We start from the raw sequence: 57,279 nt of genomic DNA, 5'->3' as shown, positions 1-57,279 counted from the left end.
AATGGAAACCGTCATACCCGCACTGATATTCACATCGTCCGGGAGTGTGTCGAGCGTAATATCAACCGGAATTCGCTGGGCAAGGCGAACCCAGTTAAAGGCTTGCTCCACTTGGGGCAACATCTGGTTATCACTGCTGGTGTTTGAATCCGCGATACCACGGGCAATACTGACCACCTCACCACTGAGCTTTTCTCCGCCCGAAAGCAGAGTAATCTGCGCCTTCTGCCCCACTCGCACCAACTGCAGCTTGGTTTCTTCAAAATACCCGGTCACGTAAAAGGAGTCACTTTTGATCAGCGATAACACCGGCGCCCCCCGGGACACGTAATTGCCCCGGCGCAGGGTAAGGTTGTTAACAATACCGGTCTCCGGGGCGAGTACTTTTGTCCGTTCCATATCGATCCGCGCTGTATCGAGTTCGGCTTGTGCCAGTTGGTAGCTGGCTTTGGCCGCCTCGGCGCGAATACGGTAAGCCTCCAGGCTTCCCTCGCTGACAGACTGGCGCTCAGCCATGCGCTGCCGGCGTTCATACTGGTGTCTGGCCAAATCCCAGCCTGTACGTTTCTGGGCGAGCCGCGCGTTGCTCTCCGCGAATTTCGCCTGATAACGGGTATCGTCAATGGTAAAAAGAGGATCGCCTTTATTGACAGCCAGGTTATTTTTTACACTCAACCCCGTCACCCAACCGGAAACATCGGGAGCGATAGTAATGACGTCGGCCCGGATACGGCCATCACGGGTCCAGGGTGAATAGAGGTAGTGATCCCAGACCCAGGTCCCGGCAAAAACCGCAGCCGCCACAACCAGCAATGTCACTCCAATACGCGCCAGCTTTCCCATGTGAGTCCTTTAGTTCCCGAACAAATAAACAATAGCGGCCAGATAACAGACGAACATCGCCACGTCGAACCAGGCTTCCTTCCAGATATAGCGACGCAGCTCCAGGTGATGCAGAACCAGACGTGTAGCCGCCGCAAGAATAAACGCCAAAGGCACCAGCACCACTAACGGGCTGAACAGCATTCCACCAATACTCATCTCGTGAAGCATATCATCCTTACTATCAACCGTTGCCACCGCGATTCGCTGCCAAGTGTCTGATCATAGGCGCCGTCTGGGCAATTCGCCAATTAGTATGTGCTAGAGTAACAGCTGTATTTATCACGCGAGTTTAGAAAGGATGTCGTCCGCAACTGTTTTCGCTGTCTTCGCCGCTGCCTTCATCGTACTGGCTGTTTTCTATCTGTTTTTCTATCGCACCTGGCGGCGGGACCGGGAACTGAAGCAACCCTTCCCGAAGGTCTGGCGAAAGCACCTGCAGTCAGCCGTGCCCCTTTACTCTCAGCTTCCGGCGCAGCTTAAAAAAACCCTGGAAAAACAGGTACAGCTGTTTCTCGCTGAAAAAGATTTCTATGGGTGCGATGGATTTGAGGTGAATGACCGCGTACGGGTCGCCATCGCCGGGCATGCTTGCCTTTTAACGGTGATGCGTTCGTATGCCGATTACGACGAGGTGCGCAGCATTCTTGTCTACCCGGATGTGTACCGGGTACAAGCCCCGGAGCGCGACGGAATGGTGGTTAGCGTCAGCAATCAGGTTCGGGCAGGGGAAGCCTCATCGATGGGGCAAGTGGTATTGGCCTGGGCGGAATGTGAAAGCGGAGCCATGCAGGCGAAAAGCACACACAATGTCATTCTCCATGAGTTTGCCCACCAGCTTGATTATCTGGATGGACGCGCAGACGGAGCGCCACCATTGAGCGGGGAACAAGCCGATGAGTGGCAGCAGACCATGACCGTGGCCTATGACAACCTCCGGCACTCTTTGATGCACCAGCGCAAAAGCTGGCTCGACCCTTACGGCGCCACAAAACCCGCAGAATTCTTTGCGGTGCTGACAGAAACCTTCTATCAGCAACCACAACACTTGAAAGAACAACAGCCCGCAGTGTATAACCTGCTGCGCGACTTCTACAGAATAGATCCTGAAGAGCTGGCCCGAGGCTAACTCTCCTATCATTCCCGTTAACCTGTGAGGCCCAAGCTCTCAGAATCCTTCTCGATGCAGCGATCCAGTAGCTCCAGGTAGCCCGCTTTGGATTTCAGTTTGGTCTGAGCGTGCGCTCTCATATTCAGCTTCCGGAACGCCTGAGCCAGTTCGTTGGCACGGCTCAGGAGCTGATCCGATGCCACCACTTCATCGAGGAAACCAGCGGATACGGCACCCTCAGGGCTATAAATTTCGGCATTGATAACCGAGCGGTAAAAGTGAGCTGGTGCCAGGCGATGCCGTGCGATTTCAATGCCCGCGTGATGCATGGTCATGCCGATGGCTACTTCATTGAGGCCAAGTTTGAAGTTGCCCTCAATACCAATCCTGTAGTCCACAGACAGCATGATAAACGCACCCTTGGCAATGGCGTGGCCACTGCAGGCGCCAATGACCGGAAACGGAAAAGCCGCCAGACGACGGGTGAGCTTTGAGCCCACCGTAACCAGTGCGGCCGCTTCCTTCATGCCCTTCTGCATTTCCTTCAGATCGTAGCCACCGGAAAAAATACCTGGCTGGCCGGTCAGGATAACCACGGCCTTGTCCTGTTCTGCGCGGTCAAGAGCCTGGTTCAGCTCTTCAAGCACATCGTGGCTCAGGGCGTTCGCTTTCCCGTTGTTAATAACGATCGTCGCGACGTCATCGTCAAGCGTGTAACTTACAAAGTCCATCACCGGCATTTCCTCTTGGTGGAGTTAATTCTGATTGCGCAGAACTTTGCCAGCTTATGCGGGCCGTCACAAATCATTCTTCAGCGGATGCCGGTTTCTTTCGAGGCTTTTAAAGAGCGCGCCAAAGGCTGTTTATGTGCGGCGCCGGAGCGACAGCCTCAGTTGGGCGCTGAAACCTTTCTTCGACGACAGTGGTATCAGATAGTTGTCACCATCCTGCTCGGCCTTGCTTCCGCTGCGCTCACTCCACTGTTCATCCGTGGTGACATACCGCAGGTTCCAGCCGTCTCCGGCCGGCGTCATTTTCAGCGTGAGCGTATCCCGGTAAAGGTACTCGCCTTCCACACGATGCTCCGTCCACAGCGCACCATCGATAAAATAATCCGTCGCGGAAACCGCAAGCTCCACGGTCATAACCATCGTTCGCCCGCGCTCAACGGTAATTTTCGAACTATCAAGAAAGGTGGAGAAGAGCACCGGCGAACGGGCTGAATCCAACCCTGCCTGTTTGGGCTTCATCATCTCGTCGAACTTGCGCAGCACGGCACTGAAGGTTTCCCTGCGCCTTTCAGTCAAACGAAAACTGCGCGCTCCCCGGGGCGATACGGTGGCTTCAAAATAATAGGAGGCTCGGACCCGGCGGTCTTCTTTCTTCGCCTTCTCGACCGAAGGCGGCAGCGGCAGCGATTCCACCTCCATCACACCGTCGACGCGCACGTCGCCAAACAGGAACCGCACCATGTTCTGGTAGCCGTCTTCCGAGTTAACGATGCCATAGGGGCCACTGTGGCTGCGATACACAAAAGCCCTGGGCGCGCGTTGAACCGTCGCATTCTCGATGGCTACCAGCCCGTCACTCATCTTGCCAGCAAGCCACTTCGATACCCCTTTAGCCGCACCATAATCCTGCTGATTGGTCCCGACCAGGCAGAAAAACCGGTCCGGGTCGAATTTGCCGTCCAGAGAATCCACTCTTTCCGGCCTGCCGTCTAACCCCAGATAACCTGCCATGGTTTCGCGATTGAAGTTGTTGATATCCCAGAGCCCGAGGAACGCAGGTACATTGATGCCGGCCATCTCTATGCCGTTGTGTGGCGTGGCATAGGTAAACACCCTATCCACCATTTTGCGTATTGGCGGGCTACTGATTCCGTCATTCTGCAACATGCACCGACACACGAGGCCTCCCATTGAATGCGCGACAAGATGCACACGGAATTCCGCCAGAAGCCCCTCGTCATCGCCGCACAAATGTTGTCGGACATTCAAAATCAAATCGCGAAGCTGCAGCGCCGCTGCAGGTATAGAGAGAGGCTTGCCATCACCGAAATCCCTGTCTGCCTGATCGTAATAACGGTAGATAATGACGGTTTTACCAGTAATGTCCCGGTCGATTTCAGCTCCATCAGAGAAGGCATCGGTATAGCCGTAATCCTTCATCAGGCGCATCATTGGTGACTCGAACACCTGCTTGTAGATTGCTCCATCCCAGGATTGGCGCACCTTCGTTGCGCCCAGGTTAAAGCCCATATAGGGCATGGATACGGCATCTGCAATTTCACTGGCGGTCATGGCGTAGCCACGAACGTAAATGATGGGATGGAACGGACTCATGAGGCATGCTTCCTTTCAGGCTGATCCTACCTGTGGGCATGCGATATCCGTTCCGGAAAACGCTTTATGGGTAAATCGCCGGTACTTGCGGAGCGCCGGTTCAGGCAGGCTTGGCAAAAGCGTAAAGAAGGCTGACGAGCCAAGCGCCCTCTTACCCACTCTCCGCAATAATCAGAAGAAGTAATACCGGATAATTTGCACCACGATCAACAAGGCCACCAACGGAAAGATGAATCGCGTGAGGTTACCATAACCGCGCGTTTCACCTTTCGGGGCATATTTTTCAACCAACGGCAGAATAACGATCAGCGCCACAAACAAAACGATGAGAATAATCAACAGTGTTCCCATAACGAAACTCCCTGCATGCCGGCTTTCGTGCTCGACGGGCATGAACATGCATTTTTTGCCCGCGACTTATCCCGAAAATCTGTGGATAACTTTGTTAAAAGGCGCGGGACAAGTAACCTCGAGCCAGTTAAAACGGGCGTTCGACAAACATGACCGTTAACTGACCAGGTCATTTCCTGTTCAGTGATTTTCCTGTAGCCACTGGTCGATCTGGCCCTGATTCATCGCACCGCTCTGGCGCGCCAGTTCGCGGCCATTGCGGAACAAGATCAGCGTAGGAATACTGCGAATGCTGTATTGTCCTGCCGGGCCAGGATGCTCTTCGGTGTTGAGCTTGGCAAAACGCACCTTGCCCTGCCAACCGCGAGCGGCCTGTTCAAACTGTGGGGCCATCGCTTTGCAGGGGCCACACCAGCTTGCCCAGAAGTCCACCAATACAGGCAAATCGCTGCGACCAGTGTGGGCAGCAAAGCTCTGCCCCGTAAGCTCAAGCACGCTCTCTGGCCACAAGGGTTGCTTGCAGGCGCCGCAATTCCCACCGGCTGCCAGGCGGGCCGCCGGCACACGGTTTGTCTTGTCGCAATGGGGGCAAACTACATGTTTAACATCGTCACTCATGGATTCACCTCACAGCACTGTTAATAAATCACTTTAGAAATTGGAGAGCTCATCCTGCAGGTCTTTTTTCAGCTCGTCCGCTTCGGTTATCCACACGGTTTTATCAAGGCCGGGAAACACTCCCACCTGCAGCCCGTCTTTCGAAAGACCCGGCACCCATTTCTTGAAGAAATCTGGCAACGAGATGCTTTTCGGGGTCAAACCGTCCGAAGCCTTGGCGTACGCGGCGGCGAACTCCGAGCTGGGCCAGACCGGCAAGTGCGCTACCCCGTCGTCTTCCGAGACGATGGACAGGAAGCGACTCTCCGAATTTACGAGTATCCAGATCTCCCGTTCCTCCAACACTTCGCTTAAAAAGTAGTCGTATCGCTCTTCGCCGCTCGACTCGAGCACACTCGTTAACTGCTCATCACTCATAATCTGCTTCTCTGTTTAATAAAATGAGGCTTATGACGCCTGAATACTGGCACGCTGCGCTTTTCGATACATCCAGGCAAGGCCCAACAGGGCGAGACCCAGCCTCATAAAGGCCGCAACCCGCCAAAACCCTTGCAGGCCGGCCATATCAATCAGGAAAATTTTTCCGATAACGACGCCAAGCAAAGCCATGCCCGCCTTATACAAGATGATATGGGCATTTAATCTTCTGACGCGTTAATTTTCTGCGCAGCGTTTTTTGAAATCCGACGGAGTCATTCCGAAACGTCCTTTAAACGCAGTCGAAAAATAACTGGGGCTACCAAAGCCGTACCTATAAACAACTTCGGTGAGGTTTAATCGCCCGTTGTTGGCCTTGATATAATCGGCGCACATCTCAAGACGCTGAGTTTTTACATATTCTGACAGCGTAATCGAATTACCGGAGAACGCTCGGTGAAGACTCCGCACCGAGGTACCAATGGAGTTAGCAACCATGGGTGCATTCAGGCCGGGTTCGCCGATGTTGTCCTTCACAAATTCAGAAGCGGCCCTGAACACCTTATTGTACGGATCGCTACCGCGAATACTTTTCAAAACCGAGGGCTTTATCAGCGTCGCCAGCGAGTCGAGAATCGCAGCCGCTTCCTCCAGATCCAGATTTTCATGTAGCGATGCTTCGATAACCAGCTTGCTGGCAAAACACGCAATGTGCGAATCTGCGGGGATTTTAACGCCCAGTTCAACCCTGCTGAGGTTCAATATCCGCTCAATAATCTGGCGCGGCAATATAAGTGATATCTGTTGTGAGAGTTCCTGGAAGGAAAATCGGAAGGGCAGCGCAGAATCCACAAGAACGATATCTCCCGGGGTCAGAGAAGAGCGGTTCCCCACCTGTTCGACCAACGAGCACCCCAGGATCTGGAAAACACAGAAAAAACCTGGAATCCCGCTTTTTTGTATCTCTTTGGGTGTTCGATAAAGGTCGGCGCCCTGAATACTGACCTTGGACATATCAAGCGATCCGCCCACTTTCTCGACAGACCCTGAAAACCTGCCGCCCACCGGTCTCGCCAAAAAAGGCCCGCATATCTTATTGATATTGCTGATCCATTTTTCGAAATCATCAGTCCCGCTAGTGCATGACGACACGTTCATGACCTCTTACTCTTATTTGTGATCACTAGCAGCGAAAATGGCTACAAAGCAATCAAAAGTCAAGGAATCCTTATGGGTGACCTGCCTTCTCATTCCGATACAAATTTCCGAAAAGGCTGACAATATAGCGTGTCAGGCAATCTTACGTTTCCGACATGCTGGCGCAGGAACGAAACCTTCTGGCACCAATGAGAAAGCACGGGGCAGGATTAGTTGATAAATATAGACAGCATAGTGGGCAGATCTCGATCCCGCAAAGGCGAGCGGTAGCCCGGCGCTACTCCTGAAGCCACTCCAAACATACAACAAAAAAGGCCAAACAATGCATCAGAACAAGCAATTACGACGAGCCATTTTATGCGTTTTCGCGACCGGTATCGCGATTCCCACAGCTTCTGCTGTTGAAGTCTCGAGCGGTGAAGACTACCAGTTGAATGCAGATCTGGAACTGGCCGCCGGTATTTTCACAAGCGACAAGAGCTACCTTTTCGATACCGATCAGGATGGCGCTCAATGGCAGGAAGGCTATATAAAGTACGGGCTGTCGGGCAGCTATTCAGTACGCAATGATGCTGCCGTCTACGGGGCTATCAATGTCTTGTCATCAGGCACATGGGGTGATGGCGATGCCGGCGGTTTCAGCACCGGCGATGAACGCGACACGGATCTCGAAGATGCCTATATTGGCTTTAAATCCGGCAACCTGCTGCCGTTTCTTGGCCAGGATGGCCTGGACATTTCCCTTGGCAGCCAGAACTTCGCGATTGGCGACGGCTTTCTTATAAACGGAGACTCCCTGAACCTGGGCGAAGGGCTGAATGGCGGCGGTTTCGATTTTGATCGCGGCGGCGCCTACTGGCTTGCCGCAAGAAAAGCCTTCGATAAAACAGCTCTGGCACGCATTGGCGGTGATACAGGATTACGCTCGGATCTGTTCTGGATTGAGTCGAATAATAAAGCGCAGGCTGATACCGAGCTAACCGGGATAAACCTTGAATACGTTTCCCCCCAGGGAACCTTTGGCCTGATGCACTTAAAAGGTCTGGACGTTAACGAGCCCTACGCTCAGGCGCTCGGCCTGACCGCCAGAGATGGCCAGGATACGACAAGCCTTCGGTATCAGGGTAACGCCGGCGTAGCCCCGCTTTTCCTTTCGGCAGAATTTGTCACTCAGGACCAAGGTGACGCTAGCCGAAAGGACGCCGACGCCTGGTATATGGAAGCCGGGTGGAGCTTTGAACAACAGGTATGGTCTCCAAGCGTCAATATCCGATACTCAACATTTGACGAAGATTTCGACCCCCTGTTTTTCGGCTTTAATCGCGGTTACGGCACCTGGTTTCAAGGTGAAGTCGCCGCCAACTATGCCGGGCCATTCAATAGCGACACAGATGTTCTCCACGTTGGCGTAAAAGCCTACCCCGCTCCCACTGTCGCAGTCGGCGCTTTGTTCTTTGATTTCAGTGACACAGCTCGGGGAAGCGGATCTCTGGATAGCCAAGAGCTCGACCTCTACGCTGAATGGGCCGTTACCGACAACCTGTTCCTGAGCCCCCTTATTGGTTTCTTCAAGCCGGAAAAGCGCGCCGCTGACGGCGGCAGTCAGTTCCAGGACAACGACCTGAATACCTACGCTCAAATAATAGCGGTTATTTCCTTTTAATGACCGTGACAGACCAAGCCTGTCGCCCTGGCCCAGGGCGACATCGGTTGCCAATCGTCGGAGACCAGAGAAATGCAGACTTACCGGAATACCGTAAACGGAACGCTTGCAGAGCCCTCCAGCCGTTATGAAATCTACAATCCTGCCAACGGGCAATCCCTGGGAATGGCGCCGGAGAGCGACGAACAGGAGGTAGACCGCGCCGTGCAATCGGCGGCGCTCGCGCAAAAAAGCTGGGCAAAACACAGTGATCAGGAGCGGCGCGACATCATTCACAAGGTCGCTCAAATTCTGGAAGAAAACTCCGGGTATCTGGCTGAACTGATTACACGGGAACAGGGAAAGCCGTTGTCTGGCCCCGGTTCACGGTTTGAGATGCAGGCCTGTGTCGGATGGACTCAGGTTCCGGCAAGCCTGGAACTGCCTCCTGAGGTTGTATACGAGGATGACGAGCGCAAAGACACGCTACATCGCGTGCCACTGGGCGTTGTAGCTGCCATCGCACCATGGAACTGGCCATTGATGATTGCCATATGGCAGATCATTCCGGCCATAAGAATGGGAAACACGGTCGTCCTGAAGCCTTCCGAATATACCCCTATTGCAACACTGGAGATGGTGAGGCTGATCAATCAGGCGCTTCCGGCTGGGGTGCTCAACACCGTAACCGGGGGCGGAAGTATTGGCAGCAAACTGACCCATCACCCTGACATCAACAAAATCATGTTCACCGGCAGCGAAGCCACCGGTCGCCGAATTATCGAAGCCTCCGCCCGGAACTTGTCACCGATAACACTGGAACTGGGCGGGAACGATGCCGCCATCGTTATGCCAGGAACGAATATTAAAAACATTGCCACCGATTTGTTCTGGGGTGCATTCCTGAACATGGGCCAGACCTGTGCATGTATCAAGCGCCTCTATGTGCACGAAGATGACTACGAAGCTGTTATGAGCGAGCTCAGCGCCATCGCCAGCCAAATGAAAATAGGTGATGGCATGGATGAGTCCGTGCTGATCGGCCCCCTCCAGAACAAAATGCAGTTTGAGAAAGTCAGGGAACTCGTATCTGACGCTAAAACAAGCGGTTGCGACATCCGTGAGTTTGGCGAGGTGCCAGAACAAGGCTACTTCCTGCCTCTTACGCTGGTTGGCAACATCAAGGACGGCCAGAGGCTGGTAGACGAAGAGCAGTTTGGCCCGGCCCTGCCGATCATTCGATATCGCGACCTGGAAGATGCCATCGAGTCTGCAAACAGGCTTGAGGCAGGCCTTGGCGCCTCCCTGTGGACAGACAAGCCTGAGGAAGCAAGCGAGCTGGCAACCCGGTTGGAAGCCGGGACTGTGTGGATCAACCAACATGGCGCAATTCACCCGATGGTGCCTTTTGGCGGCAACAAAGCCTCCGGCTACGGGGTTGAGTTTGGCATTGAAGGGCTCAAAGCGGTCACCCAGAGCCGGGTGGTCAGCATAAAGAAATAAAAACAGTCTGCTTTAACCCTGGAGTTGAAGCGGGTAGCGAACCAGGTGCGTGACCGGCGATGAAGCATCACGTACCTGAACACCAGAAAAATAACATCGAGGATTGTAATGATGCATCTACCCAAAAAACTGGCGTGCTGCCTGGTGGTAGCGTCCAGCCTTATTGCTGCAAGTGCAAACGCGCGATTACCGGACGAAACTATCAGCATCACCACTCTGCCAATGCCCGACGACCACCGAAGCTATATGGTGGACTTTGAGTTCAACAACATGGTTTCCTCCCGGATTGTCGTGATCGATCCTGACAAACAGAAATATCTCGGAATGCTACCGACGGGGCACGCTGCCCCCGCTGCGCTTTCCCATGATCGAAAAACCATATTCACTGCAGACTTCTTTTTAACTCGCTATGTGCGCGGAGAGCGTACTGACGTATTAACCGCCTGGGATAGTCAGACTTTAGCCCCGAAATGGGAACTCGAACTACCAAGTCGGCGCGCACATACTCTCACTGAGCGCTATTCCTTTGCGACCAGCGCTGATGACAAGTTCGTCTACATATACAACTTCACGCCGTCCACGTCTGTGACTGTCGTCGATACCACAAAAAAAGAGATGGTTAACGAGATCGCGCTCAACGGGTGCATTCTGAACTACCCGGTGGGGGAGCGTCGGTTTGCGTCTCTCTGTGGCGACGGGTCACTGCAGATGATTACGTTGAACGACGACGGTGAAGAAATCGATCGCACCAAGACCAAATTTTTTGATCCTGATGTGGTCAAGCTGGTCGAGAGAGCTACCGTTGTTGGGGAGACCTATTACTTCGTAACGACATTGGGTGAAGTTGTGCCTCTCGACCTGTCCGGGAACGAGCCAGAGATTTTACCGCGCTGGTCGCTCGTGACACGTGAAGAAATGGCTGAAGGCTGGGCTCCAGGCGGCTGGCAGCTCATCGCAGCCGCGCCGGGTCTGAACCGTCTTTACGTACTTATGCACCCCGACCACGAAGCCTATAACTGGGAAGACCCCAGTCAGATTATTTGGGAGTTCGATCTGAAAACCGGAGAAAAAATCGGAACTCTGGAATCGCCTAACCTCATCTGGAGCCTGAACGCCACTTCAGATGACAAGCCTCTTCTGCTTGGTGCAAATATTGAGGGCGGCCTGGAGATCTTTGATCTTTCCACTGGCGAGCATAACGGGACAATGGAAGGCGTAACCAAAACTCCGACGCTGATATTGAACCACTGAGAGGTGACAGGATGATAGACCCTATTATCAGTACATCGGCGGCATTGGCGCTGAGCGTTATCTTCGCCAGCGCTGCCAGCCATAAACTCAGACACCCCAACTGGTTCCGTCGTCAGGTGCAGGAGTATGAGCTAATCCCGGGGCTGATGGTGCCAGCCGCAGCTCGGGCCCTGCCGATCACAGAACTGTTGATTGCTGCCGGCCTGCTCTGGAGCATCAGCAGGCCTTACGCCGGCGTTATGGCCTTTTTGTTGATTAACCTCTACGCACTGGCTATTGCTATTAATCTGGCCCGGGGCCGCAAAGATATCGACTGTGGATGCTCCGGCCCGGCAATGCGACAGCCACTACAACCCGCGCTGCTCGCTCGCAACATGCTGCTGGCTGTTGTTGCTTTGGGCGCACTGCTACCCATGCTTGATCGGCCACTTAGCCTGCACGACAACTTTGTCATGATTGCAGCGGGAACCGTCCTGATTCTGCTTTACACAGCTACAGATCTCTGGATTGCCAACAGGCCGTTATTATTAAAACTGTCAGGAGAAAAATAAGATGCAAGCACTCATCGTTTCAAACATTCTGCTTTGGCTGCTGTTGATAGCCAGTTCCTTGGTGCTTCTTGGCCTTATCCGGCAAATAGGCGTTTTGCATTCACGAATCGCCCCCGCCGGCGCACTGATGCTCGATAAGGGCGTTGAAGTTGGCCAATCTGCACCGCAGGTTACAGCACCGGACCGTTTCGGACGCCCGATCAACATTGGCTATGCCGGTGAACGGTCAACTCTGCTCTTTTTCCTTTCTCCCACCTGTCCGATCTGTAAGTCGCTCATACCAGCCATCAAGGCCATGAGCCGGTCTATTAAAGATCTGGACGTGATCTATGTGAGTGATGGAGATGCCCTCGAGCACGACAAGCTCATCTCCCAGGCTGGACTCGAAAAATCCACCTATGTCGTGAGCCCTGACGTCGGCATGACCTATCAGATTGGCAAGCTGCCGTATGCGGTGCTGATTGATCAGGCCGGCACTCTCAAGGCCAAGGGCCTCGTCAATTCCAGAGAACATCTGGACAGCCTCTTTGAAACCGAAATACTGGGTTCATCAACCCTTCAGGATTACATAAAGACTCAGACTGAATCCCCGGGCATTCATACACCATCCTGATTAAGGAGAATAATAAAATGAAATTTCTTGATCGTTTTTTTGAACGCTCGTCACGCCATGTAGCCAATACAACGGGGCGACGTCAGTTCATCGCAAAATTTGGCTCATTTTTAGCGGTGGGCGTGGCTGCACCAGCCCTTCTCCCTATCGACAGAACCGGTAAGGCTCTCGCTGCCGGCGCGCCATCAGCGGGCGACCCGGGTGATCCCACCAGTTGTGATTACTGGCGCTATTGTTCTGTTGACGGATTTTTATGCAGTTGTTGTGGGGGCTCGGCGACCAGTTGCCCGCCAGGAACAGAAGCCTCCCAGGTTACCTGGGTCGGCACCTGCCGTAACCCTGCCGACGGTATCGATTACATCATTTCCTACAACGACTGTTGCGGCAAGCACAGCTGCGCCCAATGCGCCTGTACACGCAACGACAGCGAAGAGCCCATGTACCGGCCTTTCAACAACAATGATATCAACTGGTGCCTTGGCACCAGCAGTAACGTTTATAACTGCACAGTATCCGTTATTAAAGGCGTGGCGTCCTGAGGAGCTTGGCAATGCGCTCGATATTCTGTGTTTTGGCTTTAACCTCGATCCTTGTCTCCCCTTCGGGGGAGGCGCGGGTTATTCCTGACCCCAATCAAAAACCCGCACCTGGCAACGAGGCCCGGCAGACGCCTTTGCATGAAGCCAATTATTCACCGGCGGTGAATTATCAGCTGCAATGTTTGGGATGCCATCTGACCAATGGAGAAGGCGCGCCTCGTAGCGATGTGCCAATGATGAAAGGTTTTGTGGGGAATTTCCTGAAGGTGGAAGGCGGTCGGGAATTCCTCATACGGGTTCCGGGCTCTTCGCTGTCGGCACTTAACAACCAGCAGTTGGCCGAGTTGCTCAACTGGATACTCAAAGACGATGGAATTGCAGGAAGTAGTGCTCCCAAAGACTTCAAACCCTATACGGGAGATGAGGTCGAAACCTACAGGGGTGTGATGATAAAAGACCTTGTCGGCTACAGGAAGATGCTTATTGAACAGATACGAGACCTGAACATAGACATCCCCAAGGACGTCATGCCGTAATTTGAAACCTATCTCCTGCAACCCGATTCAGCGTGCACTTGCGTTCTGAATCGGGCTTTCTATCTTCCTCGCCGTCAGCCCGAAACTCCCTCCCAACTGACACTACCCAAAAGCAGCACTTTACGTTAAGGTCAACCTTATCCAGTTTGACCCGGTTTTACCCAAACCGGAATAACTGGCAACAGGAGCCTCATCGCAACACCGGCAGGGTTGCATAAAGCGTTCTATACTCTGGCAAACCACCTGCAGATAGAACAAGGCTCCGGAAACTAACGAGGCCCTCACAAGGGGCATTCTGTTCCTCAAGCCACCACCCCAGGACGAGGATTATGACAACAACAAAATCCAAAACCGTTTATACCCCTGTTTTTACGGACGGTGCGGAATACCGCATTCCGACGTTTAAACTTCTGAAACAGGACGGCTCGCTCTACAAAGGCGGCAAAGCCCCTGACATCGACAAAGAAAAAGCTCTGCGCATCTACCACGCGATGGTCACCACCCGCGTACTGGATGAGCGCATGCTTGGCGCCCAACGCCAGGGCCGTCTGAGCTTCTACATGCAGTGTACTGGCGAGGAGGCTGCCATTATTGGCAGTACTGCTGCGCTGGATGACGCCGACATGATCATGGCCCAATACCGCGAGCAGGGCTCGCTGGCTTATCGCGGCTTCTCCATTGACGAGTTCATGAATCAGCTGTTCGGCAATGAACTGGACTACGGCAAAGGCCGCCAGATGCCGGTTCACTATGGTTCCAGCAAACTCAACTACATGACCATCTCATCGCCGTTAGCCACGCAAATTCCCCAGGCTACCGGCTATGCCTATGGCCAGAAAATGGCCGGTGACGGGCACTGCACCATTGTCTATTTCGGTGAAGGCGCAGCCTCGGAAGGCGATTTCCACGCCGGCTTGAACATGGCCACCGTGCATCGCGTGCCCGCTATTTTCTTCTGCCGCAACAATGGCTATGCCATTTCCACTCCCGCCGTTGAACAGTTTGCAGCCGATGGCATAGCACCCCGGGGCTTTGGCTACAAAATGGACACCATACGTGTAGACGGTAACGACCTTCTGGCCGTTTACCAGGCCACCGAAGCCGCCCGTAAGCTGGCGGTGGAGGAGAACCGCCCGGTTCTGATCGAAGCGATGACCTATCGCCTGGCTGCCCATTCTTCATCCGACGACCCTTCCGGCTATCGCAGCAAGGACGAAGAGGCCGTGTGGCGTGAAAAAGACCCCATCCTGCGCATGCAAAACTGGCTCACGAAGAAAAAATGGTGGAGCGACGCTGAAGAGAAAGAGTTGCAGGAACGCCTGCGCCGTGAAGTGCTTGAAACCATGAAGCGTGCCCAGAAGCTCCCACCACCCCCGCTGGAAACCCTGATAACGGACGTTTACGACGAAGTGCCTCCGTTGCTGAACGCGCAGTTTGAAAAACTCAAAGCACACATTCGCAAATATCCGGATGAGTATCCCAAGTCGGCTGCTCACGTTCAGGGAGGGGCATAACATGGCCAAGATGAACATGCTGCAAGCCATCAACGATGCGCTTGATATCGCGATGGCTGCCAACGACCGGGTCCTGTGCTTTGGTGAGGATGTGGGTGTTTTTGGTGGCGTATTCCGCGCCACCAGCAATCTGCAACAGAAGTACGGCAAAGATCGCTGCTTCAACACACCTCTGGTAGAACAGGGCATTATCGGTTTCGCCAACGGGCTGGCAGCTCAGGGTTCCTTCCCGGTGGCCGAAATCCAGTTTGCAGACTACATATTCCCGGCGTTCGACCAGATTGTTAACGAGTCAGCGAAATTCCGCTACCGCTCGGGCAACCTGTTCGATGTGGGCGGCTTAACCATCCGAACGCCCTACGGCGGCGGTATAGCCGGTGGCCTTTACCACTCCCAATCTCCGGAAGCCTATTTCGCCCACACACCGGGCCTGAAAGTTGTGGTGCCGCGCAACCCTCATCAGGCCAAAGGCCTGTTGCTGGCTTCCATCAACGATCCGAACCCTACTCTGTTCTTTGAGCCAAAACGCCTGTACCGGGCCTCTGTTGGCGAGGTGCCGGAAGGCGAATACGAGTTGCCCATAGGCGAAGCCGAAGTCTTGAAGGAAGGCACCGGTGTGACCGTGCTGGGCTGGGGCGCTCAGATGGAAGTCATCGACAAAGCCGTCGAGATGGCAGAAAAAGAAGGCTTCTCCTGCGAGGTCATTGACCTGCGCACAATCCTGCCCTGGGACGTGGAAACCGTCGCCGAATCGGTGTTGAAAACCGGGCGGCTGGTAATCACCCACGAAGCACCCCTGACGGGCGGCTTTGCCGGCGAGATAGCCGCCACTATCCAGGAACGCTGCTTCCTCTATCTGGAATCACCGATCGCACGGGTCGCCGGGATGGACACACCCTTCCCGCTGGTGCTTGAGAAAGAGCACTTCCCCAATCACCTGAAGGTCTATGAGGCCATTCGGGAAAGCGTCGAATTCTAGACTGATATCAGGACAGGAGAACAATTATGAGTGATTTTATACTGCCCGATATCGGCGAAGGTATCGTGGAATGTGAACTGGTCAAATGGCTGGTGAGTGAAGGTGATCTGATCGAAGAAGATCAGCCGGTCGCAGAAGTGATGACCGACAAGGCCCTGGTAGAAATTCCCGCGCCTTACAAGGGCCGGGTAACCCGCCTGTACTGGAAAGAAGGCGACATAGCCAAGGTGCACGCACCGCTGTTTGAACTGGTTGATGAAAGCGGTGAGGGCGAGGGTGAACCGGCCAAAGCCAGTGACGAAGGCAAAAGCGCTGAGCCAGAGGCAAAGCGGGCGGAGCCGAAGAAAAGCCCTGACCGCGCAGAAACGGTCGCCTCAGCAGCCCCGTCGGCGCGGCAAGACGGGGAGCGAACTCCCGCCAGCCCCGCTGTGCGCCGCTTGATTCGCGAGAACGAACTGACGCTGGAGAATATCCAGGGCTCAGGCAAAGATGGCCGCGTCCTCAAGGCCGATGTGTTGACCCATTTGGAGCAGCCTGCATCTGGCGGTTCATCCGCCTCAGCAGGCAGAGCACAGAGACCTGAAGCGCAAAATCAGGAAGTCCGCATCGAGCCGATCAAAGGCATGCAGGCCGTTATGGCCAAGCGCATGGTGGCTTCGGCAACCACCATTCCACACTTCATCTTCAGTGAAGACATTGATGTCACCGAATTGCTGAGCCTGCGCCAGCAACTCAAGCCGGAAGCCGAAGCCCGGGGCTCTCGCCTCACGCTCATGCCGTTCATCATGAAGGCCATCGCACTCGCGGTGCGCGAATATCCGGTACTCAACAGCCAGCTCAACGAGGAAGTCACCGAGATCCACTACCAGCCCCAGTGCAACGTCGGCATGGCCGTGGACAGCAAAATCGGACTGCTTGTGCCGAACGTTAAAAACGTGGGCCAGCTTACCCTGCTGGAGATTGCGGACGAGGTAACCCGGCTGACCGAAGCGGCCCGGGAAGGCCGGGTAAGCCAGGCGGATCTCAAAGGCGGCACCATTACCATTTCCAATATTGGCGCACTGGGAGGCACCTACGCCGCACCCATCATCAATGCTCCGGAAGTGGCTATTGTGGCTCTGGGGCGTACCCAGAAGCTGCCGCGTTTTGATGCGAATGGGCAGGTGGTAGAACGCGCGATCATGACAATCAGCTGGGCGGGCGATCACCGCATTATTGATGGCGGCACCATTGCCCGATTCAATAATCTGTGGAAGAGCTATCTGGAGTCACCGCAATCCATGCTCCTCCACATGGGCTGACCGCAATGGCGCCACCAGACCCGTCATCGCAGATGTCGCAACCGGCACAGCTGCAGCAATTCTACATCCCGGAAGAGCAGTCGGTTTACCTGCTCAGCCACGACGATGCGAGAAAGCTGAAAGACTGGGTTGAGCTATGCACAACCCAGCTCAGGCAGATGGGCTACGCCGACATCTCGATGATCGGAAAGGGCGCCTACGGTTTTGTGTTTGCCGGCAGGCTGCCTCTGGAGGGCGCGCGCGATCTTGACCATGTGTTCAAGTTCACCCGCATCACCCTGCCCCAGCACCTACACGACCGGCTGGAAGACGAAGCTTATATTCTGGAACAGGTAGAGCACCCCCGGGTGCCCGGCCTGGTCGCCTTCCACCGCGCCGGCAGCCAGCCTATTCTGGTCATGGAGCGGGCACCCGGCTTTAACCTGGAAGAAGTGTCCCTCCAGCAAGGTCGGCTCAGCCCGCGCCTGATTATCCGAATCGCCGATCAGTTAGCCGATATCCTGCGCAATCTGCGGCGTGAATCCGATAGCGGACAACGCCCCATCGTGCACGGTGATATCAAACCGTCCAATCTGGTGTTTGATGCAAAGACCGAGAACATTGCGCTGATCGATTGGGGCTCCTCGGTATTTGCCCAGCTGGACGCCAACCAGCAGTTCCTCAGCCCCAGCGTGATGGAGCTGATGTCCGACAACCTGCAGCAGACCAACGCACGCCTGGGCGATGTTTATTTTATTGGCGAAGAGCAATTGTATGGCGGCCTGTCGTCTCCAAGATTTGACGAGCAGGGTGCGGCAGCCACTCTTTATGCGCTGGCCTCCGGGCAGTCCTGCCGCTTTGGCCACCTGGCCATACCCGCCACCTCGCTTGGCTTACCCATGGAATTTGCCCGCATGCTGGATGGCATGCTGGATCCTGATCCCGCACTGCGCATGCGGGCCGGCGACCATTATCTGAAAGAGATGCCGCGCATGGGTCGTACGGTGATGATCGACCTGCCCGAACCCGCACCCATACCTCTCGTGCCCATCTGGACGCGAGTCTCCGAACGGGAAATCGACACCGTGGTGTACAGTTCCCGAAAATCTTTTCTGCGACAGGAAGGTGCGCCCGAAACCCTGAACGACGTCAACGACGTGCAGCTGGATCGCTACTACAAGAACTTCATGCAGGGCATGGGAGAAACCGAAAAAGCCTTCCTCGCCGCCGTCAGCCGGCTTGGCCGTTATCCGGTAGAAGGCGGGCTCGCTGTGCGCTGGGAGCCTGATGGTATCTACGTGGATACCTCTTTGAACCTGCACGACCCGGAACTTAAAAACGCCTTCACCACGGCCGTAAACAACATGGTCAACCTGGCTCAGGCCATCTATCGCCAGGGCATCTTCAAAAGCTGCCTGTTCAACGCCCGGGACACCCTGCACATCGAGCGCGATGAGCCTGAGCAGCCGTTCATTGCGCCACCCGAGATGCGACTGCCCTATCAAGTGAGCACGGCGCCGGAAGTGGAAGACCGTTCACGGGTGCACTCTTACTTTGAGGACGGGCCGGACCCGGAGGAGTTTCTGGTACTGCCACAAACCATCATCAAATCCCTGGAAGCGCTCAACACCATTCACCACACCGGCATGATTATCTTCGAAGCCCTGCCCCGGCATCTCAAAATCCACAGCCAGTACCGCCTGCTGGATCCGGAAAAGGAAGACGAATTTCGACAGCGGCTGGACGAAATCCTGGCTGCTGTAGATCAGATTACCGGGCTGGGTGTGTCTGGCTTTATGAAAATGCCCTACAAAGACACCCGGTTCTTCCCGCACATCGAACGGCTGCCGGAACGCTATTACCCCAGAAATCCCAGGCACGAAGCTGCGGAGGCAAGCTAGCTCCGGGCAATCATTTTATCTGCTTCGCAAACACGTCCGATTGGTTTACGATGCGCCGCCATATCGTGTTTCCGCTAAAACTGTCAGGCTGCCATGTCCTCTAATTATCTGTATACCGACCTCTCTGGCTATTACAACCTGATGTGTGCAGACATCAACTACCATGCGCAAAGCTACGGCGCTCAGAGGCTGCACCAGCTTTTCGGCAACGAAGGGCCTGGTCACCTGGACCTGGCCTGCGGGACCGGCCCTCATATTCACCACTTTATTGATTTCGGGTACCAAAGCAGCGGCCTGGACATAAACCAGCCCATGCTGGAACAGGCGAAAGCCCGTTGCCCAGAAGCGCAGTTTTCATTAGGGGATATGTGCGATTTTCAGGTTGATGAACCTCTGGATATAATCACCTGCTTCCTGTACTCCATCCACTACAGCGACGGCATTGAAAAGCTGAAGCAATGCATTACCAGCGCACATCGCGCACTAAAACCTGGCGGTGTGTTCTGCTTTAACTCCGTTGATAAAAACAGAATAGATAACAACCTGCTTGAGAGGCACACCGCAACACAAGGGAACAGCTTCTTCACTTTCAGCTCCGCATGGAACTACTGTGGCGAGGGCGAGAAGCAATTTCTCAAACTCAGTATCACGAAAACGACCGAAGGCATCACGCAATCCTGGGATGACGAACATCCTATGGTGGCTTTGAGTTTTGAAGAACTGACAAAAATCCTGCAGCCCTGTTTTGACGTCCATATCCTTGAGCACGACTATGAAAAGATCATCCCTTGGGACAAGGCATCAGGAAACGCGATCTTCGTATGCGTGAAAGCATAGCCTCACCACTGGATTTTCCAGACCAGCACTGGTAACTTTCCGAGCAGATTTATCACTAAATAAACATACCTTCAAGGATTGAAGATATGCCTCAGGCAAACGGATTGCAGTTCACTGCGCGTGTCGGTGAACTTCCCTCGGATATGTTCTCTGTCGTCAGCTTTGCACTGACCGAAGGCCTCTCGCAGCTTTTTCATGGCCGCCTGATCCTGGCCAGCACAGACCCCGGAATTCAGGCTTCTGACGTACTGGAACAGCCGGTCGATCTGATGGTTTGGCAGGACAGCACCCCCCTTCGCCGCTTTACCGGCGTGGTGAACGAGTTTGCCCGAGGCGACACAGGCCACCGTCGCACTCGCTACGAGCTGATCATTCAGCCGCCCCTGTGGCGCTTGGGGCTGATGCACAACAGCCGCATCTTCCAGACTCAAACCACTGACACCATCGTGCGCACCCTGCTGGAAGAGCGGGGTATTGTGGATTCGAAGTTTGACCTCAAGCGTGCACCCCAAGAGCGGGAATACTGCGTCCAGCATCGGGAAAGCGACCTGGCGTTTATTGAGCGACTGGCCGCAGAGGAAGGCTGGCATTACCGTTACCAGCACGGCAGCGTAGACGGGAACGAACAGCCCGGCTTGATCCTTGCCGACCACCACGGCGACGCACCACGGTTGGAAGCTGCCGAATACAACGGCAAAGCCGGCGGCAGCACCAAACAACCGGCCGTGTTCCGTTTCCGCTACAAAGAACGAGTCCGCGCTGCCTCCGTGGCCATGAAGGACTACACCTTCAAAAACCCCGCCTATGCCCTCATGCACGAACAGAGCGCAGCCAGCGCCAATCAACGACAGGATTACCAACACTTCGACTACCCTGGCCGATTCAAAGCCGACGCCAGCGGCCAGCCGTTTACCGAAGCCCGGCTGGATGCCCTCAGAAACGACGCCAACACCGCCAACGGCGAAAGCAGCCGCCCGGATTTCACCTGCGGTGCCAAAGTGGAACTCACCCACCACGACAGCGCCAGGCTAAACCGCGACTGGCTGCTTACCGCCATCACCCACGTGGGCGAGCAGCCCCAGGCGCTAGCAGAAGAAGGCGGATCTCGGCCGACCACCTATCACAACCTGTTCAACGCTGTTCCAGCTAATAAAACCTGGCGACCACTGTGCGATCACCGCCCACTGATGGGCGGCCCGCAAATTGCCACGGTTACCGGCCCCGAGGGTGAAGAGATTCACTGTGACGAATTTGGTCGGGTAAAAGTGCGTTTCCCCTGGGATAGGCGCCGGCGGCCAAATGAGGTAGAGAGCAGCGAAAATAACGAACACAGCAGCGCGTGGTTGCGCGTCAGCCAGGGCTGGGCCGGCGGACAATATGGTTTCATGGCGCTGCCAAGAATTGGCCACGAAGTGATCGTTTCCTTTCTTGATGGCGACCCGGATCAGCCCATCATCACGGGAAGAACACACCACGCAGCCAATACACCGCCCTACCCGCTGCCAGAGCATAAAACCCGCACCACCCTGAAAACCCAGACCCACAAGGGTGAAGGCAGTAACGAACTGCGCTTTGAAGACGAAGCGAACAAAGAACAGATCTACATCCACGCCCAGAAGGATCTGGACCTGCTCACGGAAAACAACCGCACCGAAGTCATCAAAAACGACAGCCATCTGACCGTTGAGAACGACCGGTTCAGCCACGTCAAAACAAACGATCACACCACTGTCGATGGAGAACACCGAGAGAAGATCGGCGGCGACTACAGCCTCACCGTTAACGGCAGCCACCACAGCAAATTCGGCAAAGGCCAGCTCATAGAAGCCGGCAATGAAATCCACCATAAAGCGGGTATGAAGATAGTTATCGAAGCTGGTGCGGAAGTGACCCTGAAAGCCGGTGGCAGCTTTGTGAAGGTGGATTCGAGTGGCGTAACCGTTTCCGGGCCGGTGGTGCGGATGAATTCGGGAGGTGGGCCGGGGAGCGGAACTGCAGTGGCTGCAAAGGCGCCGGAAACACCTGCATTAATTACTGCAGGTGAAACAAACCCTGGCAGTCCCGATATGCTGGCTGTAACTGAGCCCCGTCAAGCGGCCACCCCCCAACCTGGCCCTGTGTTCAGATTGTGTGAAGCTGCCCTGGCCAGCAAACAGTGTGGCAAGCAACCCGATGGACATTGTTACTCCAAACCTTGCTCTTGTGAGGCTGGTGCATGATCGAAAGTAATGAAAATATTGAGACAGTTGCCTATCTCAGGTTTTATTCACCAACACAGATCCACGGCCTGATCTCCGCCTTTAATCCGCACGAGTGCGCACGTTCCGCCTTACGCGGGTTTGTTATCACTGCCTCAGTCATTCTCAGTGAATTGGGGCAAATCGTCTGTAATCTCGAACCAAGGAGCCTTGCTGCCCACGAAAACATGGCGGTCTGCGCGTACACCTGGGTCGGTGTCAAGGGTGCCCAATGGGAGAGCATAGACTTCCGGATTAGAATCGAACTTCGTATGAATACTTGACCCACAGTTTACGCAAAAAACCTTGAACTCTCCCGGCGAAGATTCGTAGGTTTTTAGCAGCTCCTTACCTCTGACGGTTCTCCAGTCAACAGCCGGTACCTTTGCACAGGTTCGAAAAGCCGCTGCATGGAGCTTGCGGCACATGGAGCAATGGCAGTTGTAAACGTCGCTAAGGTTGCCTGCTATTTCATATTGGACGCCACCGCAAAGGCAGCTACCAGATTGGATCATTGATTCACCTCCCTGTGTGATAACGCCGCCAACACGCGTGGTTTTGTAGTGGAGGCGAAGCCGCAACGGAAAAGCTGTCGCCGTGATTGGCTTGGTTAGGCATTGACACTCAATGACTCCCATTCTTCTTCTATAAACTTTTTCAGAAGTACTGCAGATACATAAGCCGCATAATGCTGCCAATCATCTACCTTATCTTCTGCGAAATCGCAGATCGCTTTGAGGCAAAGAAAAATTGGCGGAGGTTCAATGGTGTCGTTACAGGCTCTATGAACTGCGTGCGACTCCATTTCAATGCCAGCCAGCTTTCGAGAACTCTCCATCAAAGACTGAATACTGCTCTTTGAGTCCAAAACTAGTGGTGACGTGAAGAGCGGCCCCACATGAATGTTCAAATCTGTTCTTGGCTGTAGTGCTGGCCACCCTTTCTTTATAGAGTCTAAATTAGTTCTTTCCCTCTTCCATTCTTTTAATATACCTAAGGCGCGAGAATTTGTGGCAAGAGGGTTGGATGAAGGAAATATTTTGGAACCCCCGTCTGCATCTACAACCTTGCTGGAGCCAAAGTCGTATGTTTGATCAGCAATAATAATGTCACCAAAACCTTGCTTGTCTGATCTCACACCAGCCGCTATTCCTGTCATCGCAACCACATTCGGCTTATATTTCCAAATCAGCTTTGCTGCGAGTACGCCTGAGCATGAAACTCCCATGTGATTTGGGGATGCTACAATAACATTCAATTCACGGCCTTTCATGGTTTTCCATTTAGACCGATAGTATGTTTGAGGATCGTTTTTTGCCACCGGCATACGTTCCCAGTCCGTCAAGTTTAATATTGATGTCAGCTCAATATCCGTTAATGCGCAAATAATTGCTAGATCAAAATTGTCGACGGCCAATTCAGAAGGCGTCCTATTTTTTTCTATTTCCGTTTCAACCTCTCTAAAAAGAACAACCGGTTCAGTGTTGACGTGTCCATTTAAACCGGAGAAAAGTAACTTTCCAGCCAACAAATACAGAGGTTTCTTCTTTTCCAGATCTAGATTGAGTGTCTTTATCTTATAAAGCACTAAGTCGAAGTGCAAAATCATCGCGCCATGCTCCTCCAAAGGCACACCTCCATTGGCGCGATACTCCCAGCGTATTTGATTATCAGTACTGGTAAATACACATGCAATTTTGCTCTCTCCCAAAACCTCATCAATGACATATCCAGAGGATGCTGTGTCCCCCGGCTTATATGATTTTCTCATAACTAACCTCCTGAAACAGTTGTAACTCGGATGCCTCAACGCCTGCGTCACTGGTGGCGAAAGCGTAGCTTTTTGACATCCCGTGCACGCACTTGTTAAACCTCTACACGTGGTCTGCATACGCATGTAAATAGCCGCCGTCCACTAAATCATTTTGGAATTGCTTCGAATATTTCGACTTGAGCTTACGAACTAGGTCTTCGATCACATTTTGACCTTTCTCGCCCATTGCATAAGAGTAGCGATCAAAAATCAGGAAAGTAGACATATTTATAGGCAGATGATCTAATCGCATGTGCTCCAAGAAACTATACCTTTCCAGCAAAGCCCAATATTTTTGCAAATTATTTAGTCCAGAATAAGTAGGAATACAGTTTAAAGCGATGACTGGAAGTAATTTTACAGGGACAAAGCTCCTTACTAGGCTTGCATACATTTTTTCGTCATTTTCGTACTTTTTAATTGTATCTCTACACCCTAGAGATAACTCACTAAACTCCTTCTCTTTATTTCTAATATTGTTTTTAGCTATAAACTTCAACAACTGATATAGGACCCGAAAGTACTGTGACAACTCGACATTCTGTAATATGTGTTCCTGCCGCCCTGACAAGTAACTATTAACACCTACACTATCATCGGTCTCTAGGTTATGAAGGTAGCCACTCAAATCAATAAATTTAAAATCCAGCTCCTTGACAGCTCGATTATGCAAATTTAACAAAGAATAAAATGTAGCTTCAAACTTCTGAGCTTCATGGTTTTCTACCTGCTTTCTCTGTGATTCAACTCCATCTTCAAGAGCCCTGATCGCAGTAGTTAACTCTTCTCTTTGCAAAAAAACCGTATAAAGTAACGCTAAAAAAGATAATGAAGCAAATAGAGCACCTACCGTTCCGCCAATATATGAACCAAAATCCCCCCAGTCGGAAGAATTAGGGCTAAAATCACCCGAAAACTGGTCAAAGTAGGAATAACAAGCCACAGCAACAAAAAGCATAGCTAAAGCCGTAGCAAGGGGAACAACTTTCTTTAACATTTATTTTCTCAATTCTTCATAATGCCTAAAGAGGTGTAACGCTCGCATTTTCGGCTGGTTTGGAGCGTAGCGGAAAATCAGTCCGACAACATGCGCTTGTTACATTTTTTCACGTCATTATCTTGTTATTGAATCCCAGTCATCGATTAGGCCGACCGGAAGCCCATTGATACCGTTAGACCTATAGTGTGATATTTCAAAACCTTTGTTTTCGTAAGCAACATCACGGGGGATATCATTGTCTACTAGTATAATCTGACAAAGCTTGCCTTTATCATCGAACTCTTCGGCAACTGCAACCAATGCATCGAATAAATTCCTGTATTTCTCTGGGTCTGCGACACCGTCAACATCATTGGAACTTTCATTTTGAGCATCATCGGAATCTTCAGGAGTTTTCCCCAAGAACTTTCCTACTGTATCGATCATTAATAATCCTGGGATATTTGTCTCTTTGCGCAATTTCTGCAACAAAATAGACGCAAGATATCCGATAGAAACAATTGTTCTAAGTCCGCCTGAATTAATTTTTCTGTATTCAATATTTCTAACTTTTGGAAAAAATGTCTTTTCGTCAATACCCACGCCATAATGGTTCTTTATCTTTACTTTCTGAATAAACTTATTGATATCTACACCAAGATCCTTTAGCACATTATCAAGTGATGGAGCGTCATTTTTTAGCTCATCCAGTTTGATCTTTAGTTTTTCGATCGTCCCTTTTAAGCGCTCTATCTGGTCGGCGAGTGTCGCTTGTTTATTCCTTACTCGCAAAGAATGAACCGCCTTTTCTCTACGCTCACCAAGTTGTGCTAACTCTTTGACTATTGCGTCCCGTTCGGCCAGATAAGGTGATATTGAATTCGCAAGCTCTTCATCCATTATTTGTCTGGCTTTATTCTTCTCGAGGTATAGTTCGGCAAGAATAGAGTTAGCGGAGTCCAAATCTGATCTATTATCAAAGATTAACTGTTTGAGATCCCTCGACCTTCTTCTGATCGATGTTAACTCGACTTTTAAGCGCGCATCACTCGGAATATCAAACTTCTCAGATATATCACCAATGTCGATAATGGTCTCGCACACAGGACAGCTTGTTTGTTCCTCTATCTTCCTTCCGATGATCTCTTTGGCAGAGAGGCTTGATTCAATCTTATCAATATCATTCTGGTAATCATTGAGGAGTCGACTAAACGTTTCAATGCTTCGTAAAGCTCTACTTCTTCCGTCTTCCTGTTGCTCAATATTCAAATTAATCGTGTTTAGCGCATCTTTAAGGCCTTCGTATAGCTCATTATCGCTTGTCATCCGTTTGTTTAAATCTGAAAGTTGGATTTGAACTTCGATTTTGACGTGGTCTAAGCTGCTTATTTCTTCATCTAAATCCTCAGCGCTTTTGAATTCCGTCTGAGATAAAAAATTACTTATTGCAAGGTACTGATTTGAAAGCTGCGTTTTTTCTTGCGTTTTACTTACAATATCTACTTCTATTTCAGAAATCCCAGAGTCAAGAACATTGAATATGTATCTGAAGACCTCCCTATTTTTTGTTTCGAGCACATGGTTTCCAATATTTAACATGTGCGTACTACCTACATCGTCTTGATCTAAGTAGATAAACTTGAATAAGTCGAGAAAACTCAGCCTGGCAGTTCCTGATGAATCTTTTGTTGGAGCCTGCTTTAATCGAACGGCGGGCAGTTCTAGCGCTTCAAGAAGAAATTCAGAAAAACTTTTAGCTTGATCATCTCCCTTGGTAACGCTGGACTTGTATTTTTCAGGAAAGGAGTTTGATATTTCAAGGTACGAACAAGAATATACGTCAATATCTCTGGCTGGATTGAAAATATCTCTGCTAATGCAGTAGGGAGTTCCATTTATATTTATTTCAAGAACTGCATATTTTACAGATGAAGAAATCTCTTCATCGAGCTTAATTTGCTTTCCTCCGAGAAGGTAGTATACAAGTCTCAATATACTTGACTTTCCTGTATCAGCATCCCCGTAGATTATATTTATTCCGGGATGAAAAGTAACTCGATAATCTTTTCTGTGCCCGTTCAGTATCAAATTTTTTAAAAGTAAGCCTTGAGAAAGATTCATTATACTCCCTGCTTTAATACTGTACTTATATACCCGTTAAGCTTGCTTGGGCTCTGTGACTGAAGCGATGAAAGCCGTTCAATAAACAGCCGAATCTTCCGGAAATACCCATCTTCTAACTTACTTGCGATATATTTTCCTGTGTCAGTTAGATCAAACAAAAAACCTTCTGAGTTAGAATATTCTGACGACAAATATTTTTTAGATGAAAGTATTTGTATCATTGTCAGAAGCCGCTCGCGATCAAAAAGTTCATCGACACTTACTGAAAGCGTATCCACGGTGTAATAATCAACGTCATCAATAACAATTTGACGCTTGTTTGCCAGCATTAGGACTTTGTTTAAGAAGGCCGGCCTAGTAACCAAGAAATAGAACGATTGCATTTTGTCAATTGTTAGTACTTTCTTGTTTCGTGCTGTTTGCGCAAGATTACATAGTATAAGAATAAGTATTCCTAAGTTGTAGTGCAGCTCCCGCTCTGGCTGAATATATGGCAGTTTATTCACTCTTGACCTCCGTAATGAGGCTGCGCAATGAGTCTGCCGAGCCATCCTTTACCCACCAAATGTTTTCATCTTCTGAGTTGGCGAGTTGGTGAAGCATACCTTGTTTATGAATAGCGTTTATAAATAGAATAAATGTATTTAGAAATACTTTGTCTTCTTTTATTATAGTTTCATGTACATCTGCCAGCAATAATCCAGAGTTTGGAATGCCGTCGTGGATATACTTTGTATAACTATTTTGATAAACCTTGCGTATTTTTTTGTATAACTCAGCTAGCCGTTTTTGATCCGAAGTGTTGCTGAAAAATTTCCTTATGTACTCTGCATTTAGAAAAGCTTCTTTGGCTTCTCTTACTGTAGTGTTGTGTATGTCTGCAGAGATTAATTTTAAGACAAACAGCTCGTCGTCAAATTCTGTTTCGTCTTCAAGCTGTTTAATCTCTAAAGCTGATATACCAGGATCGTTATTTTCAAAATCCAATATGATTTGTTTGATTGCGATAAAGGTTGTACTGCTCTGGCTTTCAGGTTTAGTAATACTGGTGTGGTCCTCATCTACCGATATTGCATCTGATTTTTCTTTGTCTATTGGTACAGAGCTTGTCTTCTTAACGACCGAGTCATGGACTCCATAAAAATACTTTGTAGTAGGTCTTAAGCTGGTTTTCAGCCATTCGTCGTTTATTCTATGAATAAAATCATTGAGTGGAGAAAGCCCTTCAATTTGCAGATTATCGCTGATTAGTTTACCAAAAGTTGCTGACTCGGCGCCTTGGTGGGGTACAGCTAGAGAGATAAAGAGTTTAATCTTTGGTGGGATTTTTTCTTCTATATCTTTTGTTATAGCGCTTTTGGTTACCAATCCTCCCATGCTGTGAGCAACAACGATAACATTGTCGTATGTTTGTAGTCTGAATCGAATTTCAGTTCTAAGTAAGCTTCCAATCTCTTCAATACTTATGTTGCTGGCAAGCTTCCCATGTGAAGTCCGAAACATACGCTTAACAAAAGTTGAAACTTTACCGGCTTTCGCAAAAAGATTTAACAACTTGGTAAAGTATAAAAAGTGCGCAATGTCGTATTTTTCTGATATCTCTGGGTCATCGGAAAATAATTCAGGGAATGAGCGCCCCCCCCCGTTTCGCCAAGTTGCCTCCCCGCCGCAGAACCCATGCACAAATAGAATCAGGTTGCTTTTTTTACTCTGAGAAACGAACTCAATCATTTACGAATGCCTTTAAAAACATGATCATTCTGTGCACATGTACTACATGTCATTTTTATCATTGTTCCCCCTCAACATTTCTATATTGCCGCTGCCATGATGTAAAGCTAATTCAGCGACAAATGACATCTATCCCGCCGGCGCCTAATTCCGTACCAGTTTTCGTCATCCTTTCGCTTTAAGTTTTATAAATCAGTGTACTAAAGGATAGACCAAAGGAGCGCCCCGTGGAAATAGGCGTCATTTGTCTTTTATTCGCGAGGCTTCTGTGTCTTCTAATTACGCAAATCTCACTAATTTATTTCTACAAATCAATTGGTTGCAGTTCTTCTTCGGAGTTTTGCGTCATTTGTCGCTGAACTCCGGTGCAAATCTTCACCTCTCCAACTGTGCTCCGGTCTGGTACTCAATCAACTGCGTCTCGAAGATGTTCTTCTCCATTGCGCTGGGGGTTTAAGCAAGGCGGGAAAACAAAAAAGCCCCCGAAGGGGCCAAACAGGTTACAGATTAAGCGCCGGTCAATCAGTGGCTGATCATCCAGGGCCGCATGGAGGGGAACATTTTCTTCCCGTCGGCGGTGTAGAACAACATTGACTTGCCAGGTTTGGGCGAGCCACAGCCACAACTGCGGCTGTGCTCTTTGTCGTTCGCCCGGCGGTCGGCGGTTGAAAACACAGGCTCATGGCGGGAACGTTCATTCCTGTCCCGGGCCTTACGTGTTGCCGGGTCCATGGCTGCAATCTCCGGTGGTAGCACAATCACTCTGGCTGACAGCGCCTTGCAGGTGGGACATTCCGCCGGTTTGGCGCTGTCGGCCATGGTCGCCAATGTGTTGAACAGACCATGCTCGCGACACTTGTAGTCATACACAGGCATGGCTGTTACTCCTTATCTTTCGACAGCGGTACATCCATTCCTCCAGTGACCATCTTCTTCGGGCCGTCAGCGCACGGATTGATGTCGAAATCGAAGATACCCGTTGGCAACCAGAGCGTGGCACAGGCGTTCGGGATATCCACCACGCCGCTTATGTGGCCTTCCACCGGCGCACAGCCGAGAATCGCGTAGGCTTGGGCCTTGGTGTAACCGAACTTGGTCATGTATTCGATGGCGTTCAGACAGGCCTGGCGGTAAGCCACGTGCACATCCAGGTAATGCTGCCCGCCGTCTTCGTCTACGGAGATGCCTTCAAAGATCACGTAATCGTCATAACGGGGCTTGATCGGGCTGGGCTTGAACACCGGGTTCTTGATGCCGTACTTCTTGATGCCATCCTTGATCAGGTTGACCCGCAAGTGAATCCAGCCGGCCATTTCGATGGCCCCACAGAACGTGATCTCACCGTCACCCTGGCTGAAGTGAAGGTCGCCTACCGACAGGCCGGCACCGTCTACGTACACCGGGAAATAGATCTTGGAGCCACGGGAAAGGTCTTTGATGTCACAATTACCACCATGTTCACGGGGCGGTACAGTGCGGGCGCCTTCAGCACCTGCGGCTTTGGCGGCATCGCCTTTCAGCTGGCCCATATGGGCGGTATCGCCATTCGGCAGGGCCGCCAGTTCCGGCACGCGCTCCGGGTCGGTGGCTACCAGCCCGGCCTCGCGCTTGTTCCAGGTGTCCAGCAGCTCTCTGGACGGCAGGCAGCCGATCAGGCCCGGGTGAATCAAGCCGGCAAATTCCACGTTTGGAATGTGGCGGGATTTGGTGAACATGCCGTTGAAGTCCCAGATGCTTTTCTGTGCGTCCGGAAAATGTTCGGTCAGGAAGCCACCGCCGTTCTGCTTGGAAAAGAAGCCGTTAAAGCCCCATTGGCTCTCTTTGAAAGTGCCGATATCGAGGATGTCCACTTCCAGCAGGTCGCCAGGCTCCGCACCTTCCACTCCAATAGGGCCAGACAGGAAGTGCACCTGGCTGAGATCCACGTCGCGCACGTCGTCGGCGTTGTCGTCATTCTTGATCTGGCCGCCGGTCCAGTCATAGCACTCGACGATGAAGTCATCACCGGGTTTAACAGTTGCCACCAGCGGAATGTCCGGGTGCCAGCGGTTGTGGATTTTGTCGTTCTCATAGGCCGACTTGTTCAGATCGATCTTGATAATGGTTTCAGCCATAGCGGAGGCTCCTTGGAGTGATTGGCTTACACGTTCAGGTAACAGCTTCACTATCCGAAATCTGGCCCCGGCGAGGTATTCGCGAAATACCCCCGGTGCCTACGTCATTCGACGTATTGGTGCACGGTGACCACCCTTCCCTGCACATCGGCTTCAAACCGGTTACAGCCGGGATACTGCAGCAGTGCTCTGGCCACCGCCGGTTCCAAACGCTGGCGGAAGGCACGCAACATCTCCCGGGCACCATAACGGGCATCGTAGCCACGGCACAGTTCGCCCCTAAGCTTAGTCGACAGGGACAGCTCTGCGTGTTTTTTACCCAACCGGCGATTAAGACCCGCCAGCTCGATATCCAGCAGAGCTTCAAGCCAGTTATCAGTAAGACTGTTGAAAGTAAGAATCTAGTCAATGCAGTTGAATCAGCGCCTCCCGGCTTTAAGCTCCTGCAGATTTTTCCTTGCCATCGAACGGCAAGGTTCCCACCGGGCATTCGGCGGTGCCGATGGTCTTACGTGTCATCGCCTCTACGTTCTCCTGGGCCTTCTGGGCGTCCATCACCCAGGTGCGGTAGAACTCGAACGGGCAGTCGGCCACACCCTTGTCACCGTCGCCAGAGTTGTGAACACCGGTATAGCCCCGGTGCAATAGTTTGAACAGGTGGTTCTGGGACTGGTCATTTTCCCGGGCATCGCGAATCTGGCTGATAGAAAGCTGGGCATACTGGATACCCATGTCTTCCTCACCACACTCACCCAGCGTGCGGCCATCAAAGCCAATGATGGCGGAGTGGCCGAAGTAGGAGTACACCCCGTCAAAGCCGGATGCATTAGCCACAGCCACGTAGCAGTTGTTCGCCCAGGCCATGCTCTTGGACATCATCACCTGCTGCTCCTTGGCCGGGTACATATAGCCCTGACAGCGAACGATCAGCTCGGCACCCTTCATGGCACAATCCCGCCAGATCTCCGGGTAGTTGCCGTCATCGCAGATGATCAGGCTGATTTTCATGCCCTTCGGGCCTTCGCTGACGTAGGTGGTATCACCCGGATACCAGCCTTCGATCGGACACCAGGGAATGCACTTGCGGTACTTCTGAACGATCTCGCCTTGATCATTGATGAGAATCAGTGTGTTGTAGGGCGCCTTGTTCGGGTGATCCTCGTGACGCTCGCCGGTCAGTGAGAAAATGCCCCAGGTATTGGCCTCACGGCAGGCGGCGGAGAAAATGGCCGTTTCGTCACCGGGAATGGTGGCGGCGGTTTCCATCATCTCGTCGTTGTCGTACATAATGCCCATGGTGCTGTATTCCGGAAACACCACCAGATCCATACCCGGCAGGCCGACTTTCATACCCTTGATCATGTCCGCAATCTTGCGGGCGTTGTCCAATACCTCGGCTTTGGTGTGCAACCGGGGCATCTTGTAGTTCACTACCGCCACGCCGACGGTATCGTTACTGCTGGAAATATCACCGTGTCTCATAGATTACTCTCCCGAAAATCTTACTCAGAATTTTGGGCCGATGGGGCGGGGCACCTCTTCCGAAACCGTATGCGGCAGGGATGCCGCATCCGAGACTACATGGATGTATTCACGGCGTGTTTCGGAAGAAGTGCCCCGCCGCAGCGGCTTGCACCAAACTAAACGGCCAGATAACTGGCAATCTTCTCCTGATCCGCCTCGGCCCGGTTCTCTTCGTGGACGATGGCGCCCTTCTCGATCACCAGAATCCGGTCCGCAGCATCCATCACAAAACTCAATACCTGCTCTGACACCAAAATCGACAGCCCTCGCTCATCGCGGATGCGCCGCAGAGTCTGCGCGATTTCCTTGATGATGTTGGGCTGAATGCCTTCAGTAGGCTCATCGAGCAGCAGCACCTTGGGCCGAGTGGCCAAGGCCCGGGCAATGGCCAATTGTTGCTGCTGGCCACCGGAAAGGTTACCTCCGCGCCGGTTCTGCATTTCCTTCAGTACCGGAAACATCTCATACAGATCCTCGGGCACCTTCTTCTCACCCACCGCGGCGAGCCCGGTTTCAATGTTTTCCCTCACCGTGAGGGTCGGGAAGATCATCCGCCCCTGAGGTACAAAGCCGAGACCGGCGCGCACACGCTGAAAGCTCTTGAGGCGAGTCAAATCAGTACCGTCCAGGCTGACTTCGCCACCTTTGGTTGGGGTCATACCAACAAGGGATTTCATCAGCGTGGTCTTGCCCATGCCATTGCGGCCAACCACAGCCACAATTTCGTTCTTTTTCACATCCAGGTTCAGGTCCTGGATGATGGTGCTTTGGCCATAGGCCACCAAATGATGTTTGATGCTTAGCATGATCAGTGCCCCAGGTAGACTTCGATAACTTTTGGATCCGACTTGACGTGCTCAATGGATCCTTCCGAGAGAACCTTGCCCTGGTGCATGACCGTGACCCGATCGGCGATGTCGCCGACAAACTGCATGTCATGCTCAATCACCAGAACCGTGTGGTCCTTGGTGATCACCCGGAGCAGTTCCGCCGTTTTCTTCCGTTCTGCCACAGACATGCCCGCCACCGGCTCATCCAGCATCAGCAAATCCGGTTTCTGAATCAGCAACATGCCAATCTCCAACCACTGTTTCTGGCCGTGGCTGAGCAGAGCGGCAGGTTCGTTCAGGGCCTCCGTGAGGAAGATGGTTTTCGCCACGTCTTCCACCGCCTCAATAACCGCCGCATCCCGCTTGAAAGCCAGTGCGCCTATCACGCTGTGGCCTTGTGGATAGGAAACCTCGAGGTTCTCAAATACAGTCAGGTCCTCAAACACAGACGGGGTCTGGAATTTCCGGCCCACGCCCGAATGGACAATCTGGTGCTCTTTGAGTTTGGTCAGCTCCTTGCCCGCAAATTTGATGGAGCCGGACGTGGCCTTGGTCTTGCCACAGATCAGATCCAGCACCGTCGTCTTACCCGCGCCGTTGGGGCCGATGATGACCCGGATTTCCTTGGGGTCGAGATAGAAGGACAAGTCGTCCACTGCCTTGAAACCATCGAAGGAGACGGTCAGGCCCTCAACTGCCAGCAGAAAATCCCCTCTGTTGTTCTTGGCTGTGCTCATCACGATTTCTCCGGGCTGTAGGTGTCTATCATCGGACTATAGTCATCGGCCTTTTCAGCGGCCTGCCTGGTCACCACAGGTACGGTTTTCCTCTTGTTGCGCTTGAAGACCTTATTTTCCAGGGGCATAACGTAGCTCTTGTAGAGCCCCGCAAGGCCATCCGGGAAAGCCAACACCACACCGATGAACAGGGCACCCATGGCAAAAGGCCAAAGCTCAGGGAAGGACTCGGAGAAACCACTCTTGGCGGCATTCACCAGCAGCGCGCCATAGACCGCACCGAGGATGGACAACCGGCCACCCAAGGCACAGAAGATGACCATTTCGATGGAGGCAACGATGCCGATGAACGACGGTGACATGAAGCCCACCAGAAGGGTGAACAGAGCGCCGCCGATGCCGGCGAAAGCTGCTGCCAGGCAGAATACGAAGATCTTGAAAGCTGCCACGTCATAGCCGGAGAAGCGCACCCGCATTTCCTGAGCATTCATGGCCACGAGGATACGGCCCAGTTTCCGGTTCTGAACAAGGCGCGCTACGAACAGGCAAAGGAAGAGCATGCCGACGCAGATGAAATACAGGATATTCCTGGCCTCATCGGTGCGGATGTCCCAGCCCATCAGAGTCTGCAGGTCGGTAATGCCGTTCACGCCACCGGTATAACCCTGTTGCCCGATAATCAGGATGGTCAGGACCGCAGCAATGGCCTGGGTGATGATTGCGAAATACACGCCGCCGACCCGTCGGGTGAACATGGCAATGCCGATAACGAACGCCAGCAGAACCGGCACACCAATAACCGCCAACAAGGTGAACGAGAAGCTGTGGAACGGCTCCCAGAACCAGGGCAGCTCGGTGAGCTGGTTCCAGTCCATGAAGTCCGGAATGCCGGGCGTGGACTGAATAGCCGTGGCCTCCGGCGTGGAGGCCTCCAACTTCAGGAACATGGCCATGCTGTATCCGCCCAGGCCAAAGAACACACCCTGGCCCAGACTGAGAATACCGGCCTTGCCCCAGCACATGACCAGGCCAATCGCAACGAATGCGTATGTCAGATACTTGCCCACCATGTTCAGGCGGAACGGATCCAGGGCAAGCGGCAAAAGAACCACCAGCAGGAAGGCCAGTGCGAGGTAATACAGCCCTTCTCGGGAGACAAACCACTTCATAAGGGATGAATGCTTCATGACAATCTCCTAGCGACGGACCTTGAGGGCCATGAGTCCTTCCGGACGTATCATCAGAATTCCGATCACAACCAGCAGGGTCAGTACCTTGGCCATGGAACCACTGAGGAAGAATTCCATGGTGGACTGGGCCTGAGAGATACCGAAGGCAGATACAATCGTGCCGATCAGGCTTTGGGCTCCGCCAAACACCACCACGAGGAAGGTATCAACGATGTAAGCCTGGCCTGATGAAGGGCCTGTTGACCCGATCATGGTGAATGCAGCACCGGCAATACCGGCAATGCCGCAGCCAAGGGCGAAGGTAGCCCGGTCTATGCCAGCACTGTTGATGCCCACGCCTTCTGCCATCGGGCGATTCTGAACCACAGCACGAACCTTCTTGCCGTAGCCGGAGCGATACATAAGCAGGTACACACCCACAGCGACCGAAAGTGCAATGATCATGACGAACAGTCCGTTAATTGGCAGGTCGACCATGTCGGTCACCTGAATAGCACCCATCATCCACTCAGGCAGATCAACGCCCACTTCCCGGGCACCAAAGATGGAACGATACGCCTGCTGCATAATCAGGCTCAGGCCCCATGTGGCCAAAAGGGTGTCGAGTGGTCGGTGATAGAGATGCCGTATCATGAGCCACTCAACGAGTGCTCCCAATGCGGCACAAATCAGGAAGGCCAGAACCATGGCAATAAAGAAGTACCCGCCAAAAAGCCCTGGCAGATAGGATTGGAAAAATCCGGATGTCAGATAGGTTGTGTAGGCACCGAGGATCATGAACTCCCCGTGGGCCATGTTGATCACACCCATCTGACCAAAGATGATCGCAAGGCCCAAAGCCATCAGCACGAAGACTGAAAACAGGGAGAGCCCGGCAAACCCCTGCATGGCAAATATCGACATCAATTCAGTGCTGGTGTAGCCATCGAACATGACTCTTACTCCCCGATCAAACCAATATGCTCAGCGTTTTGGAGGCAATAGGTGCCGGCGCCTGGGGCGCCGGCTATCCAGACTTACTGGTAACCTTCAGGGAACGGGTCTGGTTCCATCAGTTCTTCCGTCTCGTAAACCACTTTGTACTGGCCATCAAGCTGAGCCTGACCGATACGGGTTTTGGACCAAAGGTGATGGTTCTCGTGGATGCGGACATAGCCCTCAGGCGCCTTGTCGAACTCGATGCCAGCGAACTCTTCGCGGATCTTGTCGATATCGAAGGAACCTGCCTTCTCAACCGCTGCTTTCCACAACCAGGGGCCGAGGTAGGCTGCCTGGGTAACGTCGCCGATAACCATGTCATCGCCGTAGGCTTCTTTGAAGGCCGCAACGAACTCCTTGTTGTTGGCGTTGTCCAGGCTCTGGAAGTACTTCATGGAGGCGTAGATGCCTTCCACGTTTTCACCACCGATGCCGCGGATTTCGTCCTCGGTCACAGAGATGGTCAGCAGCAGAGGCTTCTCGTCGGTGAAATCAACACCAGCAGCTTTCATTTGCTTGTAGAAGGCAACGTTGGAACCGCCCACGACCGACGCAAAGATCACATCCGGCTTCTTGAGCTTGATCTTGTTGATGACTGAGTTGAACTGGGTGTGGCCCAGCGGGTAGTACTCTTCGCCCACCACTTTCAGGCCCAGCTTGTCGATGTGCTTGCGGGCAATCTTGTTAGAGGTACGTGGCCAGATATAATCCGAACCCAGCAGGTAGAATGTCTTGGCCCCTTTGGTTTCAACCGCCCAGTCGATGCTTGCAAGAATCTGCTGAGTAGCTTCCTGTCCGGTGTAGACAACGTTGGGGGACTGTTCCAGTCCCTCATAGAAGGTCGGGTAATACAGCATGCCATTGAACTGCTGGATCACCGGCAGGATGGCTTTACGGGATGCCGAGGTCCAGGCACCGAAAATAGCCGCAACATTGTCCTGACGCAGCAACTTACGGGTTTTTTCCGCGAAAGTAGGCCAGTCACTGGCCCCGTCTTCCTGAACAAATTCAATCTGGCGGCCGAGTATTCCGCCGGAGGCGTTAATCTGATCAATGGCGAGCTTTTCCGCCTGCACCGAACCGATTTCACTAATCGCCATTGTGCCGGTGATCGAGTGCAGAATGCCGACCGTGACGGTGTCATCGGTAACCGCCAGCCCTGTGGTGTTGACCTCGGCTGTGCTCGGCGTCGCCGCTTGCACAGATGTAGCCAGCATGACGGACGCCGCCAGTGTCATCAGGCTCTTCCGAAACCCTGACCCCTTGCCATCTGACCGCCCGGTGGCGGTTGTATCTGTCGTACCCATGGTGAATCCTCACAGTGTTTGGAAAGCCGGTGCTGCGCATCCTTACGAATGCACAGCGCCCACCCCAAACATTCTGCTCGGCCCCTTCATAGGTGCCCATTCGGTAATCGCCCCAGCGGACTACGTCATTTGACGCATTCCTGCGCTCCTCCTCCGCAGGCTAATGCCTCAGCCGCACAAAATAATCGCGCCCGTTTATTCCGGCCAGGCAGACTTTGGCACAAAAGTTGTAAAGACTTATTTGTCCAGCACATAGAAGCCGCAAACCGCACCAAAATCAGGCATTTCCCAGATTTCAGAGACAAGGCAACAATGGCGGCACGACAGAATATTTTCCGGGTTAGGCGCCAATACAACCAATGGGTCGCCAACCAGACGCTCGAGGACTACGCTCTGCGCTTTACCGCCAAGAGTGCCCGGCGCTGGTCTGCAGCACGGGTCTCCAATACCGCTCTGGGCGCAATTTCATTCCTGGCCATGGAAGCCATTGGCGGCTCCATCACCTTGTACTACGGCTTTGATAATGCGATGGCTGCCATTCTTGCGGTCAGTCTGGTGATCTTTCTGACTGCCATCCCCATCAGCTACTACGCTGCCCGCTACGGGGTGGATATAGACCTGCTCACTCGGGGTGCCGGCTTTGGTTATATCGGCTCAACCATCACATCACTCATTTACGCCAGCTTCACGTTCATCTTCTTCGCCATAGAGGCCGCCATCATGGCCATGGCTCTGGAAATGCTGTTCGATATTCCCGTGGTGATCGGCTATCTGGTCAGCGCGGTGGCCATCATTCCCCTGGTGATACACGGTATTACCGCGATCAGCCGGTTTCAGGTCTGGACCCAGCCCATATGGATCCTGTTACAACTGGCTCCGTTCGTATTCATCATCTATGCAGACGCCTCCTCCGTCGGCGACTGGACCCGGTTTGAGGGGCTGAGCACGGTCGCCGGACAAGGGTTCAATGTTATGGCGTTCGGTGCCGCCGCTGCGGTTGTCTTTTCGCTGATCGCCCAGATTGGTGAACAAGTGGACTTTCTCCGCTTCATTCCGGAACCACAGAACCACAAGGAGAAGCGGCTCTGGTGGTTGGCCGTCATGGCCGGTGGGCCAGGCTGGATTGTAATCGGGATGATCAAGATTCTGGCCGGTTCATTTTTGGCTGTATTGGCACTAAATCAGGGCGTTTCCGCAACAGAGGCGGCCGACCCGACCCAGATGTACCTGGTGGCGTTCAACTACGTCACGCATTCCCCGGAAGTTGCCCTGGCCATGGCGGGCATTTTCGTAATTTTATGCCAAATAAAAATCAACGTAACGAACGCATATGCCGGGTCCATTGCTTGGTCAAACTTCTTCTCCCGCCTGACCCACAGCCACCCCGGACGTGTGGTTTGGTTATTTTTCAACGTGGCAATTGCGTTGCTGGTTATGGAACTGGGCGTATACCGGGCACTCGAGGAAACGTTGGGGTTCTACGGCATTATTGCCATCGCCTGGGTCGGCGCATTAGTGGCCGACCTTGTCATCAACAAGCCGCTCGGCCTCAGCCCCAGACATATTGAATTCAAGCGAGCTCACCTTTACGACATCAACCCTGTCGGTGTTGGGGCTATGTTCACCGCCTCCGTGGTTGGTATCACCTTCCATAACGGCGTTCTTGGTGACTACGGCCAGGCCCTGTCTCACTTCATTGCTCTGGGCGTAGCCCTTATAACCGCGCCGCTAATCGCCTGGAAGACAGAGGGCCGATTTTATACTGCCCGACCCTTCGTGCCCCTCGCTACAGATCACCAATTGGTGCAGTGCACCATTTGTGAGCACAAGTTCGAACCAGAGGACCTTACCAGTTGCCCAGCTTATGATGGCATCATCTGCTCATTGTGTTGCTCGCTGGATGCCCGCTGCGGTGACGCCTGCAAGCCCGGGGCCGGTTATCAGGAGCAGCTCCAGCAGTTTCTGGGCAAGTTGATCCCCCAATCCGTATTGAGCCACCTGCACTCGCGGCTTGGCCACTTTCTGACGCTCCTGTTCCTGATCAATGGTTTATCCGGCCTGTTGCTGTCGCTGATCTACTTCAAGACACCCGTCGCCTCGACACCCGAAGCCCTGCTGTTGGCAGCCACCTTGTGGAAGGTCTTTTTTATTCTTCTGATTGTCACCGGGGTGATCTGCTGGCTGTTTGTACTGGCCCATGAAAGCCGAGTAGTGGCGGAGGAAGAATCCACGCGGCAAACCCGCCTGTTGATGGAAGAAATCGTTGCGCATAAACGGACGGACCAGGCTTTGCAACAGGCCAAAGAGCACGCTGAAGCAGCTAATGGGGCGAAAAGTCGCTACCTGACCGGAATCAGCCACGAACTCCGGTCACCGCTCAATTCGATTCTGGGCTATGCCCAGCTAATGGAAAACGATGAGGCAATACCCGCTCACCGCAAAGAAGCCGTTGGAGTGATCCGCCATAGCGGCGAATATCTGGCCGACCTGATTGAGGGGCTGCTGGACATTTCCAAGATCGAAGCCGGGCGGCTCGATCTTCATCGGGATCAGGTGCGCATCGGGTTACTGATGGAACAACTGGTAACCATGTTCCGGTTGCAGGCTGAAGAGAAAGGGCTGGCCTTTGACTACCATTGCCCGAACCCATTGCCAGAGTTGGTGACCACGGATGAGAAGCGTCTGCGTCAGATCCTGATTAACCTGCTGTCCAACGCCATCAAGTATACGGATCGCGGAAGCGTTTCTCTGACGCTACGCTATCGCAGTCAGGTAGCGGAATTTACGGTTCAGGATTCGGGTGAGGGAATCGCCGAGGACAACATTGAGCGTATTTTCCGCCCCTTCGAGCGCATCCGTCTCCCCGGGGAGAGTCGCGTTGGCACCGGCCTGGGACTCACTATTACTCGCCTGCTAACAGACATCATGGGAGGCGATATCAGTGTGGATAGCAAACTCGGCCATGGCAGCACCTTCAAAGTCAGCCTTATGCTGTCAAGTGTTCACAGTTCCACCCCACGCTCCACCTCCGCTCCAGCCCGTCGGATTTATGGCTATCAGGGAGTCACGCACAAAGTCCTGCTGGTCGACGATGACCCCTCACACCGTCAGGTGATCCGTGCCATGTTATCGCCACTTGGCTTCGAGATCATTGACATCGGCAATGCCCTCAAGGTTCTGACTACCGTTGAAACAGAACGACCGGATCTTGTACTTCTGGACGTCTCCATGCCTGGTCAAACCGGCTGGGAGGCTCTGGAGCAGTTGCGTGCAGACAAACATACGATACCAGTGGTAATGGTGTCCGCCGATGCCAACGAGGGTCATCACTCGGTGGAGTCCACCCCCCTGCACGATGGCTACATCATCAAACCCGTGCGTCTTAACCTGCTACTGGACACCATTGCTCGCGTGCTGGGGCTGGAATGGCGGTTCGAAAAAAGTGCCGAACCGCTGGCCCCGCTTCCCCTGCCCGAGGCCGGTGCTCTGCCGCTTCCAGACATAGCGCACCGACTGACACTCGCGAGCCTGGCTCGAATAGGCCATCGTAAGGGGCTTCTGGAATCCCTGCACAGGCTGAAACACGGCGGTGAGGCTGATGAGCGCTTTACTCTTGAGCTGACCGGGCTCACCAATGACTTCCAGTTCGAGAAAATTCTTGAACTCCTTAAGGTAGCCGAACATGAAGCCTCATGATGACCGGAAAACCGTGGTAATGGTCGTGGATGACGCGATCGACTCGATCCGAATGATCAGCGATGCGCTGGAGGGAGCAGGTATGACCGTGCTGGTGGCGCTGGAAGGCAACCAGGCCCTGACCATCAGCCAGAACATCACTCCGGATGTCGTGCTCATGGATGCACTCATGCCGCACATGGATGGCTTCGAAACCTGCAGGCGACTGAAGGAAAATCCGGCCTTCACCGATATTCCCATCATTTTCATGACAGGCCTGAGTGATACCGAACATGTGGTGATGGGTCTGAAAGCTGGCGGGGTCGACTACGCTACCAAGCCCATCAACACCACTGAGCTGCTGGCACGCATGGATGTGCATCTGGCCAACGCCCGGATGACACGAAGCGCCCGGAGTGCTCTGGATACGGCCGGCCAGAACCTGTTCGCAGTGGATCGGGAGGGCAATTTGCTTTGGGCTACGCCTCAGGTGTGTCGGTGTCTGCCTGACATTGGCCACCCGGACTTTCAGGTGATCCGCACCAAACTCGCGGAATGGCTCAGCCACAACCTGGAGCCAGGGCACCAGATGCCTATACATGCTCTGGACGTCCAACACTCGGTAGAATACCTGGCATTGGTGGATGGTCAGGAGTACCTGCTTCGGCTGAAAACACCGCAGAACCAACCCAGCGCCACCGCAGCTCTGAGAGAACGGTTCCAGCTGACACTGCGAGAGTCCGACGTGCTGTTGTGGATAGCCAATGGCAAGACCAACCGGGAAATAGCGCAAATTCTGGGCATGAGCCCGCGCACGGTGAACAAGCATCTGGAGCAGGTATTCCGGAAACTGGGCGTCGAAAACCGGACATCTGCTGCAGCCATCGCGATTCGCTTGCTGGCCACACAATAACTGTACCCACGCATGCCTGTAATCACTACACCCGGATCAGCGGCAAATCATCGTCACTACCCAACCGGCGTACTTCGCGCAGCAGCTCTTCCCCATCCGCAAGCCCCAGCTGCAGCACGTTGCGGAAGCTTTGTGTTATGCGCACTGAATACCCGAGATCGTGCATTAACGAGCTGGCTTGCAGGTTGTTCAACTGGCCTTTGCGCACATCGCTGAAGATTCGGTTCCGGAAGCCGGAATCAAACCTTGCTACTTCGCTATCAACCCAGTCCAGGCGGCTACGCCATACGTCATCCGGCACTTCCAGGCTGCCAACTTCACGCACTTGCCTCAGCACCCACAGCAGATGTCGGCGCAGCTCCATATAGTGCTCATGGGCTAACGAGCGCTCATCGCGGAGGTAGCGCCCCAGGTTTTTCTGTAAGGATTTTGCGTCTTTCACCGCATCCACCAGCTGCAGCGCCACCATCTGGCAGGTCATCCAGAACTGCTGGTGGCCTTCATCTTTAGTAGGATCCAGGCGGCTCATAAAACCCAGCAAGTCGGAGTAGACCACCTTGATATGGCGGCGATACAGATCTTCGGTATCCAGCCCTTCGGAGTCATCCGGCCGGGCATTCAATCGCGCCTCATCCACTTCCCGCGAGATCAGTTGCTCAACCGGCTGATACAGCGCGTGGCAAATTACCTCAAGGCTCAACCGGCCCAAGTGCTGCAATTCCTGAACAACGGCCCGGGAAGCGGTATCAACCGAGGCCAGTGCCGCATCGTTCAGGTAACGCGCATGGCTCTCCGGTAATTCCCGTTGCTCCACAAGATTGCGTGGGCCGGTAGCGGCGTCCGTAATCAACACCGCCGGCTCGGCGCGATCCGGTAACACCCGGCACAATCCACGTTCCAGCTGTTTTTGCCACGGCCAGAACAACAGCACACCAATCACGTTAAACAGTGTCTGGAACATGGCCAGTTGCAAAGGTGTGTTAGCTCCTGCTCCAAACACTACCATCGACGTTTGGGCGACCCATGCAAGCGGCGATAACAGCAGGAAGGTGACCGCACCGGCCAGGGTATTGAACAACACGTGCACCAGCGCCAACCGCTGCCCGCTACGGTTGCCCCCCAACCAGCCCACTATGGCCGTGGTAACGCTACTGCCAATATTGGCGCCGATTGCGATGGCGATACCCTGCCAAAGCTCTATCTGGCCCCCGGCCAAGGCAGCCAGGGCAAGCATCAGGGTGGCGTGACTGGATTGCAAAACCGCCGTTAATACCAGACCAATAGCAAGAAAGCCGAGCTGTACCATGAAAGTACTATCCACGGGCCCGGCAAGATCAATCACGCTGTCAAACCCGGTGAAACCACCTTTAATCTGATCAATACCCAGAAAGATGAAGGCGATTCCCAGCACTATGCGCCCAAAAGCCTTACCTTTCGGGGAACTGAAACCGGCGAGCACACCGAACACCAGCAGCGGCAACGCCAAGGGGCTAAGGCTGAGATCCTGGCCGGCTGCCGCCAGTAGCCAGATGCCTCCGGTGGTGCCCAGATTAATGCCCAATAAAATCGAGATACCGCCCGCCAGATGAATCAACCCGGTACTGATGAACGCGATGGTTAACAGGGACATCAGAGTGGTTGACTGCAGAATCGTGGTGCCACCCACACCAAACATCAGCCCTTTGAGAGGCGTAGCCGTGCTGCGCTCAAGCAGCTGTTCCAGCCGGCTTCCCGCGAGTTCCTTCAGCCCCTCTTCAAGACATTGCATCCCGAACAGAAACAAAGCCAGGCCAGCGCACAGCTGCAACCAGCCACTGCTGTACCAGAAGCTTATTGACAATATCGCCAGTGCAAGCACCGGCAGTACAAACGATTTCATTCTGGCCATTTATGCAAAACCCGGAGTTGGCGCCAGCACGGCAGCATGTCGATACCCATCGCAGAAGCGGAACAACTCCAATTCACTCAGTTCGCGCTAGACTGGTGGGTATGAATAATAGATATGCTCTGGAGATCATTTGAAAAAGCTACTCCTGATTTGTGCCATGGCTCTGCTTATGGCGGCTGTTTTCAGCACTATAGCCCAGCCCGTTCCCATTGAGCAGAAACTGATTAACATTCACGCCAGCGACGTGCTCGGTGATTTCCCGGGCATTGAGCACGAATCTGTTGAAATTCAGGCAATACTGCTGGATATGTCGGATGATCCCCTCCTGCTTTTGAAAGCTCAGGCTGCGTTCATACGCTACCCCGACATGGCCAGACATCTGTTTCCACTTTACGCAGCAGAGCCTGAGTTTCGGGATGTATTGAGTCGCTATGGTGAGGCCGCTCTGCCGCCCATTCAGCATTTCGTGAACCAGCCCATCAGTACCATTGAATGGATGCACAAAGCATCGCGGCAGTATCAGGCCGCCAAACGTTACTTTACCGGCGTTCCGGATTCATCGAAACCTGACAGCCAGCCATCAAACGAGCGCGACGAACTTTCTCCGGAAGAGCGGGGCTGGTACGCCGTCAACTTCATTCAAAGCGAAGGCCACGACTTCCTGGGTCAGTTTATTGTCGATAACCAGGGCACCATTCAGTGGATCGGCACCGAGCGGGTGCTGGAAGGTGTGAATCAGTTTTTTGCCAGCGGCATTCGTGATCTGGAAAGAAACTACCGTTCCGGAAATGAGATCACCGCCGGCGACATTGGCTGGGCATCGGTGGACATGCTGGTTTTTGCCAGTGCCGTAAAAGTACTCCGTGCGGGGCGTGTCGCTGCCGTCACCACCAGGAATGCAAGCCGCGGCACACGCTCTGCCGCTCTGGCCGCCCGAGTTACACGCAGTGGTAAAATGGTGCTGAGCAGCGCCCGTTACGCCAAGTGGCCCGTCATTATCGGCGCCGGCTACCTGGTTATTGCCCACCCCAGCATTATCAATGACCTGTTCGCAGGTGTGGCGGATGTACTCGGCTATCCCGTGGTCGCGGTTCAGTTTGTGGGCTGGTTGCTACTGCTCATTCCTGCGCTTTACCTCGGCAGTTGGCTGTTATGGCTGCTGGCTCCACTCTTGATGGCGCTGTTCCACGCCTTGAGTCATCTGGTGGCAACCCTGAGCGGCCGGCGGCATCGCCATTCCGGATACGATAAGCTATAACGCAACCATAAAGCCTCATCATCCGGAACCGCTGACAATGGCACTCCCCTATTTTCTTGGCTGCCCGCAGTGGCAACACCCCGCGTGGAAGAGCGGGCTACCGTCGGGCAAAAGCCCGCTGAACCGCTACAGCCAGGTGTTTAACTGTGTTGAGGGCAACACGACCTTTTACGCCACACCCAGCCGGGAGCAGTGTCAGCAATGGCGCCTGCAGGTACCAGACGACTTCCGTTTTCTGCTCAAGTTTCCCCGCCTTATCACTCACGACCGACTGCTCTCTGGCGTAGACGCTGGCATGCGGGACTTTCTGGAGGTTGTTGCGCCACTGGAGGACGTACTTGGCCCTTTCCTCTTGCAGCTTCCCGCTGCGTTCGGGCCACAGCACCTGAGCAATCTATGGCGTTTTGTTGATGCCGTGCCAGCCCCTTTGGAGTGCACCGTCGAAGTTCGCAATAGCGCTTTTTTCAGCAAAGGCGAAGCCGAAAAAGCGCTGAACCGCGGCCTCCGTGAACGTTGCGTATCACGCGTGTGCATGGACACCCGGGCTCTGTTTGCGGCCACTCCGGATAACGAAATCACCATTGAAGCCCAACGCAAGAAACCTCGAGTGCCGGTGCACTTGCTTCCAGGTGATGCAGCTCCGGTAATCCGCTACATCGGCCACCCGGATCTTGAATCCAACCGGCGCTATCTCGCGCCCTGGGTTGAGCGAGTTGCCAACTGGATAGAGGAAGGACGTCGCCCGTATTTTTTCCTGCACATGCCGGATATTGGCGATGCTCTCTCCCTCACCGAAATCTGGACGGAGCTTTTGAGCAAACGTGTGGATGGACTGGAACCCCTGCACTTCAATGAAAAACAGCCCCAGATAGGGCTGTTTTAAAACGACATTTCTGTATCCACGCACAGCGAACGCGGGGGGTACTCCATCGTCATTTTTGGTCAACAGATTAATGTGACCAAACCGCTCCCCCGCTCTCTCACTGGCACTGTCCCTTCTCGAACACTCCCTCTGAGGTTTCCTTGACCCAGGCGTAATCACCCGGGAAGGCTCCAAGGTAATCGTCGCCTCCAGTGCTGTAGTAACCACCGGCGTAATAGGCGCGCGAAGCCATGTTGTGGCTCAGGTTGCTGGCATTCCAGTCCTGACAGGCAAAGGGACCGCCACCACTGCCGCTGCATGCAGCGGGCTCGCTGGTGAACCACTGGCCCGGATCACCCTCATACAGCAGCACACTGCTCCAGCTATCGAACGAACCACCGATATCGACATCATCACCATTCGCATAAGTACGAAGATTGTAGTTGCCACCTGCGTAGGCACGGCCTGCAGAAATATGGGCACTGGGTGATGCTGTCGCCTGTTCGCAGGTTTCCGTGGGCGCATTCGGGTCTTTTACGTCAACCTGGCGCTCTGCCGTGGTCACATTGGTGTCGCTGTCCGTTGCGGTGTAGACACAGGAATAGGTGCCTACCGCAGATGCATTGACTGAACTGCAGTCTGCCGTTACCGAAACGGCCCCGTCTTCCGCATCTTCTGCCGTAGCCCCAGGATCCGTGAATGACGTATTCAACGCAACGGACATGGGGTTGTCACCTATCAGAGTGATGACCGGAAACCCTTCGGGAGCTGTGCCATCACGACTGTGAGCTGCGAAAAAGCTCCAGACAATATCCGGATAACTCGGCCCAACTCGGAGAGCCCATTTGCCATTGCTGCCCTGCTCGCCTCCAACCCAGTAATGCCCGTGATCGGTATCTTGTGAGTTAGGCGTGGCCAAGGGCCCATCGAAATAAACGGTCTCAACCAGCGACCGGGAACCACTGGTACCGTTCTGGGTGTAACGGGTACGAATACAGCCGTAGTTATTCTGGTAATAAGGCGAGCAGGTAACCGATTCGGCCTCCGCTTCAGCCGGCGTATCGAAAGCAGGATCACCAAACACTTTGAGGTGCGCGTCACGGATGAGATCAGCAGAAGCTTTTATAACAGTGCAGTCATTCTTGTTCTGCAGCACCATCAAGGGGATGGGATAGGCATCATCCAGCTCGGCGTCCATGTCGGAGACCACCCGGGCCAGGCTGTGAAATGTCGCACTGCCCGGGCACTGGCCGGATAAAGATACCGAAGCCGCGTCCTCTCCATAAGGGATTCCAGCCGCTGGCGCAGCTGCGGCCCAGTACTCGTTGTGCGCTACCGCGGCAACAACTGCCATGGCTCCGCCGGATGACAGGCCTGTGATATAGCGGCGCTGTGAATCAATGGCGTAGTTACTTTCAACCGCCAGGGCGATCTGGTGCAGGTCCTCCACTTCACCAGCCCCTTGGTGGCGATGGTGTTCAAACCAGAACCCCCAGCAGTTCTGATTGCGCAGCCCATCATAGCTGGTGATATAAGGCGCAACGAGAATAAAGCCATACCGATCCGCAGCCGCCTTGATGCCCCAGTCATTCAAAACATCGTTGTTGGTCTGTTTACAACCATGCAGCGCCATAACCATAGGTGCCGGCGACTGGATATTATCCGGGACGTACACCGTGTATTCCCGGGCACGGGACTGGTTATAGCTTTGCTGTGGCAGGGTATAGGAATCGGTCTGGCCAGCACTGACAGGCAGCGAGGGCAACATGAACGCGATAGAAATCGTCAACGCCGGCATAGCGACGCGACGAATCCAGTTGAACGAAACGTTCGACATGGTGTGCTCCTTCTTGGATTTATTGTTCAGCATCCAAACAAGAAGAAAAAATCATGCCACATGGATAACACTTTAATTTAAAAGCACTATCCTTTTTGAGTAAGATGAAAAGTGACCGGGCAGCCAGACAGGGCGTCCGGGAACTACGACACCCGCTGTGCGCACAAGGAGAATTTCATGGGAAGCTCAAAACTCGTCGGTATCGTTTTACTCGTAGTAGGCATTGCCCTGCTCTACTTCGGTTATCAATCTACACAGTCTGTTGGTGACCAGATAAGCGAGACTCTAACCGGGCGTTTCACTGATAACACCATGTGGTATCTCATCGGTGGCGCGGCATTGATCGCAGCCGGCGGGTTCCTTTCATTTTTCAAAAAATAATCACCGAGGACAATTATGACACTTCAACTGGAACTCGCCCCGCTTATTAGCCTGGGTGCAGGCATTGCCATTCTGGTATTCCCGCGCCTGCTTAACTACATTGTCGCAGGCTATTTGATTACACTTGGTGTGTTGGGGTTACTGGGACACTCGCTGTAACGTATAGGATTCGCCGATAAGGTCCGAGCCTACGCTGCCTGTAGGAGATCTCTCACAAGTCAGCGAGTCAATCTCCGGTAGCCCACAAGTACACTCCCGCTAGAATTAACAGCGTCAGGGATGACAAGCCAGCAAGGAACGTTGGTTCAAGGATGAAGCGCTCAGGATGAGCAACAGCCTGAAGGAACAGGCGGGGGTCAGCCACGGAAAATCGGGGATCACATGGAATGTGGTCCTTGTCCGTGCACTGCACGTCACAGACAACCTGTTTTTCTTCGCATTTCGTCCTGAACCCGAAAACCTTGCTCCTGCTGTTCTTGCGCTCTGACTCATAACCATAACGACGCATTTGATCCTCAGGAGTCCTATTAACATGAAGCACTCATCTTTTTTTGCCACACTCGTACTGCTGTTCAGCCTTGCAACCGGATTTGCGTACGCAGATCAGTCCGCCATTAATATCAATAGTGCAGACGCAGCTACTCTCGCGAGCCTTGACGGTATTGGTGACAGCAAAGCCGAAGCGATTGTCGCTTACCGCGAAGCCAACGGACCCTTTGCGACAACACAGGACCTTTCCAATGTGAAAGGCATTGGAGTACGCACCGTTGAGAAAAACGCCGAGCGCTTAACGGTAAAATAAGTGGCCAGAGGACAACTTCCCTCTATCACAATCAGAGCGATGGCATCGGGCTACCGCTCTGCATTTTCATCCCCATGTCCCACGAAAGTATTCTGGTAACAACACTTCTGCCGCCCTATGATTACCGGACAAGAATTCTAACCGGCTCGAGTGGCATGCTATGGCTGATCCCATTAAGATTTACCCGCCCAAACCCTCCCATGTTTATTTTTACGCAACCTGTCTGATCGACATGTTCTACCCGGATGCGGGTATGGCTGGCATCCAGCTGCTTGAGCGTGAAGGCATTAAAGTCATCTTTCCCGAAGACCAGACATGCTGTGGCCAGCCGGCTTATACCTCCGGTTACCATGATGAAGCCCGGGCGGTTGCAAAGGCCCAGCTCAATCTGTTCCCGGAAGACTGGCCCATCGTCGTGCCCTCTGGTTCCTGCGGTGGAATGATGCGCAAGCACTACCCGAGTCTGTTCAAGAAGACCGATCAGGAGGCAAAGGCTACTGAAATTGCTGCCCGAACCTGGGAGCTGACGGATTTTCTTCTGAACGTGTGCCACATAAAGCTGGAAGATCTGGGCGAGCCAACCACGGTCGCCATGCATACCTCCTGCTCCGCACGCCGTGAGATGGGCGTAGCTGAGGTTGGCCCTCGATTGATAGGGCAACTGCAAAACGTAAACCTGGTTGAACAGATTCGCGCTGAGGAGTGCTGCGGGTTTGGGGGCACTTTCACCGTTCGTCACCCGGAAATTTCCGGAGCCATGGTCAGCGAAAAAGTGGATGCCCTTACCGATACCGGAGCCGGAGCCTTCGTGACAACAGACTGCGGCTGCATGATGAACATTGCCGGTTTCGCCGAGAAGAACAACAAACCCCTCGAAGGCCAGCACATCCTGAGTTTTCTCTGGGAACGCACAAGTCCGACCAATGGAGGTGGGTCATGAGTCAATCCACCGCAGAAGACCCGCACCACATCGACGTCAAGGAATTTCACTCCCGTGCCAGGGCGGCCATTGCGGATCCCAAGATACGCCAGAATTTCCGCAAAGCCATGGACGGGCTGATCAGAAAGCGCAAGGACGCTTTTGAAGGCTGGGATCTGGAAGCTCTGAGAGATCTGGGCGCCAATGTCCGCTTGCGGGCGCTGGCAAACCTGCCGGACTTGCTCGAGCAGCTTGAGACAACGCTCACCGCAAACGGCATCAAAGTGCATTGGGCAATTGATGGCGATGAGGCCTGCAGAATTGTCCGGAATATCTGTGTGGCCAGGAATGCCAAAACGGTGATCAAAGGCAAATCCATGGTGTCTGAGGAAATGGAGCTGAACCATTACCTTGAAGAACGGGGTATTGAAGCGCTGGAATCGGATCTTGGCGAATACATAGTCCAGCTTGCAGGAGAAACACCCTCTCACATCATCATGCCCGCGATTCACAAGAATACCGGTGAAATTTCCGAGCTGATGCATGAAAAAACCGGCACCGACCTTTCCAACGATGTGGAATACCTGACCGCCAGCGCCCGCCTTCAGTTACGTGAAAAGTTCATGAATGCGGATGTGGGTGTCACCGGCGTGAACTTCGCGGTTGCCGAAACCGGCACGCTTTGTCTGGTCGAGAACGAAGGCAACGGTCGCATGACCACCACGGTGCCACCCTGTCATATCGCCGTTACCGGCATAGAAAAAGTCGTAGGCAATCTGGAAGATGTAGTTCCTCTTCTGGCGCTATTGACCCGATCTGCCACCGGGCAACACATCACTACTTACTTCAACATGATTTCCAGTCCACGCAAGCCGGGAGAACTGGACGGCCCGGAAGAAGTCCATCTGGTGCTGGTTGATAACGGCCGCTCGTCCATCTATCAGGACGACGAACTGCTGGACACCCTGCGCTGCATCCGATGTGGCGCCTGCATGAACCATTGTCCGGTTTACACCCGCGTGGGTGGCCACACTTATGGCACTACGTACCCTGGCCCCATTGGCAAAATCCTGATGCCTCACCTTATCGGTCTGGATGAAGGCCGGCACCTGCCCACGGCTTCAAGTCTCTGCGGCGCCTGTGGCGAGGTGTGTCCGGTTAAAATTCCGATACCGGATCTGTTGGTGCGCCTGCGCCAGGAATCCGTGGACGGCGATAAGCTCAACCCCGCCAAAATTCGCGGCCACGGCGCGAAACGCGGCACAGTGGAAGCAATGATCTGGAAAGGCTGGAGCTGGATGCACGCACGCCCTGGCGTTTACCGGTTTGGAACAGCAATCGCCGCACGCCTGCGCAAGCTGCAACCAGGGCAGCTTGGTGGCTGGACAAAATACCGTACGGCACCAAAACTGGCGGCCAAAACACTCCACGAACGCATGAAGGAGCGTGGCCAATGAGCTCCCGAGATACGATTTTACAACGCCTGCGTAACCGCAGCGGTGGCGAACTGGTCATACCAGATTGCGACTTCTCGGTACTGCAGCGGCCATCTTCCTCAGTGGCTGAACGCATTGATCAGTTTGAGAAAACCATAGAATCGGTGCATGGAGAAGTGCACAGGTGCACGCGGGAATCCTGGATTGCGCGGCTTGCCGACATCCTCTCATGCCGCGGCGCCCGCAACCTACTGGTTCCAGCTGCACACCAAATCGGTCGTGCATTGCGTGATTCGGGGCGCGGTGATCTGCCGGAACTGCTGATCTATGACGAGCCGATCGGAAGCTGGCAACCGCACCTGTTCAACGAAGTGGATGCCAGCATCACCTCCACCCGCGGTGGCATAGCGGAAACAGGATCACTGATTCTGTGGCCAACACCAGATGAGCCTCGCCTTATGAGCCTTGTGCCTCCCATCCATATTGCAGTGCTGGAAGCCTCTGGACTCTACTCAACCTTCCACGAGGCGATGCAGGAGCAGAACTGGGCGTCTGGCATGCCGACAAACGCCCTGTTGGTATCCGGGCCATCCAAAACTGCCGACATTGAACAGACTCTGGCTTATGGTGTTCACGGCCCCAAAGAGTTGATCGTACTGGTTGTAGAATGATTCGAGGCGCCCTGCTAATCGCCCTGGCAGCCCTGCTCTGGGCGACCACGGGGATCGTTGCAAAATCTCTGTTTACCGGAACGGAGCTGCAAGCCATCACTTTGGCCTTTCTCAGGCTGGCCACTGCCTTGCCGTTTTTCTGGTTGCTGATGCGCCGGGAGCAACAGCAACTTCGAAACGCCGATGCCAATGCACCCGGCAGCTCGCTGCGGCAACTGAATTTGAGATCTCTTGTGCCGCTTGCGGCGCTTGGGCTCTTTCAGGCTATCTACCAGGGCAGCTATCTGCTTGCCGTGGATCTGACCGGTGCGGGCATAGCCACGCTGATTGCCTTGTGCCTGCCGCCTGTGCTGGTGGTGATACTGGCGGCTCCGTTGCTTGGAGAAAAGCCAGGGCTGGTGACCATTATAGCTCTGATTACTGCGGTTATCGGCACCACCATGCTGGTACTCAGCGATATGGGTACCAGCGGCACATTGCGCCTCGCGGGCATACTCATGGCACTCCTGGCAGCGCTGGTGTACACCGGCTTCACACTGACAAGCCGCTATAGCTCCACCGGTACATCCGTCTTTACCACCGCCTTCATCTGCTTTTTTACAGCGGCGCTTATTCTGCTGCCCGTGGTGGTGCTCAGTGGTGGCTTTGAGGGAATTCAAGAACTGGAGCTTCGGCATTGGCTGATGGTGGCCTTTATCGGCATCGTGCCCACCTGCATCGGCTACGTGAGCTTCTTTGCAGGCATGAAAACCACGCCAGCCACGCTTTCCAGCATTATTGTCACGCTGGAGCCGCTGTTTGTCGCTTTGCTTGCCTGGATCTTTCTGGAGGAGGTTCTGGGGCCGATTGGCATAGCGGGCGCACTGATACTCACCGCCGCGGTGATCGTAGCCTCACGTTATGGTGGAAAACCCGGTGTCGCCCCGAAGGACGACACACAAACATCAGCCTGATCAGCTGTTCTTGCGCTGTTTCTCCAGCATGTCCGGTTGCAGTATTTCAATCCAGTAACCGTCCGGATCCTTGATAAAAGCCAGGCCTTTCATCTTGCCGTCATCGGGCTTTTTGACGAATTCAACATCCAGGCTTTCGAATCGTTCGCAGGCATTGTAGACGTCCGGTACTGCGATTCCGATATGGCCGAAGCCCTGGGGCTCGTCGTTGCCGTTGTGGTAGGCAAGATCCTTGTCGTTTTCCGTGCCCCAGTTATGGGTCAACTCCAACATGGCCTCGCGCCCGAACGTGTAGGTGGTTCGGTAAGCGTCATCTACGGGCACATAGCCGGCTTGCCGGTCATCAAGGTAGCCCAGGAAATAGAGCGTAAACTTCATTTCCGGGAAGTCCAGTTTACGTACCAGACGCATTCCCATTACCCGGGTATAGAAGTCCATGGAACGCTCAGGGTCTTTGATGCGCAACATGGTCTGATTGAATACATAGCCTTCCGTTTCCGGAACCGGTTCTTCATGCAGGCCGGGGGCTTGTTCAAAGTGCTTGGGCATGGGAACTCCCTTTATCATCTTGAAAAGTTAAGGGTGTATATCTGCGTGCGTTTTAGCGGAATTTCAAGGGGTATGCGATCATCTGCAGGAGGCTCTCGGGCAAATCACGGGCTGTGATAAACTCGCGCCATACACTCTCCCGCCGAAGCGGAGCCGACTTTCGGATCGCCGGCCTTCAAGACCTGTTCAGAGAATCTTTATGGATTTCAAGGTGCCTAATACCCTGGCAGAGCAAATCGCCAATTACCTGGCAGAACGGATCATGACCGGGCAGATACAGCCTGGCAAGCGCATTCAGGAAGCCACGCTGGCCGGTGAACTCAAGGTCAGTAGGGCCTCTGTAAAAGAGGCGCTGTACACTCTTGAGCGCTGGCATCTGGTGGAAATTACTCCCCGCAAAGGCGCATCTGCCTCAAGGCTGGATGCCAATCATGCCTCGGAGCTGTACGACGTTTACATGCACCTTCTTCTGATGCTTGCGACAAGGCTCTGTGAACGCTGGCAGGAGAGCGACAGGGAGCGCATGCTGGCTGTGGCCGCAAGTGCTGTTGAGCAAATGAAGAAGCCGTCGGCCGATATCGCGGCGGTGGTGGAGGCCAGTTTTGAGGTGATGGAGGCTTGCTGTGAGCTGGTGGGCAACCCGTACCTCACGGAGGCGCTTTCAAACTTCAAGCCGGCGGTCAGCCGCACTTACTATCTGAGCGCCGAGCGTTATCGCCACGGGCTTACTCAGACAAGCCAGTTTTTCACTCGCCTTCCGCAGGCGGTTCTGGATCGGGATGTGGAAAAGGCCCAGGCTGTTATTCGGGAGTTTGCTGAGCATCAGAGGGTGATGATTCAGCGGGCCCTGTCTTCTACTTAGTCCGTGCCGGCAAGCCAGCGGGAACGCCAATTCAAACTCTGTGAATACTTCCACAGACACCACCATGTTGGTTTATGACCACGAGTGTCCTGTAAACTGCCCTTCTCATTTTGACGGGCAGCCCATGACTGACAAAACCGACACCAGTTACCAGCCACGAACCTCAGCACGACGCCTTATACTGTTCAGCCTGCTCTTTATTGTGCTTACTGCGGTAGGGCTTTATGCCGTGTACGATCAGTTCGCAGAGCGCAGTATCAGTTTTGATATCCAGCTGATTGCACCACAAGCCCTTGTGGCCGTTGCTGCTTTGCTGCTGGTGTATTTCATCTCTGACGGCCTGCGCTTGCATTTCACGCTGCGCGCCCTCGGGCACCGCTTGTCCTTTCCGACAATATTTCGTCTGGTTTTTATCAATTTGTTCTTTTCCAACGTCACCCCCATGGCCACCGGTGGTGGGTTCGCTCAGATCTGGTACCTGAATCGCCATGGGGTTCCCGTGGGCAGAGCCACGGCTGCGACGACGATCAGAACCGTGCTGGCCGTGTTTTTCATCTTCTCTCTCACGCCCGTTTTTCTGCTGACACTGGATGCGTTTGACAGCCAAACCATCACCGGCGATCTGGGCTTCGCACTGGCCATCTTCATTCTGCTGTATCTCGGTTTTTTCATTACCCTGCTGTTTCGCACACGCTGGCTCATCGGGCCGCTCAGTGGCCTGCTCAAAACGCTTAACCGCTGGCACTTCATAAGCGATACCCGCCATCAGCGATGGCAGTTCAAGGCACGGCGGGAGATGTTGCGGTTCTCGTACAGCTTTGGTGACTACCTTAGGGGCCGGCCGCTGTTCGTTGTCCTCTCAGTCCTTTTCACAGCCGTATTCCTGCTCAGCCTGTTCAGCTTCCCGGCCCTGCTGATTTACACCCTGGGTTACGATGTTGATTACCTGATGTCGCTGGGGCTGCTGGTGGTGACAACGTTTATTATGTATTTCTCGCCAACTCCCGGCGCATCCGGCATTTCCGAGGGTGTCTTCGGCAGCTTTTTCAGCGGTATCCTTTCAGGGAACCACCTGATTCTGGTTATTGTAAGCTGGCGCCTGATCACCATTTATCTCGGCATGATCATCGGCCTGGTCGTGCTGCAAAGAGAACTGATTAAAAGTCGCAGGAACCCCGGATGATTTTCCGAAACCCGCTAAAACTACTGTTCTATCTTTGCCTGCTGATCGTGATATTGCTGGTGGGCTACAAGGCCTACCTGAATTTTTTCATGGAAGACTTCGCGGGCGTTCATACCGAGCAGGTTGAGCAGATTCATCGTGACCTGTCCGCTACTGAACCCTTCAGCTTTGCCGTCGTTGGCAACATCAACAACTCGGTCGGTATTTTTGAAGAGCGCATTATTCCGGAGCTCAATGCCTCGGATATGGACTTCCTGATATCGGCCGGCAATGCCGTCAGCAGTGGTGGCGAAGACAAATACCGCGCCCTGTACGGAACCCTCAGCCATCTGGACATGCCGTATCTGCTTACATTTGGCGCCCACGAATATGAGGACTTTGGCAGCTTCCGTTTTTATGACCATTTCGGGCCGCACTTCTACAGCATTCAAGCCGGCAGCAGTCGGCTGATTTTTCTGGACAGCACCGGGAAAACACCTTGGCAGTGGCAGATCCGCTGGCTGGATGACTTGCTTAGTCAGGACACTTCAAAAGCCAGAATTCTGTTTATCGGCCACCCTCCTCTTGAGCCGGTAGAAGATGCACTTTTCGACGAGCCGGAGGATTATCTTGCCCCATCCGAATTCCGGAGTGCACTGCTGGATACTGTTAAAAAGCACAAGATAGACCTGGTGTTCTCTTCCAATCTCTCGCTGTACTCCGAGAAGCAAGTCGATGAAACGCTCTTCATTACCACCGGTGGTGCAGGTGGGTTGATACTGAATGACGACACCAGCTTCTATCATTACGTGCGAGTGAACATCAGCCCTGAAGGCGAAGTCAGCCACACGCTTCAACAGGTCGAAGTCGGCCAACACCCGGTTCTGAAACGACTCGAAAGCCTGTGGTTCTTCGTCTATTCACTGTTCTATACCGGCTATCTCAATTTCATTCTGATTGTGGCCATCTTCGCAGCGATCACCATCAAGCTCTACGCCACTATCTTTGTCGGCAAGGACTACTACCCGGACTACGATCTTGACCCTACGCCATGGCTGGAGAAACCGTTACGAGTGGCCATGTTCACCAACAACTATCTGCCGTTTATAGGTGGTGTACCCATTTCCATTGCCCGGCTGAGGCGAGGACTGGAACAACTTGGCGACAAGCTGATGGTTGTGGCACCGCGCTACAAGGATCAACCGGAGGTTGAAGAACACGTACTCCGGGTTCCTTCTCTGTTCACCATGGGCGAGAAGCGCGAATTCCGCCTGGCCAACATCTTTCTTGGCCGAATCCGAAAACAGGTTCGGGCTTTTCATCCGGACATCGTTCACCTGCACCACCCGTTCTGGCTGGGCTCGCTCGGACTGTTCATGGCACGCAGGCTCAAGGTGCCCGCGATTTACACCTACCACACCAGGCTGGAGCATTACGCCCACTTTGTGCCGCTGCCGGGCCTGATTTTCCGTAATCTCATCTCCCATGCGCTGATCAAACGCTTTGCCAACAAATGCGA

The 57,279-nt window shown here is 53.4% G+C and carries 56 protein-coding genes (2 of these 56 cut by a window edge); 29 read left to right on the top strand and 27 right to left on the bottom strand.

Annotation, left to right across the window (positions count from 1 at the left end; all coding sequences use genetic code 11):
- Both ACN0V1_RS04270 and ACN0V1_RS04265 read right to left on the bottom strand, forming a co-directional pair.
- Positions 1-843, bottom strand: the 5' portion of a protein-coding gene (locus ACN0V1_RS04270) for an efflux RND transporter periplasmic adaptor subunit (RefSeq protein ID WP_417543807.1). Its footprint begins 42 nt before the window's first position; only the first 843 of its 885 coding nucleotides appear in the window; it begins with the start codon at positions 841-843; its stop codon lies off the left edge, out of view.
- Between the two features lie 9 nt (positions 844-852).
- Positions 853-1,053, bottom strand: a complete 201-nt coding sequence (locus ACN0V1_RS04265; protein WP_417543806.1) for a DUF1656 domain-containing protein — start codon at positions 1,051-1,053, stop codon at positions 853-855.
- Positions 1,054-1,183: 130 nt separating this feature from the next.
- Between ACN0V1_RS04265 and ACN0V1_RS04260 the strand changes: the two genes are divergently transcribed.
- Positions 1,184-2,011, top strand: a complete 828-nt coding sequence (locus tag ACN0V1_RS04260) for a zinc-dependent peptidase (protein WP_417543805.1) — start codon at positions 1,184-1,186, stop codon at positions 2,009-2,011.
- Between the two features lie 17 nt (positions 2,012-2,028).
- Here the strand turns inward: ACN0V1_RS04260 and ACN0V1_RS04255 are convergent, their stop codons facing one another.
- From ACN0V1_RS04255 to feaR, 7 genes are all read right to left on the bottom strand, one after another.
- Positions 2,029-2,727 (bottom strand): crotonase/enoyl-CoA hydratase family protein, encoded by a 699-nt coding sequence (locus tag ACN0V1_RS04255; protein WP_417543804.1) that lies wholly within the window; start codon positions 2,725-2,727, stop codon positions 2,029-2,031.
- 129 nt (positions 2,728-2,856) lie between these two features.
- A complete protein-coding gene (locus ACN0V1_RS04250; protein ID WP_417543803.1) occupies positions 2,857-4,338 on the bottom strand; it encodes an esterase/lipase family protein in 1,482 nt (493 codons plus the stop codon).
- Between the two features lie 171 nt (positions 4,339-4,509).
- Positions 4,510-4,689, bottom strand: coding sequence for a hypothetical protein (locus ACN0V1_RS04245; RefSeq protein WP_417543802.1), 180 nt, complete (start codon positions 4,687-4,689; stop codon positions 4,510-4,512).
- 180 nt (positions 4,690-4,869) lie between these two features.
- Positions 4,870-5,307, bottom strand: a complete 438-nt coding sequence (gene trxC / locus ACN0V1_RS04240) for a thioredoxin TrxC (RefSeq protein WP_417543801.1) — start codon at positions 5,305-5,307, stop codon at positions 4,870-4,872.
- A 33-nt stretch (positions 5,308-5,340) separates the two neighbouring features.
- The gene (locus ACN0V1_RS04235; RefSeq protein ID WP_417543800.1) at positions 5,341-5,724 is read right to left on the bottom strand and encodes a DUF2750 domain-containing protein; all 384 of its coding nucleotides are present in this window, start codon (positions 5,722-5,724) and stop codon (positions 5,341-5,343) included.
- Positions 5,725-5,754: 30 nt separating this feature from the next.
- Positions 5,755-5,931 carry a DUF2339 domain-containing protein gene (locus tag ACN0V1_RS04230; protein ID WP_417543799.1) on the bottom strand — a complete coding sequence of 59 codons (177 nt, stop codon included), beginning with the start codon at positions 5,929-5,931 and terminating at the stop codon, positions 5,755-5,757.
- A 30-nt stretch (positions 5,932-5,961) separates the two neighbouring features.
- The gene (gene feaR, locus ACN0V1_RS04225) at positions 5,962-6,882 is read right to left on the bottom strand and encodes a transcriptional regulator FeaR (RefSeq protein ID WP_417543798.1); all 921 of its coding nucleotides are present in this window, start codon (positions 6,880-6,882) and stop codon (positions 5,962-5,964) included.
- Between the two features lie 322 nt (positions 6,883-7,204).
- Between feaR and ACN0V1_RS04220 the strand changes: the two genes are divergently transcribed.
- The 13 genes from ACN0V1_RS04220 to ACN0V1_RS04160 all read left to right on the top strand — a co-directional run bounded on the left by ACN0V1_RS04220 (position 7,205) and on the right by ACN0V1_RS04160 (position 22,247).
- Positions 7,205-8,545, top strand: coding sequence for a hypothetical protein (locus ACN0V1_RS04220; protein ID WP_417543797.1), 1,341 nt, complete (start codon positions 7,205-7,207; stop codon positions 8,543-8,545).
- Positions 8,546-8,617: 72 nt separating this feature from the next.
- Positions 8,618-10,027, top strand: coding sequence for an aldehyde dehydrogenase family protein (locus tag ACN0V1_RS04215; protein ID WP_417543796.1), 1,410 nt, complete (start codon positions 8,618-8,620; stop codon positions 10,025-10,027).
- A 111-nt stretch (positions 10,028-10,138) separates the two neighbouring features.
- On the top strand, positions 10,139-11,278 hold the full coding sequence (locus ACN0V1_RS04210; protein ID WP_417543795.1) for an amine dehydrogenase large subunit: 1,140 nt from the start codon (positions 10,139-10,141) through the stop codon (positions 11,276-11,278).
- 11 nt (positions 11,279-11,289) lie between these two features.
- Entirely contained in the window at positions 11,290-11,829 is a 540-nt protein-coding gene (locus tag ACN0V1_RS04205; protein ID WP_417543794.1) for a MauE/DoxX family redox-associated membrane protein, read from the top strand.
- Position 11,830: 1 nt separating this feature from the next.
- Positions 11,831-12,442, top strand: a complete 612-nt coding sequence (mauD, locus tag ACN0V1_RS04200; RefSeq protein WP_417543793.1) for a methylamine dehydrogenase accessory protein MauD — start codon at positions 11,831-11,833, stop codon at positions 12,440-12,442.
- Between the two features lie 17 nt (positions 12,443-12,459).
- The gene (locus tag ACN0V1_RS04195) at positions 12,460-12,981 is read left to right on the top strand and encodes a methylamine dehydrogenase light chain (protein ID WP_339782376.1); all 522 of its coding nucleotides are present in this window, start codon (positions 12,460-12,462) and stop codon (positions 12,979-12,981) included.
- Positions 12,982-12,992: 11 nt separating this feature from the next.
- Entirely contained in the window at positions 12,993-13,517 is a 525-nt protein-coding gene (locus ACN0V1_RS04190; protein ID WP_417543792.1) for a cytochrome C, read from the top strand.
- A gap of 329 nt (positions 13,518-13,846) precedes the next feature.
- The gene (locus ACN0V1_RS04185) at positions 13,847-15,031 is read left to right on the top strand and encodes a thiamine pyrophosphate-dependent dehydrogenase E1 component subunit alpha (protein ID WP_417543791.1); all 1,185 of its coding nucleotides are present in this window, start codon (positions 13,847-13,849) and stop codon (positions 15,029-15,031) included.
- Position 15,032: 1 nt separating this feature from the next.
- A complete protein-coding gene (locus ACN0V1_RS04180; protein WP_417543790.1) occupies positions 15,033-16,010 on the top strand; it encodes an alpha-ketoacid dehydrogenase subunit beta in 978 nt (325 codons plus the stop codon).
- Positions 16,011-16,036: 26 nt separating this feature from the next.
- Positions 16,037-17,311 (top strand): 2-oxo acid dehydrogenase subunit E2, encoded by a 1,275-nt coding sequence (locus tag ACN0V1_RS04175; protein ID WP_417543789.1) that lies wholly within the window; start codon positions 16,037-16,039, stop codon positions 17,309-17,311.
- A 32-nt stretch (positions 17,312-17,343) separates the two neighbouring features.
- Complete coding sequence (locus tag ACN0V1_RS04170) at positions 17,344-19,191, top strand: protein kinase domain-containing protein (RefSeq protein WP_417543788.1); 1,848 nt, start codon at positions 17,344-17,346, stop codon at positions 19,189-19,191.
- A 93-nt stretch (positions 19,192-19,284) separates the two neighbouring features.
- Positions 19,285-20,028 carry a class I SAM-dependent DNA methyltransferase gene (locus ACN0V1_RS04165; RefSeq protein ID WP_417543787.1) on the top strand — a complete coding sequence of 248 codons (744 nt, stop codon included), beginning with the start codon at positions 19,285-19,287 and terminating at the stop codon, positions 20,026-20,028.
- A gap of 86 nt (positions 20,029-20,114) precedes the next feature.
- Positions 20,115-22,247, top strand: coding sequence for a type VI secretion system Vgr family protein (locus tag ACN0V1_RS04160; protein ID WP_417543786.1), 2,133 nt, complete (start codon positions 20,115-20,117; stop codon positions 22,245-22,247).
- Between the two features lie 134 nt (positions 22,248-22,381).
- Here the strand turns inward: ACN0V1_RS04160 and ACN0V1_RS04155 are convergent, their stop codons facing one another.
- The 15 genes from ACN0V1_RS04155 to urtA form a co-directional block, all read right to left on the bottom strand.
- Positions 22,382-22,693, bottom strand: coding sequence for a GFA family protein (locus ACN0V1_RS04155; protein ID WP_417544043.1), 312 nt, complete (start codon positions 22,691-22,693; stop codon positions 22,382-22,384).
- Positions 22,694-22,875: 182 nt separating this feature from the next.
- Positions 22,876-24,036: a hypothetical protein gene (locus tag ACN0V1_RS04150; RefSeq protein ID WP_417543785.1), complete on the bottom strand. Its 1,161-nt coding sequence runs from the start codon at positions 24,034-24,036 to the stop codon at positions 22,876-22,878.
- Between the two features lie 103 nt (positions 24,037-24,139).
- Positions 24,140-25,075 (bottom strand): putative phage abortive infection protein, encoded by a 936-nt coding sequence (locus ACN0V1_RS04145; RefSeq protein ID WP_417543784.1) that lies wholly within the window; start codon positions 25,073-25,075, stop codon positions 24,140-24,142.
- Between the two features lie 117 nt (positions 25,076-25,192).
- Positions 25,193-27,178, bottom strand: a complete 1,986-nt coding sequence (locus tag ACN0V1_RS04140; RefSeq protein ID WP_417543783.1) for a hypothetical protein — start codon at positions 27,176-27,178, stop codon at positions 25,193-25,195.
- Positions 27,178-27,687, bottom strand: a complete 510-nt coding sequence (locus ACN0V1_RS04135; RefSeq protein WP_417543782.1) for an ABC-three component system middle component 4 — start codon at positions 27,685-27,687, stop codon at positions 27,178-27,180. Before ACN0V1_RS04135 ends, ACN0V1_RS04140 begins: the two co-directional genes overlap by 1 nt.
- Entirely contained in the window at positions 27,680-28,912 is a 1,233-nt protein-coding gene (locus ACN0V1_RS04130) for an ABC-three component system protein (protein ID WP_417543781.1), read from the bottom strand. Before ACN0V1_RS04130 ends, ACN0V1_RS04135 begins: the two co-directional genes overlap by 8 nt.
- A gap of 522 nt (positions 28,913-29,434) precedes the next feature.
- A complete protein-coding gene (locus tag ACN0V1_RS04125; protein ID WP_417543780.1) occupies positions 29,435-29,788 on the bottom strand; it encodes an FmdB family zinc ribbon protein in 354 nt (117 codons plus the stop codon).
- A gap of 5 nt (positions 29,789-29,793) precedes the next feature.
- Positions 29,794-31,026 carry a formamidase gene (fmdA, locus tag ACN0V1_RS04120; protein ID WP_417543779.1) on the bottom strand — a complete coding sequence of 411 codons (1,233 nt, stop codon included), beginning with the start codon at positions 31,024-31,026 and terminating at the stop codon, positions 29,794-29,796.
- Positions 31,027-31,130: 104 nt separating this feature from the next.
- Positions 31,131-31,427, bottom strand: coding sequence for a hypothetical protein (locus ACN0V1_RS04115; protein ID WP_417544042.1), 297 nt, complete (start codon positions 31,425-31,427; stop codon positions 31,131-31,133).
- Positions 31,428-31,461: 34 nt separating this feature from the next.
- Positions 31,462-32,508, bottom strand: a complete 1,047-nt coding sequence (locus ACN0V1_RS04110; RefSeq protein WP_417543778.1) for an aliphatic amidase — start codon at positions 32,506-32,508, stop codon at positions 31,462-31,464.
- Between the two features lie 158 nt (positions 32,509-32,666).
- A complete protein-coding gene (urtE, locus tag ACN0V1_RS04105) occupies positions 32,667-33,356 on the bottom strand; it encodes an urea ABC transporter ATP-binding subunit UrtE (protein ID WP_291944222.1) in 690 nt (229 codons plus the stop codon).
- Positions 33,357-33,358: 2 nt separating this feature from the next.
- On the bottom strand, positions 33,359-34,117 hold the full coding sequence (gene urtD, locus ACN0V1_RS04100; protein ID WP_417543777.1) for an urea ABC transporter ATP-binding protein UrtD: 759 nt from the start codon (positions 34,115-34,117) through the stop codon (positions 33,359-33,361).
- On the bottom strand, positions 34,117-35,304 hold the full coding sequence (gene urtC, locus ACN0V1_RS04095; protein WP_417543776.1) for an urea ABC transporter permease subunit UrtC: 1,188 nt from the start codon (positions 35,302-35,304) through the stop codon (positions 34,117-34,119). Before urtC ends, urtD begins: the two co-directional genes overlap by 1 nt.
- A gap of 9 nt (positions 35,305-35,313) precedes the next feature.
- The gene (urtB, locus tag ACN0V1_RS04090; protein WP_291944228.1) at positions 35,314-36,240 is read right to left on the bottom strand and encodes an urea ABC transporter permease subunit UrtB; all 927 of its coding nucleotides are present in this window, start codon (positions 36,238-36,240) and stop codon (positions 35,314-35,316) included.
- A gap of 83 nt (positions 36,241-36,323) precedes the next feature.
- Positions 36,324-37,502, bottom strand: coding sequence for an urea ABC transporter substrate-binding protein (gene urtA / locus ACN0V1_RS04085; protein ID WP_339783128.1), 1,179 nt, complete (start codon positions 37,500-37,502; stop codon positions 36,324-36,326).
- A 402-nt stretch (positions 37,503-37,904) separates the two neighbouring features.
- Here urtA and ACN0V1_RS04080 point away from each other — a divergent pair, with 402 nt between their 5' ends.
- Together ACN0V1_RS04080 and ACN0V1_RS04075 are read left to right on the top strand one after the other, a co-directional pair.
- A complete protein-coding gene (locus ACN0V1_RS04080; RefSeq protein WP_417543775.1) occupies positions 37,905-41,288 on the top strand; it encodes an ATP-binding protein in 3,384 nt (1,127 codons plus the stop codon).
- Positions 41,275-42,180, top strand: coding sequence for a response regulator (locus tag ACN0V1_RS04075; protein ID WP_417543774.1), 906 nt, complete (start codon positions 41,275-41,277; stop codon positions 42,178-42,180). Before ACN0V1_RS04080 ends, ACN0V1_RS04075 begins: the two co-directional genes overlap by 14 nt.
- Before the next feature lie 25 nt (positions 42,181-42,205).
- Here the strand turns inward: ACN0V1_RS04075 and ACN0V1_RS04070 are convergent, their stop codons facing one another.
- A complete protein-coding gene (locus ACN0V1_RS04070; RefSeq protein ID WP_417543773.1) occupies positions 42,206-44,068 on the bottom strand; it encodes a Na/Pi cotransporter family protein in 1,863 nt (620 codons plus the stop codon).
- Between the two features lie 130 nt (positions 44,069-44,198).
- Here ACN0V1_RS04070 and ACN0V1_RS04065 point away from each other — a divergent pair, with 130 nt between their 5' ends.
- Together ACN0V1_RS04065 and ACN0V1_RS04060 are read left to right on the top strand one after the other, a co-directional pair.
- A complete protein-coding gene (locus tag ACN0V1_RS04065; protein ID WP_417543772.1) occupies positions 44,199-45,326 on the top strand; it encodes a hypothetical protein in 1,128 nt (375 codons plus the stop codon).
- Between the two features lie 37 nt (positions 45,327-45,363).
- Entirely contained in the window at positions 45,364-46,209 is an 846-nt protein-coding gene (locus ACN0V1_RS04060) for a DUF72 domain-containing protein (protein WP_417543771.1), read from the top strand.
- A 97-nt stretch (positions 46,210-46,306) separates the two neighbouring features.
- Here ACN0V1_RS04060 and ACN0V1_RS04055 read toward each other — a convergent pair whose 3' ends face one another.
- The gene (locus ACN0V1_RS04055) at positions 46,307-48,025 is read right to left on the bottom strand and encodes a PHB depolymerase family esterase (protein ID WP_417543770.1); all 1,719 of its coding nucleotides are present in this window, start codon (positions 48,023-48,025) and stop codon (positions 46,307-46,309) included.
- A 177-nt stretch (positions 48,026-48,202) separates the two neighbouring features.
- Here ACN0V1_RS04055 and ACN0V1_RS04050 point away from each other — a divergent pair, with 177 nt between their 5' ends.
- The 8 genes from ACN0V1_RS04050 (at position 48,203) to ACN0V1_RS04015 (ending at position 53,187) form a co-directional block, all read left to right on the top strand.
- A complete protein-coding gene (locus tag ACN0V1_RS04050; protein ID WP_072796478.1) occupies positions 48,203-48,406 on the top strand; it encodes a DUF3185 family protein in 204 nt (67 codons plus the stop codon).
- Between the two features lie 15 nt (positions 48,407-48,421).
- Positions 48,422-48,565, top strand: coding sequence for a DUF3096 domain-containing protein (locus ACN0V1_RS04045; protein WP_417543769.1), 144 nt, complete (start codon positions 48,422-48,424; stop codon positions 48,563-48,565).
- Between the two features lie 166 nt (positions 48,566-48,731).
- Positions 48,732-48,893, top strand: a complete 162-nt coding sequence (locus ACN0V1_RS04040) for a hypothetical protein (RefSeq protein ID WP_417543768.1) — start codon at positions 48,732-48,734, stop codon at positions 48,891-48,893.
- A gap of 45 nt (positions 48,894-48,938) precedes the next feature.
- Positions 48,939-49,208 (top strand): ComEA family DNA-binding protein, encoded by a 270-nt coding sequence (locus ACN0V1_RS04035; protein WP_291949951.1) that lies wholly within the window; start codon positions 48,939-48,941, stop codon positions 49,206-49,208.
- A gap of 160 nt (positions 49,209-49,368) precedes the next feature.
- Positions 49,369-50,148 carry a (Fe-S)-binding protein gene (locus ACN0V1_RS04030; RefSeq protein ID WP_417543767.1) on the top strand — a complete coding sequence of 260 codons (780 nt, stop codon included), beginning with the start codon at positions 49,369-49,371 and terminating at the stop codon, positions 50,146-50,148.
- Positions 50,145-51,584: a LutB/LldF family L-lactate oxidation iron-sulfur protein gene (locus ACN0V1_RS04025; protein ID WP_417543766.1), complete on the top strand. Its 1,440-nt coding sequence runs from the start codon at positions 50,145-50,147 to the stop codon at positions 51,582-51,584. The genes ACN0V1_RS04030 and ACN0V1_RS04025 overlap by 4 nt, the downstream gene beginning before the upstream one ends.
- A complete protein-coding gene (locus tag ACN0V1_RS04020; protein WP_417543765.1) occupies positions 51,581-52,234 on the top strand; it encodes a LutC/YkgG family protein in 654 nt (217 codons plus the stop codon). Before ACN0V1_RS04025 ends, ACN0V1_RS04020 begins: the two co-directional genes overlap by 4 nt.
- Positions 52,231-53,187, top strand: coding sequence for a DMT family transporter (locus tag ACN0V1_RS04015; RefSeq protein WP_417543764.1), 957 nt, complete (start codon positions 52,231-52,233; stop codon positions 53,185-53,187). The genes ACN0V1_RS04020 and ACN0V1_RS04015 overlap by 4 nt, the downstream gene beginning before the upstream one ends.
- On the opposite strand, the gene gloA is transcribed toward ACN0V1_RS04015, so the two are convergent.
- Positions 53,188-53,736 (bottom strand): lactoylglutathione lyase, encoded by a 549-nt coding sequence (gene gloA / locus ACN0V1_RS04010; protein ID WP_417543763.1) that lies wholly within the window; start codon positions 53,734-53,736, stop codon positions 53,188-53,190.
- Between the two features lie 199 nt (positions 53,737-53,935).
- Between gloA and ACN0V1_RS04005 the strand changes: the two genes are divergently transcribed.
- The 3 genes from ACN0V1_RS04005 to ACN0V1_RS03995 all read left to right on the top strand — a co-directional run.
- On the top strand, positions 53,936-54,598 hold the full coding sequence (locus tag ACN0V1_RS04005) for a GntR family transcriptional regulator (protein ID WP_417543762.1): 663 nt from the start codon (positions 53,936-53,938) through the stop codon (positions 54,596-54,598).
- Positions 54,599-54,722: 124 nt separating this feature from the next.
- Complete coding sequence (locus tag ACN0V1_RS04000) at positions 54,723-55,781, top strand: lysylphosphatidylglycerol synthase transmembrane domain-containing protein (protein WP_417543761.1); 1,059 nt, start codon at positions 54,723-54,725, stop codon at positions 55,779-55,781.
- Positions 55,778-57,279: the 5' portion of a glycosyltransferase gene (locus ACN0V1_RS03995; protein ID WP_417543760.1), read on the top strand. The gene runs 736 nt beyond the window's last position; 1,502 of the gene's 2,238 nt are visible here — the first part of the coding sequence; the start codon lies at positions 55,778-55,780; the stop codon falls past the right edge of the window. The genes ACN0V1_RS04000 and ACN0V1_RS03995 overlap by 4 nt, the downstream gene beginning before the upstream one ends.

It is taken from the genome of Marinobacter sp., from assembly GCF_048266785.1.
Lineage (GTDB): Bacteria > Pseudomonadota > Gammaproteobacteria > Pseudomonadales > Oleiphilaceae > Marinobacter.
This window is presented reverse-complemented; position numbering and strand designations above follow the sequence as displayed.

Excerpts from the sequence above, each read along its gene's own strand:
- ACN0V1_RS04190 (WP_417543792.1), top strand. The coding sequence starts at position 12,993 with ATGCGCTCGATATTCTGTGTTTTGGCTTTAACCTCGATCCTTGTCTCC.
- gloA (WP_417543763.1), bottom strand. The coding sequence starts at position 53,736 with ATGCCCAAGCACTTTGAACAAGCCCCCGGCCTGCATGAAGAACCGGTT.
- mauD (WP_417543793.1), top strand. The coding sequence starts at position 11,831 with ATGCAAGCACTCATCGTTTCAAACATTCTGCTTTGGCTGCTGTTGATA.
- ACN0V1_RS04130 (WP_417543781.1), bottom strand. The coding sequence starts at position 28,912 with ATGATTGAGTTCGTTTCTCAGAGTAAAAAAAGCAACCTGATTCTATTT.
- ACN0V1_RS04165 (WP_417543787.1), top strand. The coding sequence starts at position 19,285 with ATGTCCTCTAATTATCTGTATACCGACCTCTCTGGCTATTACAACCTG.
- urtD (WP_417543777.1), bottom strand. The coding sequence starts at position 34,117 with ATGAGCACAGCCAAGAACAACAGAGGGGATTTTCTGCTGGCAGTTGAG.
- ACN0V1_RS04000 (WP_417543761.1), top strand. The coding sequence starts at position 54,723 with ATGACTGACAAAACCGACACCAGTTACCAGCCACGAACCTCAGCACGA.
- ACN0V1_RS04015 (WP_417543764.1), top strand. The coding sequence starts at position 52,231 with ATGATTCGAGGCGCCCTGCTAATCGCCCTGGCAGCCCTGCTCTGGGCG.
- ACN0V1_RS04260 (WP_417543805.1), top strand. The coding sequence starts at position 1,184 with ATGTCGTCCGCAACTGTTTTCGCTGTCTTCGCCGCTGCCTTCATCGTA.
- ACN0V1_RS04195 (WP_339782376.1), top strand. The coding sequence starts at position 12,460 with ATGAAATTTCTTGATCGTTTTTTTGAACGCTCGTCACGCCATGTAGCC.
- ACN0V1_RS04045 (WP_417543769.1), top strand. The coding sequence starts at position 48,422 with ATGACACTTCAACTGGAACTCGCCCCGCTTATTAGCCTGGGTGCAGGC.
- ACN0V1_RS04070 (WP_417543773.1), bottom strand. The coding sequence starts at position 44,068 with ATGGCCAGAATGAAATCGTTTGTACTGCCGGTGCTTGCACTGGCGATA.
- feaR (WP_417543798.1), bottom strand. The coding sequence starts at position 6,882 with ATGAACGTGTCGTCATGCACTAGCGGGACTGATGATTTCGAAAAATGG.
- ACN0V1_RS04075 (WP_417543774.1), top strand. The coding sequence starts at position 41,275 with ATGAAGCCTCATGATGACCGGAAAACCGTGGTAATGGTCGTGGATGAC.
- ACN0V1_RS04265 (WP_417543806.1), bottom strand. The coding sequence starts at position 1,053 with ATGCTTCACGAGATGAGTATTGGTGGAATGCTGTTCAGCCCGTTAGTG.
- ACN0V1_RS04235 (WP_417543800.1), bottom strand. The coding sequence starts at position 5,724 with ATGAGTGATGAGCAGTTAACGAGTGTGCTCGAGTCGAGCGGCGAAGAG.
- ACN0V1_RS04110 (WP_417543778.1), bottom strand. The coding sequence starts at position 32,508 with ATGAGACACGGTGATATTTCCAGCAGTAACGATACCGTCGGCGTGGCG.
- ACN0V1_RS04125 (WP_417543780.1), bottom strand. The coding sequence starts at position 29,788 with ATGCCTGTGTATGACTACAAGTGTCGCGAGCATGGTCTGTTCAACACA.
- ACN0V1_RS04150 (WP_417543785.1), bottom strand. The coding sequence starts at position 24,036 with ATGAGAAAATCATATAAGCCGGGGGACACAGCATCCTCTGGATATGTC.
- ACN0V1_RS04245 (WP_417543802.1), bottom strand. The coding sequence starts at position 4,689 with ATGGGAACACTGTTGATTATTCTCATCGTTTTGTTTGTGGCGCTGATC.
- urtE (WP_291944222.1), bottom strand. The coding sequence starts at position 33,356 with ATGCTAAGCATCAAACATCATTTGGTGGCCTATGGCCAAAGCACCATC.
- ACN0V1_RS04250 (WP_417543803.1), bottom strand. The coding sequence starts at position 4,338 with ATGAGTCCGTTCCATCCCATCATTTACGTTCGTGGCTACGCCATGACC.
- ACN0V1_RS04180 (WP_417543790.1), top strand. The coding sequence starts at position 15,033 with ATGGCCAAGATGAACATGCTGCAAGCCATCAACGATGCGCTTGATATC.
- ACN0V1_RS04020 (WP_417543765.1), top strand. The coding sequence starts at position 51,581 with ATGAGCTCCCGAGATACGATTTTACAACGCCTGCGTAACCGCAGCGGT.
- ACN0V1_RS04220 (WP_417543797.1), top strand. The coding sequence starts at position 7,205 with ATGCATCAGAACAAGCAATTACGACGAGCCATTTTATGCGTTTTCGCG.
- fmdA (WP_417543779.1), bottom strand. The coding sequence starts at position 31,026 with ATGGCTGAAACCATTATCAAGATCGATCTGAACAAGTCGGCCTATGAG.
- ACN0V1_RS04030 (WP_417543767.1), top strand. The coding sequence starts at position 49,369 with ATGGCTGATCCCATTAAGATTTACCCGCCCAAACCCTCCCATGTTTAT.
- ACN0V1_RS04050 (WP_072796478.1), top strand. The coding sequence starts at position 48,203 with ATGGGAAGCTCAAAACTCGTCGGTATCGTTTTACTCGTAGTAGGCATT.
- ACN0V1_RS04210 (WP_417543795.1), top strand. The coding sequence starts at position 10,139 with ATGCATCTACCCAAAAAACTGGCGTGCTGCCTGGTGGTAGCGTCCAGC.
- ACN0V1_RS04055 (WP_417543770.1), bottom strand. The coding sequence starts at position 48,025 with ATGTCGAACGTTTCGTTCAACTGGATTCGTCGCGTCGCTATGCCGGCG.
- urtA (WP_339783128.1), bottom strand. The coding sequence starts at position 37,502 with ATGCTGGCTACATCTGTGCAAGCGGCGACGCCGAGCACAGCCGAGGTC.
- ACN0V1_RS04170 (WP_417543788.1), top strand. The coding sequence starts at position 17,344 with ATGTCGCAACCGGCACAGCTGCAGCAATTCTACATCCCGGAAGAGCAG.
- ACN0V1_RS04185 (WP_417543791.1), top strand. The coding sequence starts at position 13,847 with ATGACAACAACAAAATCCAAAACCGTTTATACCCCTGTTTTTACGGAC.
- ACN0V1_RS04005 (WP_417543762.1), top strand. The coding sequence starts at position 53,936 with ATGGATTTCAAGGTGCCTAATACCCTGGCAGAGCAAATCGCCAATTAC.
- ACN0V1_RS04145 (WP_417543784.1), bottom strand. The coding sequence starts at position 25,075 with ATGTTAAAGAAAGTTGTTCCCCTTGCTACGGCTTTAGCTATGCTTTTT.
- ACN0V1_RS04140 (WP_417543783.1), bottom strand. The coding sequence starts at position 27,178 with ATGAATCTTTCTCAAGGCTTACTTTTAAAAAATTTGATACTGAACGGG.
- urtC (WP_417543776.1), bottom strand. The coding sequence starts at position 35,304 with ATGAAGCATTCATCCCTTATGAAGTGGTTTGTCTCCCGAGAAGGGCTG.
- ACN0V1_RS04215 (WP_417543796.1), top strand. The coding sequence starts at position 8,618 with ATGCAGACTTACCGGAATACCGTAAACGGAACGCTTGCAGAGCCCTCC.
- ACN0V1_RS04040 (WP_417543768.1), top strand. The coding sequence starts at position 48,732 with ATGAGCAACAGCCTGAAGGAACAGGCGGGGGTCAGCCACGGAAAATCG.
- ACN0V1_RS04025 (WP_417543766.1), top strand. The coding sequence starts at position 50,145 with ATGAGTCAATCCACCGCAGAAGACCCGCACCACATCGACGTCAAGGAA.
- ACN0V1_RS04060 (WP_417543771.1), top strand. The coding sequence starts at position 45,364 with ATGGCACTCCCCTATTTTCTTGGCTGCCCGCAGTGGCAACACCCCGCG.
- ACN0V1_RS04155 (WP_417544043.1), bottom strand. The coding sequence starts at position 22,693 with ATGTGCCGCAAGCTCCATGCAGCGGCTTTTCGAACCTGTGCAAAGGTA.
- ACN0V1_RS04205 (WP_417543794.1), top strand. The coding sequence starts at position 11,290 with ATGATAGACCCTATTATCAGTACATCGGCGGCATTGGCGCTGAGCGTT.
- ACN0V1_RS04080 (WP_417543775.1), top strand. The coding sequence starts at position 37,905 with ATGGCGGCACGACAGAATATTTTCCGGGTTAGGCGCCAATACAACCAA.
- ACN0V1_RS04175 (WP_417543789.1), top strand. The coding sequence starts at position 16,037 with ATGAGTGATTTTATACTGCCCGATATCGGCGAAGGTATCGTGGAATGT.
- urtB (WP_291944228.1), bottom strand. The coding sequence starts at position 36,240 with ATGTTCGATGGCTACACCAGCACTGAATTGATGTCGATATTTGCCATG.
- ACN0V1_RS04160 (WP_417543786.1), top strand. The coding sequence starts at position 20,115 with ATGCCTCAGGCAAACGGATTGCAGTTCACTGCGCGTGTCGGTGAACTT.
- ACN0V1_RS04035 (WP_291949951.1), top strand. The coding sequence starts at position 48,939 with ATGAAGCACTCATCTTTTTTTGCCACACTCGTACTGCTGTTCAGCCTT.
- trxC (WP_417543801.1), bottom strand. The coding sequence starts at position 5,307 with ATGAGTGACGATGTTAAACATGTAGTTTGCCCCCATTGCGACAAGACA.